At 66.6% G+C, this 56719-nt stretch carries 52 protein-coding genes and 1 tRNA gene (1 of these 53 running past the window's edge); 31 read left to right on the top strand and 22 right to left on the bottom strand.

Annotated features, from left to right (window positions below; all coding sequences use genetic code 11):
- The first annotated feature begins 30 nt into the window (after positions 1-30).
- The 6 genes from DEA8626_RS06300 to DEA8626_RS06275 all read left to right on the top strand — a co-directional run bounded on the left by DEA8626_RS06300 (position 31) and on the right by DEA8626_RS06275 (position 5632).
- Positions 31-906, top strand: a complete 876-nt coding sequence (locus DEA8626_RS06300; RefSeq protein WP_108852161.1) for an ATPase — start codon at positions 31-33, stop codon at positions 904-906.
- A 20-nt stretch (positions 907-926) separates the two neighbouring features.
- Positions 927-1844: a homoserine O-acetyltransferase MetA gene (gene metA, locus DEA8626_RS06295; protein WP_108852160.1), complete on the top strand. Its 918-nt coding sequence runs from the start codon at positions 927-929 to the stop codon at positions 1842-1844.
- A complete protein-coding gene (locus DEA8626_RS06290; RefSeq protein WP_108852159.1) occupies positions 1828-2772 on the top strand; it encodes an alpha/beta fold hydrolase in 945 nt (314 codons plus the stop codon). The genes metA and DEA8626_RS06290 overlap by 17 nt, the downstream gene beginning before the upstream one ends.
- 45 nt (positions 2773-2817) lie before the next feature.
- On the top strand, positions 2818-3717 hold the full coding sequence (gene ppk2, locus DEA8626_RS06285; protein WP_108852158.1) for a polyphosphate kinase 2: 900 nt from the start codon (positions 2818-2820) through the stop codon (positions 3715-3717).
- Positions 3710-4327, top strand: coding sequence for a TetR/AcrR family transcriptional regulator (locus DEA8626_RS06280; RefSeq protein ID WP_108852157.1), 618 nt, complete (start codon positions 3710-3712; stop codon positions 4325-4327). The genes ppk2 and DEA8626_RS06280 overlap by 8 nt, the downstream gene beginning before the upstream one ends.
- 84 nt (positions 4328-4411) lie before the next feature.
- The gene (locus DEA8626_RS06275; protein ID WP_108852156.1) at positions 4412-5632 is read left to right on the top strand and encodes an MFS transporter; all 1221 of its coding nucleotides are present in this window, start codon (positions 4412-4414) and stop codon (positions 5630-5632) included.
- 82 nt (positions 5633-5714) lie between these two features.
- Here DEA8626_RS06275 and DEA8626_RS06270 read toward each other — a convergent pair whose 3' ends face one another.
- The 4 genes from DEA8626_RS06270 to cysS form a co-directional block, all read right to left on the bottom strand.
- Complete coding sequence (locus DEA8626_RS06270; RefSeq protein ID WP_108852155.1) at positions 5715-6485, bottom strand: squalene/phytoene synthase family protein; 771 nt, start codon at positions 6483-6485, stop codon at positions 5715-5717.
- Positions 6482-7189: a class I SAM-dependent methyltransferase gene (locus DEA8626_RS06265; RefSeq protein ID WP_108852154.1), complete on the bottom strand. Its 708-nt coding sequence runs from the start codon at positions 7187-7189 to the stop codon at positions 6482-6484. Before DEA8626_RS06265 ends, DEA8626_RS06270 begins: the two co-directional genes overlap by 4 nt.
- Positions 7186-8808, bottom strand: coding sequence for a citramalate synthase (cimA, locus tag DEA8626_RS06260; RefSeq protein ID WP_108852153.1), 1623 nt, complete (start codon positions 8806-8808; stop codon positions 7186-7188). Before cimA ends, DEA8626_RS06265 begins: the two co-directional genes overlap by 4 nt.
- A gap of 307 nt (positions 8809-9115) precedes the next feature.
- Entirely contained in the window at positions 9116-10582 is a 1467-nt protein-coding gene (gene cysS, locus DEA8626_RS06255; RefSeq protein WP_108852152.1) for a cysteine--tRNA ligase, read from the bottom strand.
- Positions 10583-10791: 209 nt separating this feature from the next.
- On the opposite strand from cysS, the gene DEA8626_RS06250 reads away from it, so the two are divergent.
- Complete coding sequence (locus DEA8626_RS06250; RefSeq protein ID WP_108852151.1) at positions 10792-11136, top strand: MmcQ/YjbR family DNA-binding protein; 345 nt, start codon at positions 10792-10794, stop codon at positions 11134-11136.
- A 19-nt stretch (positions 11137-11155) separates the two neighbouring features.
- On the opposite strand, the gene DEA8626_RS21010 is transcribed toward DEA8626_RS06250, so the two are convergent.
- Positions 11156-11773, bottom strand: coding sequence for a DUF6778 family protein (locus DEA8626_RS21010; RefSeq protein ID WP_181366371.1), 618 nt, complete (start codon positions 11771-11773; stop codon positions 11156-11158).
- 231 nt (positions 11774-12004) lie between these two features.
- On the opposite strand from DEA8626_RS21010, the gene DEA8626_RS21005 reads away from it, so the two are divergent.
- Complete coding sequence (locus DEA8626_RS21005; RefSeq protein ID WP_219929168.1) at positions 12005-12910, top strand: TPM domain-containing protein; 906 nt, start codon at positions 12005-12007, stop codon at positions 12908-12910.
- 19 nt (positions 12911-12929) lie between these two features.
- Here DEA8626_RS21005 and DEA8626_RS06240 read toward each other — a convergent pair whose 3' ends face one another.
- A complete protein-coding gene (locus DEA8626_RS06240) occupies positions 12930-13535 on the bottom strand; it encodes an outer membrane protein (RefSeq protein ID WP_108852149.1) in 606 nt (201 codons plus the stop codon).
- A 281-nt stretch (positions 13536-13816) separates the two neighbouring features.
- On the opposite strand from DEA8626_RS06240, the gene DEA8626_RS20810 reads away from it, so the two are divergent.
- Positions 13817-14677, top strand: a complete 861-nt coding sequence (locus DEA8626_RS20810; RefSeq protein WP_146188838.1) for a DUF6639 family protein — start codon at positions 13817-13819, stop codon at positions 14675-14677.
- On the opposite strand, the gene DEA8626_RS06235 is transcribed toward DEA8626_RS20810, so the two are convergent.
- Positions 14599-15198 carry an outer membrane protein gene (locus tag DEA8626_RS06235; RefSeq protein ID WP_108852148.1) on the bottom strand — a complete coding sequence of 200 codons (600 nt, stop codon included), beginning with the start codon at positions 15196-15198 and terminating at the stop codon, positions 14599-14601. The genes DEA8626_RS20810 and DEA8626_RS06235 overlap by 79 nt on opposite strands.
- Before the next feature lie 251 nt (positions 15199-15449).
- On the opposite strand from DEA8626_RS06235, the gene DEA8626_RS06230 reads away from it, so the two are divergent.
- Both DEA8626_RS06230 and DEA8626_RS21685 read left to right on the top strand, forming a co-directional pair.
- Positions 15450-16193 (top strand): SDR family NAD(P)-dependent oxidoreductase, encoded by a 744-nt coding sequence (locus DEA8626_RS06230; protein ID WP_108852147.1) that lies wholly within the window; start codon positions 15450-15452, stop codon positions 16191-16193.
- Positions 16193-17824: an alpha/beta hydrolase gene (locus tag DEA8626_RS21685; protein WP_306418093.1), complete on the top strand. Its 1632-nt coding sequence runs from the start codon at positions 16193-16195 to the stop codon at positions 17822-17824. The genes DEA8626_RS06230 and DEA8626_RS21685 overlap by 1 nt, the downstream gene beginning before the upstream one ends.
- 3 nt (positions 17825-17827) lie before the next feature.
- On the opposite strand, the gene DEA8626_RS06220 is transcribed toward DEA8626_RS21685, so the two are convergent.
- On the bottom strand, positions 17828-18664 hold the full coding sequence (locus tag DEA8626_RS06220; protein ID WP_108852146.1) for an alkaline phosphatase family protein: 837 nt from the start codon (positions 18662-18664) through the stop codon (positions 17828-17830).
- 171 nt (positions 18665-18835) lie between these two features.
- Here DEA8626_RS06220 and betC point away from each other — a divergent pair, with 171 nt between their 5' ends.
- On the top strand, positions 18836-20347 hold the full coding sequence (gene betC / locus DEA8626_RS06215; protein ID WP_108852145.1) for a choline-sulfatase: 1512 nt from the start codon (positions 18836-18838) through the stop codon (positions 20345-20347).
- A gap of 111 nt (positions 20348-20458) precedes the next feature.
- On the opposite strand, the gene DEA8626_RS06210 is transcribed toward betC, so the two are convergent.
- Positions 20459-20908 carry a DMT family transporter gene (locus DEA8626_RS06210; RefSeq protein ID WP_245890780.1) on the bottom strand — a complete coding sequence of 150 codons (450 nt, stop codon included), beginning with the start codon at positions 20906-20908 and terminating at the stop codon, positions 20459-20461.
- A 214-nt stretch (positions 20909-21122) separates the two neighbouring features.
- Here DEA8626_RS06210 and DEA8626_RS06205 point away from each other — a divergent pair, with 214 nt between their 5' ends.
- The 3 genes from DEA8626_RS06205 (at position 21123) to ilvN (ending at position 24728) form a co-directional block, all read left to right on the top strand.
- On the top strand, positions 21123-22037 hold the full coding sequence (locus tag DEA8626_RS06205) for a calcium/sodium antiporter (RefSeq protein WP_245890842.1): 915 nt from the start codon (positions 21123-21125) through the stop codon (positions 22035-22037).
- Between the two features lie 304 nt (positions 22038-22341).
- The gene (locus DEA8626_RS06200; RefSeq protein ID WP_108852143.1) at positions 22342-24096 is read left to right on the top strand and encodes an acetolactate synthase 3 large subunit; all 1755 of its coding nucleotides are present in this window, start codon (positions 22342-22344) and stop codon (positions 24094-24096) included.
- A 71-nt stretch (positions 24097-24167) separates the two neighbouring features.
- Entirely contained in the window at positions 24168-24728 is a 561-nt protein-coding gene (ilvN, locus tag DEA8626_RS06195) for an acetolactate synthase small subunit (protein ID WP_108852142.1), read from the top strand.
- Positions 24729-24936: 208 nt separating this feature from the next.
- On the opposite strand, the gene DEA8626_RS06190 is transcribed toward ilvN, so the two are convergent.
- Positions 24937-25179, bottom strand: coding sequence for an EF-hand domain-containing protein (locus DEA8626_RS06190; protein ID WP_108852141.1), 243 nt, complete (start codon positions 25177-25179; stop codon positions 24937-24939).
- 264 nt (positions 25180-25443) lie between these two features.
- On the opposite strand from DEA8626_RS06190, the gene DEA8626_RS06185 reads away from it, so the two are divergent.
- Positions 25444-25980 (top strand): RNA polymerase sigma factor, encoded by a 537-nt coding sequence (locus DEA8626_RS06185; protein WP_108852140.1) that lies wholly within the window; start codon positions 25444-25446, stop codon positions 25978-25980.
- Between the two features lie 229 nt (positions 25981-26209).
- Here the strand turns inward: DEA8626_RS06185 and DEA8626_RS06180 are convergent, their stop codons facing one another.
- From DEA8626_RS06180 to pdxH, 6 genes are all read right to left on the bottom strand, one after another.
- Positions 26210-26443, bottom strand: a complete 234-nt coding sequence (locus DEA8626_RS06180; protein WP_108852139.1) for a calcium-binding protein — start codon at positions 26441-26443, stop codon at positions 26210-26212.
- Positions 26444-26776: 333 nt separating this feature from the next.
- Complete coding sequence (locus tag DEA8626_RS06175; protein WP_108852138.1) at positions 26777-30460, bottom strand: vitamin B12-dependent ribonucleotide reductase; 3684 nt, start codon at positions 30458-30460, stop codon at positions 26777-26779.
- Positions 30461-30968: 508 nt separating this feature from the next.
- Positions 30969-31045: transfer RNA gene (locus DEA8626_RS06170), tRNA-Pro, on the bottom strand.
- A gap of 40 nt (positions 31046-31085) precedes the next feature.
- Positions 31086-31556 (bottom strand): DUF192 domain-containing protein, encoded by a 471-nt coding sequence (locus tag DEA8626_RS06165; protein ID WP_108852137.1) that lies wholly within the window; start codon positions 31554-31556, stop codon positions 31086-31088.
- A complete protein-coding gene (locus DEA8626_RS06160) occupies positions 31553-32086 on the bottom strand; it encodes a cold-shock protein (RefSeq protein WP_108852136.1) in 534 nt (177 codons plus the stop codon). The genes DEA8626_RS06165 and DEA8626_RS06160 overlap by 4 nt, the downstream gene beginning before the upstream one ends.
- Before the next feature lie 107 nt (positions 32087-32193).
- Positions 32194-32799, bottom strand: a complete 606-nt coding sequence (gene pdxH / locus DEA8626_RS06155) for a pyridoxamine 5'-phosphate oxidase (protein WP_108853345.1) — start codon at positions 32797-32799, stop codon at positions 32194-32196.
- Between the two features lie 143 nt (positions 32800-32942).
- Between pdxH and fabI the strand changes: the two genes are divergently transcribed.
- The 6 genes from fabI to trpE all read left to right on the top strand — a co-directional run bounded on the left by fabI (position 32943) and on the right by trpE (position 39521).
- Positions 32943-33746, top strand: a complete 804-nt coding sequence (fabI, locus tag DEA8626_RS06150; protein WP_108852135.1) for an enoyl-ACP reductase FabI — start codon at positions 32943-32945, stop codon at positions 33744-33746.
- Between the two features lie 46 nt (positions 33747-33792).
- On the top strand, positions 33793-34302 hold the full coding sequence (gene gpt, locus DEA8626_RS06145) for a xanthine phosphoribosyltransferase (protein WP_108852134.1): 510 nt from the start codon (positions 33793-33795) through the stop codon (positions 34300-34302).
- A 5-nt stretch (positions 34303-34307) separates the two neighbouring features.
- Positions 34308-34799: a DUF2127 domain-containing protein gene (locus tag DEA8626_RS06140; protein WP_108853344.1), complete on the top strand. Its 492-nt coding sequence runs from the start codon at positions 34308-34310 to the stop codon at positions 34797-34799.
- An 88-nt stretch (positions 34800-34887) separates the two neighbouring features.
- A complete protein-coding gene (locus DEA8626_RS06135; protein ID WP_108852133.1) occupies positions 34888-36066 on the top strand; it encodes an aminotransferase in 1179 nt (392 codons plus the stop codon).
- Positions 36067-36138: 72 nt separating this feature from the next.
- Positions 36139-37992, top strand: coding sequence for a peptidylprolyl isomerase (locus DEA8626_RS06130; RefSeq protein WP_108852132.1), 1854 nt, complete (start codon positions 36139-36141; stop codon positions 37990-37992).
- A gap of 14 nt (positions 37993-38006) precedes the next feature.
- Complete coding sequence (gene trpE, locus DEA8626_RS06125) at positions 38007-39521, top strand: anthranilate synthase component I (RefSeq protein ID WP_108852131.1); 1515 nt, start codon at positions 38007-38009, stop codon at positions 39519-39521.
- A gap of 21 nt (positions 39522-39542) precedes the next feature.
- On the opposite strand, the gene DEA8626_RS06120 is transcribed toward trpE, so the two are convergent.
- The gene (locus DEA8626_RS06120; RefSeq protein ID WP_108852130.1) at positions 39543-41705 is read right to left on the bottom strand and encodes a divergent polysaccharide deacetylase family protein; all 2163 of its coding nucleotides are present in this window, start codon (positions 41703-41705) and stop codon (positions 39543-39545) included.
- 134 nt (positions 41706-41839) lie between these two features.
- Between DEA8626_RS06120 and DEA8626_RS06115 the strand changes: the two genes are divergently transcribed.
- The 7 genes from DEA8626_RS06115 (at position 41840) to lexA (ending at position 47450) form a co-directional block, all read left to right on the top strand.
- Complete coding sequence (locus tag DEA8626_RS06115; RefSeq protein ID WP_108852129.1) at positions 41840-42433, top strand: anthranilate synthase component II; 594 nt, start codon at positions 41840-41842, stop codon at positions 42431-42433.
- Positions 42430-43446 carry an anthranilate phosphoribosyltransferase gene (gene trpD, locus DEA8626_RS06110; protein WP_108852128.1) on the top strand — a complete coding sequence of 339 codons (1017 nt, stop codon included), beginning with the start codon at positions 42430-42432 and terminating at the stop codon, positions 43444-43446. The genes DEA8626_RS06115 and trpD overlap by 4 nt, the downstream gene beginning before the upstream one ends.
- A complete protein-coding gene (locus tag DEA8626_RS06105) occupies positions 43443-44084 on the top strand; it encodes a uracil-DNA glycosylase (protein ID WP_108852127.1) in 642 nt (213 codons plus the stop codon). The genes trpD and DEA8626_RS06105 overlap by 4 nt, the downstream gene beginning before the upstream one ends.
- Positions 44085-44187: 103 nt before the next feature.
- Positions 44188-44991 carry an indole-3-glycerol phosphate synthase TrpC gene (gene trpC / locus DEA8626_RS06100; protein ID WP_108852126.1) on the top strand — a complete coding sequence of 268 codons (804 nt, stop codon included), beginning with the start codon at positions 44188-44190 and terminating at the stop codon, positions 44989-44991.
- Between the two features lie 2 nt (positions 44992-44993).
- Complete coding sequence (moaC, locus tag DEA8626_RS06095) at positions 44994-45467, top strand: cyclic pyranopterin monophosphate synthase MoaC (RefSeq protein ID WP_108852125.1); 474 nt, start codon at positions 44994-44996, stop codon at positions 45465-45467.
- A 19-nt stretch (positions 45468-45486) separates the two neighbouring features.
- Positions 45487-46671, top strand: a complete 1185-nt coding sequence (locus DEA8626_RS06090; RefSeq protein WP_108852124.1) for a molybdopterin molybdotransferase MoeA — start codon at positions 45487-45489, stop codon at positions 46669-46671.
- Between the two features lie 92 nt (positions 46672-46763).
- Positions 46764-47450 (top strand): transcriptional repressor LexA, encoded by a 687-nt coding sequence (gene lexA, locus DEA8626_RS06085; protein ID WP_108852123.1) that lies wholly within the window; start codon positions 46764-46766, stop codon positions 47448-47450.
- A 3-nt stretch (positions 47451-47453) separates the two neighbouring features.
- On the opposite strand, the gene DEA8626_RS06080 is transcribed toward lexA, so the two are convergent.
- Positions 47454-49538 (bottom strand): ComEC/Rec2 family competence protein, encoded by a 2085-nt coding sequence (locus tag DEA8626_RS06080; protein WP_306418092.1) that lies wholly within the window; start codon positions 49536-49538, stop codon positions 47454-47456.
- 76 nt (positions 49539-49614) lie between these two features.
- On the opposite strand from DEA8626_RS06080, the gene gltX reads away from it, so the two are divergent.
- Together gltX and gltA are read left to right on the top strand one after the other, a co-directional pair.
- Complete coding sequence (gltX, locus tag DEA8626_RS06075) at positions 49615-51012, top strand: glutamate--tRNA ligase (protein WP_108852122.1); 1398 nt, start codon at positions 49615-49617, stop codon at positions 51010-51012.
- Positions 51013-51102: 90 nt separating this feature from the next.
- Positions 51103-52389: a citrate synthase gene (gene gltA / locus DEA8626_RS06070; RefSeq protein ID WP_108853342.1), complete on the top strand. Its 1287-nt coding sequence runs from the start codon at positions 51103-51105 to the stop codon at positions 52387-52389.
- A 239-nt stretch (positions 52390-52628) separates the two neighbouring features.
- Here the strand turns inward: gltA and DEA8626_RS06065 are convergent, their stop codons facing one another.
- The 4 genes from DEA8626_RS06065 to DEA8626_RS06050 form a co-directional block, all read right to left on the bottom strand.
- Positions 52629-54560 carry an elongation factor G gene (locus tag DEA8626_RS06065; RefSeq protein ID WP_108852121.1) on the bottom strand — a complete coding sequence of 644 codons (1932 nt, stop codon included), beginning with the start codon at positions 54558-54560 and terminating at the stop codon, positions 52629-52631.
- Positions 54561-54717: 157 nt separating this feature from the next.
- Entirely contained in the window at positions 54718-55494 is a 777-nt protein-coding gene (locus DEA8626_RS06060; RefSeq protein ID WP_108852120.1) for an enoyl-CoA hydratase-related protein, read from the bottom strand.
- 69 nt (positions 55495-55563) lie between these two features.
- Entirely contained in the window at positions 55564-56016 is a 453-nt protein-coding gene (locus tag DEA8626_RS06055; RefSeq protein WP_108852119.1) for a cytochrome c-type biogenesis protein, read from the bottom strand.
- Positions 56017-56020: 4 nt separating this feature from the next.
- Positions 56021-56719 carry the 3' end of a heme lyase CcmF/NrfE family subunit gene (locus tag DEA8626_RS06050; protein WP_108853341.1) on the bottom strand. It continues 1260 nt past the right edge of the window, so the window shows 699 of its 1959 coding nt (coding positions 1261-1959); the start codon falls outside the window, past its right edge — the gene reads right to left on this strand; the stop codon is at positions 56021-56023.

The raw sequence follows: 56719 nt of genomic DNA, 5'->3' as shown, positions 1-56719 counted from the left end.
CGTTGGACGGAAAGCAGAAAGACCACGGCGATGATCTATCGGACGGCAGAGGACTGGCGCGAGGCGAAGCGCAAGCGCGTTCTTCTCTTCGGCATGTCGGGGCTGGGCAAGACCCACGTCTCGAACCTTCTGCGTGCCTCGCGCGAGTGGTTCCACTACTCGATCGACTACCGGATCGGCACCCGCTACATGGGCGAACACATCGCCGACAACTTCAAGCGCGAAGCAATGAAGATCCCCTTTCTGCGCGATCTTCTGATGACGGATTCCGTCCGCATCACCTCGAACATCACGTTTGACAACCTCGCGCCGCTCTCGGCCTATCTCGGCAAGCCGGGTAACCCGACGAAGGGTGGGCTGCCCTTCGCCGAATACATGACGCGGCAAGATCAGCACCGGCAAGCCGAGATCGCGTCTCTTTTGGACACCGGCCACTTCATTGACCGGGCCCACGATCTTTACGGCTATGACCACTTCATCTGCGATTCATCGGGATCGATCTGCGAGGTTGTGGACCCCGACGACGCGAACGATCCGATCCTGACCGCGCTGTCCAACACCGTTCTGATGGTCTGGATCGAAGGCTCGGACGCCCATACGGAAGAGCTGATCCGCCGCGCCCGAGTGTCGCCGAAACCGATGTACTACGAGCCCGATTTCCTGCGCGGAATGTGGCGCGACTATCTCAAGGAAAACAACGTGGAAGAAGTTGACGTTGACCCGGATTCTTTCGCACGCTGGGCGTTTGCGCGCGCCCTCGCACACAGGCAGCCGCTCTATGCGGAAATGGCGCAGAACTGGGGCCTGACAGTCACCGCGGACGACGTCGCCCAAATCCGCACGCCAGCCGATTTCGACACGCTCATCGCTGCCGCCCTCGCGGCGCGGGGTCGACAGACCAGATAAGACGCCGGAAGGACGACCGCATGCCCATCACCCTGCCAGAATCTCTGCCCGCCTTTGGAGTGCTGTCGGAGGAAGGCGTGATGGTGATGTCTCCGGATCGGGCCGCGCATCAGGACATCCGGCCGCTCAGGATCGGGCTCCTCAACCTGATGCCCAAGAAAATCCAGACAGAGAACCAGTTCGCCCGGCTGATCGGCGCGACGCCGTTGCAGATCGACTTCCAGCTCATCCGCATGACGTCGCACAAGACGCGCAATACCGCCGCGGCGCACATGGCGCAGTTCTACCGCCCCTTCCAGGAGGTCAAGCGCGAGAAATTCGACGGGCTCATCATCACCGGTGCGCCGATCGAGCATCTTGAATTCGAGGACGTCACCTACTGGAACGAGATGCGCGAGGTCATGGACTGGACCCAGACCCATGTTCACTCGACCTTCGGCGTCTGCTGGGGCGGCATGGCGATGATCCACCATTTCCACGGAATCCGGAAGCACATGCTGACCGCCAAGGCGTTCGGATGCTTCCGCCACCAGAACCTCGCTCCGGCCTCGCCCTACCTGCGCGGCTTCTCGGACGATTTCGTCATCCCGGTCAGCCGCTGGACCGAGATGAAACAGGGAGAGATCGACGCCGCGCCGGGATTACGGACGCTCCTCGGCTCGGACGAGGTCGGACCCTGCCTGATCGAGGACAAGAGCCACCGCGCGCTCTACATCTTCAACCATTTCGAATACGACTCCGGCACGCTGAAGGAGGAGTACGACCGCGACGTCGCGAACGGCACACCGATCAACGTGCCCCTGAACTACTATCCCGACGACGACCCGTCCAAGCCGCCGCTCAACCGCTGGCGCAGCCACGCCCATCTGCTCTACGGCAACTGGATCAACGACATCTATCAAACGACGCCGTTCGAGATCGATGAGATCGGCCGTTAGCCTCCTTCTCCTCCTCGCCGCCTTCGCCGCCCTGACCTTGTGGCGCGCGGGCGCGCGGGAGGCGCAGGCGGAAGCCGCCTATCCACCCGAAGGTGAGTTCGTGACCGTTGAAGGGGTGCGCCTGCACGCGGTCGTGGCGGGCGACGGCCCCGATCTCGTTCTGATCCACGGCGCGTCCGCCTCTGTCCGCGACTTCACCTTCGCGCTGATGCCGAAGCTCGCGGAACGCTACCGCGTGATCGCGGTGGACCGGCCCGGCCATGGCTGGTCCGAGCCCGCGCCGGGCGGCGAGAGCATCCATGAGCAGGCCCGACTGATCCGCGCCGCGGCGGCGGAACTCGGGGCGGACCGGCCCATCGTTCTCGGCCACAGCTACGGCGGCGCGGTCGCGCTCGCCTGGGCCGTGGACGCGCCGGGGACACTGGCGGCGCTCGTCACGGTCTCCGCGCCCTCGCATCGCTGGGGCACGCCGCTGCCGCGGCTCTACCGGATCACTGGGCACCCGGTCCTTGGGGCGATCACGCGGCCCTTGCTGACCGCCTGGCTTCCCGACCGCGTCGTCACGAGCGCGCTCGAGAGTGCCTTCGCGCCACAGGCCATGCCCGAGGGCTATGGCGCGCATTTCGGCCCGCGCATGTCCCTGCGGCGCGGGACGCTGCGCGAGAATGCCCGTCAACGCGGCATTCTCAAGGACGAACTCACGCGGCTCAGCGTCCGCTACCCGGAGATCGGCGTTCCGGTCGAACAGATCCACGGCGATGCCGATACCACGGTCTCTCTCTCGATCCATGCCGAGGCGCTCGCCCGCGACGTGCCCGGCGCGCACCTGACCCGCCTGCCCGGCATTGGCCACGCGCCGCATCAGGTCGCTATCCCGGCTGTCGCCGCCGCCGTCGACCGGGCCGCCGCGCGCGCCGGATTGCGCTGATCCCGCCAATCGCGATACTGAACCAAACCCGACGAGGAGCCGGCCATGGCGAAAAACGACGCGGAGGACCGCCCGACCGACATTCCCTTCGTCGGCGACATCACCGGCTATCTCGAAAACCAGGCGCCAAAGGATATCCGCGAGGCGATCCGGAAGGGTGACAAGGACGACATCCTGTCCGGCACCTACCCCTACGACCGCGAGATGAAGGGCAAGGACTACGACCGGCAGATGAAGGCGCTTCAGGTCGAGCTTGTGAAGATGCTCCATGACCTGCGGGAGACGGGCAATCGCCTCTGCGTCATCTTTGAGGGCCGCGACGCTGCCGGCAAAGGCGGCTCGATCGAGCGGATGCGCGAGAATCTCAACCCGCGCGCGGCCTATATTGTGGCGCTCCCGAAGCCGACGGAACGAGAGGCGACCCAGTGGTACTTCCAGCGCTACGTCGATTGGCTGCCGGCGGCCGGCGAGATCGCGATGTTCGACCGGTCGTGGTACAACCGCGGCGTTGTGGAACATGTCTTCGGATTCTGCACGCCCGGGCAGCGCGAACTGTTCTTCCGTCAGCTTCCCGAATTCGAGAACATGATCGTCGATGAGGGGATCACGCTGGTGAAGCTCTGGCTGAACGTCGGCCGGGCCGAACAACTCCGCCGTTTTCTCAAGCGCGAAGGCGATCCCCTGAAGCAATGGAAGCTGAGCTGGATCGACGTCGAGGGGCTGAAGAAATGGGACGCCTACACCGAGGCGATCCGCGAAACGCTGAGCCGCAGCCATTCCGATCACGCGCCCTGGACCGTGATCCGCGCCGACGACAAGGCCCGCGCCCGCATCGCGGCGATTCAGACCGTCCTCGACGCTATGGATTACGCAGGCAAATCCGGCAAGGCGATCGGGAAGGTCGATCCACTCATCTGCGGCGGGCCCGGGATATTGGATGCCTAAGCAAGGCTATCACCACGGCAACCTGCGCGAGGCGCTGATCGACGCGGCGCTGATGCTGATCGAGAAACAGGGGCCGCAGGGCTTCACGCTTTCCGATGCGGCGAAGTCGGCGGGCGTTACCCCGGCCGCCGTCTACCGCCACTTCGCCGGGCGCGACGACATCATCGCCGAGATCGCGCGGCGCGGGTTCGAGATCTTCGCCGACCTGATGGATCATGCCTACAAAAGGGGCCAACCCTCCGCCCTTGCCGCCTTCGAGGCGACGGGCCGCGCCTACCTGGCCTTCGCGCGGAAGTTCCCAGGCTACTACATGGCGATGTTCGAAAGCGGCATTTCTCTGAATGCCAACCCCGATCTCGCCCGCGCTTCCGAACGCGCGCGGCTCGTCTTCACACGTGCCGCCGAGGCCTTGTCGCAACATATTCCGGTCGAGAAACGCCCGCCCGCCTCAATGTTCTCGGCCCATATCTGGGCGATGAGCCACGGTGTCGTGGAGCTTTTCACGCGCGGAGCGCCGGGCGCCCGCGCGCCTTTCCCGCCCGAGGAGCTTCTGGAAACCGGAATCGGAATCTATCTGCGCGGCCTCGGCCTCGTGCCGCCGGACGAGTGAGCGGGCCGTCGCGCCGACGTCCGGATTGTACCCGTGACAACGAAGCTCTTGCCCAACCTCGCCGGGCCGGACTAGGCAGGCGGCATGGAAGTCACTGCTCCCCTTCCAGACTACTCGCACCGCGCCCGACGCAATGTCGTGGTGCTCATCCTCGCGCAGGCCATTCTCGGCGCGCAGATGCCGATGATCTTCGTCGTCGGCGGACTTGCGGGGCAGATGTTGGCGCCCAATCCGTGCCTCGCCACGCTGCCGATCTCGATGATCGTTCTGGGTTCGATGCTGACGGCGACGCCCCTGTCGTCGATGATGGCGCGCTTCGGCCGCCGCGCCGGATTCTGGATCGGGACGACCGGCGGGGCGGTCGGCGCTGCGGTCGGGGCGCTCGGCCTTTATCACGGATCCTTCGCACTCTTTCTTATCGGATCACTCCTGACCGGGATCTACATGTCCGCGCAGGGCTTTTACCGCTTCGCCGCCGCCGATACGGCCTCCGACACGTTCCGGCCCAAGGCGATATCCTGGGTCATGGCGGGCGGGCTCGCCTCGGCGATCATCGGGCCGCAGCTGGTCAAGGTGACGGCCGACGCGCTGCCGGTCACCTTCCTGGGCACCTACGTCACCGTGATCGTCGTAAATGCCGCAGGCGCGTTTCTGTTCCTCTTTCTCGACATCCCGCTTCCGCGGCGCCTCGCCGAAGGTGAAAGCGCGGGCCGCAGCCGGGGAGAGATGCTGCGCGACCCGACGATCCTTGTCGCCATCATCTGCGCATTGGTGAGTTACGCGCTCATGAACCTCGTCATGACCTCAACGCCTTTGGCCGTCGTCGGCTGCGGGTTCGACAAGGGCAATGCCGCCGATGTGGTCTCGGCGCACGTCCTCGCGATGTTCATCCCATCGTTCTTCACGGGTCATCTCATCAACCGTTTCGGCGCGCCGAGGATCATGGGCACGGGACTGGTCATACTCGCCGGCGCCGGGGCAGTAGCGCTGTCAGGCGTCGCGCTCGAGCAGTTCTTCCTGGCGCTCATCCTGCTCGGGATCGGCTGGAACTTCGGCTTCATTGGCGCGACCACACTTCTCTCCTCGGCTCATGCGCCCGAGGAGAGGGGCCGCCTTCAGGGGCTCAACGACTTCGTCGTCTTCGGCGGCGTCACGGTCGCGTCGCTCGCCTCGGGCGGGCTGATGAACTGCTCGGGCACGAGCGTCATCGCCGGCTGGCAGGCGGTCAACATCGCGATGCTGCCGTTCCTCGTCCTGGCGGGCGGCTCGCTCGTCTGGCTCATCCTCCGGCCGCGCGTGGAGTGACGCGCGCAAGGGGGCGCTGCCCCCGTCGTCGCATTTGCGCCGACTCCCCCGAGGTACTTGGGAACAGAAGAAAGACTGACGTTCAGATGCGTCCCGTAAGAGCGCGGACGAGAAGCGCTGTGCGTCGGGCGAAGAAGGAGGGTCCGAGCGCGGCTTTCGCAACGAGACCGGGGTCGCGTGCGGCGCGGGCGAGGATCGCAGCGGCGGTGGCGCCCGTCCAGAGGGCGGGCCGCGCGGCGCGCGGGATGCCGGCGGTGCGGGCGCGGGCGATACGGGCGCGGCCCTCCTCGGCGAGCCGGGCGAGGCTCTCGGGCTGGCCATCGGTGAAGGGGATGCGGCCGCGCGCCTCAAGCTCTGGCGCGGCGCGGAGATAGGCCGCGAGCCCCGCGCCCCAGGCGAAGTCGCGAATCGCAGGCTCGGCCGTCTCGGTCGCGCCGAGGCTACGGGCGGCGGCCCACATGAGATTTCCGGACGTGGCGTCGATATAGCTGTCAAAGGCGGCGCGGTCCTCGAACGGCTCGCGCCAGCAATCCCAGCGCCGGGCCTCGGCGAGGCCGGTCAGCAGACCCGCCAACCCGGGATCGCGGGCCATAAGCGGCGCCAGCGCCTCGGCCACCGGATGGCCCGGTGGTTCGCTACCTGCCGCCAGGTCGCGGATCGCATCGATCCACCATTGAAGCCGCATCTCCGCCACCATCGGCTCGGCCGAGGCCCAGGGCGCGCGGGCGATTTCCAGATTTGCCGCGTAGAGCGGCCAAAGCGCATCGCGCACCGCGACGGGTGCCGCCATCGTCGCGGCGAAGCGCTCTGGATCGCCGCGCTCCACCAGTTCCGCGCAGGCCCGGGCGCTCATGCCGGCTCCGTCACAGCCAGAAGATAGGCGACCTCATCGGGGGCTGCGCGCCAGAGCGCGATCTCGCGCTCCGCCGCGTCGAGCACTTGGGCGAGCGCGCCCGATGCTCCCGGCCGGAGGCGCTCGATCCGCGCTTCCATCGGCAGGTAATAGTCGGCCCAAGGCTGCCCGGTCAGCGTGCGCGTCGCGACGGCCCGGTATTCCGCTTCCTCTACCCGCCGGGCGATGCTCGCCGCCCCGCCGACGCCGGGATAGTCGGCCCAGAAGGCACGCGCGGCTTCGGAGGGCGGGTCGGTCACGAAGACCGGTTCGGAGAAGGCGACCTTGCCGCCGGGCGCCAGCGCCCGCCGCCAGAGCGGCAGCGCGGTCTCGATGCCGAGGAAGTAGAGCGCGCCCGCGCACCAGATGAGATCGGCGGGGCCGGTCAGCTCGCGCATGTCACCCTCGCGCACGCTGACCCGCCCGCCGAACCGGGCCACACGAGTCCGCGCCTCGGCGACGAAATGCGTGGTCCGGTCCACCGCCTCGATCCGCGCCTCGGGCAGTTCCTCGGCCAAGGTCACGGTGTCCGCCCCCGGACCGCAGGCGGCGTCGATCACCCGCGCCGGCCGGCCGACGATCGAGAGCGCCCAGCGGACGTCCTCCGCCGTTCCCGGCCCCTCACGCGGGAGATCGCGGTGGAGCGTGAAGAACGCCTGCGTCACGCCGGCGCCGCCCCGTCGTGGACGAGCTTCCAGGTGATCGCGTCCAAAAGCGCCTCGAAGCTCGCATCGACGATGTTGGGGCTGACACCGACCGTGGACCAGCGGTGGCCTTCGCCATCCTCGCTGTCGATGATGACGCGGGTCACGGCCTCGGTCCCCCCTTGCGTGATCCGCACCTTGAAATCGACGAGCTTCATGTCGTCGATATTGGCCTGGTAGGGCCCGAGATCCTTCGCCAGCGCCTTCGAGAGCGCGTTGACCGGACCCCGGTCCGAGCCTGCCTCATCCATGCTCTCGGATACCGACAGCATCTTCTCGCCGCCGATCTTCACGACGACGACGGCCTCGGACATCGTCACCATCCGGTCGCGCCGGTTCTTCCGCCGCTCGACCGTCACGCGGTAGCGCTTGACCTCGAAGAAGTCGGGGAGAAGCCCGAGCTCCCGCCGCGCGAGGAGCTCGAAGGAGGCTTGCGCGCCGTCATAGGCATAGCCCATATCCTCGCGCGCCTTGATCGTCTCGAGGATGCGGGCGAGGCGGGCGTCCTTCGCCGGAACCTTGATCCCCGCCGCGGCGAGCCGCGCGCGCAGGTTCGACTGGCCGGCCTGGTTCGACATCGGGATCACACGCTCGTTCCCCACGATGCCGGGATCGATGTGCTCGTAGGTCGTGGGGTCCTTCAGGATCGCGCTCGCATGCAGTCCCGCCTTGTGGGCGAAGGCCGAGGCGCCGACATACGGCGCGCTGCGCAACGGCACCCGGTTCAGGATGTCGTCGAGCAGACGGGACGCTCGGGTCAGGCCCTTGAGCGCGGCACGCGTGACGCCGGTCTCGTAGCGGCTCGCATAGGGCTCCTTCAGGAGAAGGGTCGGGATGAGCGAGGTCAGGTTCGCGTTGCCGCAGCGCTCGCCGAGCCCGTTCAGCGTGCCCTGGATCTGCCGCGCCCCGGCATCCACGGCGGCAAGCGACGCGGCGACGGCGTTCTCGGTGTCGTTGTGGGTGTGGATGCCGAGCCGGTCGCCGGGGATGCCAGCGGCGATCACCTCCTCGGTGATCCGGCCCACATCCGCTGGCAGCGTGCCGCCATTGGTGTCGCAGAGCACGATCCAGCGCGCGCCGGCGTCGTACGCGGCCTTGAGGCAGACGAGCGCGTAGGCGGGGTCGGCCCTCCAGCCGTCGAAGAAATGCTCGGCGTCGAAGAGCGTCTCGCGGCCCTTCGCGACGCAGTGGGCGATCGAGGCGGCAATGTTTTCCACGTTCTCCTCGAGGGTTATCCCGAGCGCGGCCGTGACGTGGAAATCGTAGGTCTTGCCGACGAGACAGACGGCGGGGGTCCCTGCGTTCAGGACGGCGGCGAGGACGTCGTCGTTCTCGGCCGAGCGGCCCGCCCGCTTGGTCATGCCGAAGGCCGTGAATGTGGCCTTCGTATCGGGGCGGCTGTCGAAGAAGTCGCTGTCGGTCGGGTTGGCGCCGGGCCAGCCGCCCTCGATATGGTCGATCCCGAGGGCGTCAAGGGCCGCCGCGATCTGGCGCTTCTCGGCGACCGAGAACTGCACCCCTTGGGTCTGCTGGCCGTCGCGGAGGGTGGTGTCGTAGAGGTAGAGGCGGTCCAATTTCATGAGGTGCCTCCGGGTGTGAAACCACTCGGGATTTCACGCGTGAAATCCGAGGTTATTCGTTGATTCAAAACGATTTTTCGATTTCCGTTAACCGGATCGAAAGGGTTTTGCGCGCGACAAAGGCCCGGTTCGCCCGCGAACCGGGCAGCGCCCGACCCGCCCTGCTGTGCATTCAGCACTCTTCTTCTCCCACCCGGATCGCCTGCGACCCGGTTCGCCCCCGACCCGCCCCCCAGGGCGAGGGCGAAATCGCCCCCACCCTCGGGCCGGGGGCGAACCTCTGTTGCGTGCGATGCGGTCAGGAGGCTCATTTCAGGGCCACCAGCTTTGCAGGATCGAAGTCGGGCGCGAGTTCCCACTCTGCCCCTTTCGGCGTGTCCTTCACAATCACACCAGCCTCGGCGAAAACGTCTCGGAGCGCGTCGGCGCGGGCAAAGTCCTTATTCCTGCGAGCCTCCGAACGCTGGGCGATCAAGGAATCTATTTCTGCCTTCACTGCAGCGTCAATGACAATGCCTCGGCCTCGGGCACGGACATTTCCCACCTCGACGCCTCCTGTTCCGACAATGACCTCACTCGACCAATTCCAATTGTCCAGTTCATTGGTGAGCAAACCCATTAACCCCGCCGACGCCTTCAAACCCTCCGCATCCCCCGCACCCGCTAACGCATGCAATTCGGCAATCGCGCTCGCCGTGTTGAGGTCGTCGGCGAGCGCGGCGATGACGGAGGGCGCGGGGCTCGGCGCGGGCTCGATGTCCGCGGCGAGCCCACGCCACTTCCGAAGCGTCGCCTCGGCCTGCTTCACCTTCTCCTCCGTCCAATCCATCGGTTTGCCGTAATGCGTCTGGAGATAGACGAACCGGATCACCTCCCCCGGGATGCCCTGATCCAGCAAATCACGCACGGTGAAGAAGTTGCCCAGGGACTTGGACATCTTCTTGCCCTCGACCTGGAGCATCTCGTTGTGCATCCAGACCTTCGCGAAGTCTCCCTCCGGGTGGCTGCACATCGACTGGGCGATTTCGTTCTCGTGGTGCGGGAACTGGAGGTCGATGCCGCCGCCGTGGATGTCGAAACTCTCGCCCAGAAGCTCGTGCGCCATCGCCGAGCACTCGATGTGCCAGCCGGGGCGGCCCCGGCCCCAGGGCGAGGCCCAGCCCGGCAGGTCGTCGGTCGAGGGCTTCCAGAGGACGAAGTCCATCGGGTCTTCCTTGAAGGGTGCCACCTCGACCCGCGCGCCCGCGATCATGTCGTCGACCGAGCGGCCCGAGAGCTTGCCGTAGTTCTCGTAGGACCGGACGCGGAAGAGGACGTGGCCCTCCTTTTCGTAGGCGTGGCCCTTCTTGATCAGGTCCTCGATCATCGCGATCATCTGGCCGATATATTCGGTCGCGCGCGGCTCTTCCGTCGGATCGAGATTGCCGAGAGCGGCCATGTCGGCGTGATACCAGCCGATCGTCTCGTCGGTACGCTCGTGGATCAGGTCTTCCAGCGAACGCGGGTCGCCCGCATCCTTGCGGCGCTGCGCCTCGGCGTTGATCTTGTCGTCGACGTCGGTGAAGTTGCGGACATAGGTCACGTGATCTACCCCGTAGACGTGCCGCAGAAGCCGGAACAAGACGTCGAAGACGATCACGGGGCGGGCATTGCCGATATGGGCGCGGTCATAGACCGTCGGCCCGCAGACATACATCCGCACATTCTTGGGATCGATGGGCTCGAAGACCTCCTTAGCCCGGGTCTTCGTGTTGGTGAGCCTGATGGTCGTCATGGCCAATTTCCCTCGCGCACGCATCCCGGCGGCGGGCTTAGCAGTCTTCAAATGGGTTGGAAACAGAAGAACGGCCCGCCTGACTTGTGTCAGCCGGTAATGCAGATGATGCAGATGTTGCCGTTCGTGTTCATGAAACGCGTTTTAGCGCAAACCGCCTGACCTGCCAAGGCTTTCCAGCGCGCGGGCCGCGTGGCATCCTGCCCGCTATGAGCCGCGATCTGGTCAATTCGATCTGTGCAGCCCTGCCCGGCGCCGAGGTGTCCGACCCGTGGGGCGGCGGGCACGACGCCTGGAAGGTCGGCGGCAAGATGTTCGCCTGCATCGGCGCGGTCATGCCGGGCGTCTCGGTCAAGACCGACAGCGTCGAGACCGCGGAGATGCTGATCGACGCCGGCGTCGGGGTGAAGGCGCCGTACTTCCACCGCTCCTGGGTGAACCTTCCGTTCGAGAGCGACGAGGCGGAGCTTCGCCACCGCATCGAAAGCTCCTACCGGCTGGTACGGGCGGGCCTGCCGAAGAAGGTCCGGGCGGTCCTGCCCCCCGGTCCCTGACGGCAGCCCTCCGCTCGTATCAGCCGCCGATGCGGGTGAACTCGACCCGCGGATCGGGGCCGAGGCTCAGCCAGCCGGCGATGACGCGGCGCACGTGGGCGGTGATATGGGATTTCTGGCTGGCGCCGCGCGCCCGCGCCTCGAGCATCTTGATGCCCGACAGGGCCGGCAGCGACGCCTCGATCATGTCGGGACCGGCGAGCACCCTGCCCGTGCGAGCATCTACAGCCCGGAGGACGAATTCGATGTCGTGCACGCCGGCACGCTGAAGGCGCTGTTCGGCTTCGAAGGTCAAGGCGTGGAACCGCGAAACGGTCAGTTCCAGCCGCACGGGCGTTCCGCCCTTCAGCCCTGCCGCGCCCTGTCGCGTGGCGTCGGTGAGGATCGTCGCGACCTGCGCCCGGCGGTCGCCCGGCGGGTCTTCGCGCCAGACGATGTCGGCATTGGGCAGAAGCGTCCGCGCCTCGGACACGCTCAGCGTCTCGGGGACCGTGACCGAGACCCCGGCCAGGCGCCAGCCCGCCGATTGCTCGGCCGGAACCGGAGCCGAGTAGCTGGTCCGGAAATCGGCGCAGGCCGCCAGCGCCAGTGCGGCCGACAGAATGCCGAGCCTCGTCAGAACTTTCACGATGCGCATGTCACACCATCCTTCCTTCTGCCGGACGATTCGCGTGTTCGGCGCGGTCTTTTTCGCCTTCATACCGACAATAATGTGGCAACGTCGGATATCCCTTGGGTAAATTTCGCTATAGCCCGATTTCCGGGCCGCTCTGATGACAGGCTGCAACAGCACACGACCCGGTGCGACATCTTGCGCGTGACCTTGCCAAGCCGCGAGGGCCATGGCTTTCCCGGACCCCGAGGAGGGATGACAGTGACACGCTTCGCGATGATCCGAGCGATCGGGACGATCCGCCTGGGCTTTCTGATGGCCTTTTTCTGGCTCGCGGCCCCTATGACAGCGCAGGCCAAGCCCTACCCCGAGCCACGCGATCTTTACGTCAACGACTTCGCCGGGGTCATAGCTGGAGACACCGAGACGCGCCTTGCCGCGACGCTGGCCGCGCTATTCGACGAGACGGGCGTCGAGATGACGGTTGTGACGCTTCGGAGCCGCGCGGAGTTCGACGACGCACCATCTACGGAGGGGTTCGCGACGGAGTTGTTCAATGCCTGGGGCGTGGGCGATGCCGGCCGCAATGACGGCATCCTCGTCCTGCTTCTGACCGATGACCGGGAAACCCGGATCGTGCTCGGGTCTGCCTATCACCAGGGCTTCGACGTGGCCGCGCAGGATATCGTGAGCCGCTGGATGGTGCCCGCCTTCCGCGAGGGCCGCCATGGCGAGGGCATTACTGCCGGGGTGGCCGAGACCGCCGAGCGCATCGCCCGGCGCCACGCAGCGTCGCTGCCGCCCGCAGCGGTCCCGGAGGCAGAAAGGGGCTTCGCCGACCGGTTCGGCGGCTGGATATTCGCGGCAGTCTTCTCCGCGATTGTCGCGCTCGGCTTATTCGAGCGAAGGCTGCGCGATGCGTTCTACCGCCTGAGACGCTGCCCGCAATGCGGCGCACGCGGCCTGCACCGGCACCGGGATGCGCCCGAGAACAAAGGCACGCGGGAGGGCCGGATCGGCCGGCTCACCGTCACCTGCGACAACTGCGACTACCGGGACGAGCGGGAATACCGGGTCTCGCCGCGCCGCCGCACCGGCGGATCGCGCGGCTCCTTCGGGGGTGGCCGGTCGTCGGGCGGCGGGGCGAGCGGACGCTGGTGACCGCGCCCGCGCGCACCGCTCAGAACCGGAACCCGACATTGACCGACGCGGTCGTGGCCGTGAGATCGGTGGTACTTCCGCCAAACTTGTTGAACTGGTTGGTCAGGATCTCCGCCCCGATCGTCCATTGCGGGTCGATCGCGTAATCCGCGCCGACGCCCGCGAACCAGCCGGTATCGGTGCTACTCCTGCCGCCGAGCCGCGCCTTTGCCCGGGCCGGTCCGGCCGTCGCGTAGACCAACACCTTGCCGAGATCAGCGCCGGCTCTGAGCTTGAGCCGCGTGATCGACTTGAGCTTGTCGGAACCGCCCGAAAGCTTGATGTCCGCAATGTCGTGGTCGACGCCCACACCCAGAACCCAGCCTTCCATTTCCCAGTCGTAGCCGGCCCGCAGACCGTAAAGCACGCCGTTGTCCTTGACGCTCCCTGCCTTGACCCTCCCGTATCCGACAGCCGCCCCGACATAGCCACCCGTCCAATCATAGTCGGACCCGATGAGCGACAGCTGCTGCACGGCGGAGGTTTCCTGCAATGCGACCGGCGCCTGCGGTCCGTCCGCTTGAACCGGCAATGCAAAAGACACGGCGACCAGGACGGCTGGCCCAAATTTCATGAAGCGATGCATTCCGATCTCCTGTTCCGATCCAGACAGCCTCGCTCCCGGCAGTGCGCGGCGCGGGGCTTGCCGGGAATGGTTGCAGGATGGGTGCCGAGGGCCTATCCGACGAACATGGGTCGGCTAGAATACGCTCAGCCCGCGACGACCGCGCAGCCGCGTATGGCATTCGTCATACGCTGACGGGGAGATCGCGCATTGGAATGAAAGACGTGGTTTTACCGGTCGCGTCCTTTTGATTGTTTCCGCAGTCGCGTAGCGCCTCCCCGGCGATCGGAGATACGCCAATCGTGCGTGAGTGCATTACTTCTCGCATATCCCTGTCGACCGACAACACAACCGACGCGCAGTCGGCCTGCAACGCGGCGGCGTCGGCAGATGCGGGCCTCTGTTCACTCGGCCTGGATATCGAGCACGCAATCCGCATGGAGATGACGGCGAATCTGGACGTCGCTCCGGGAACCTGTTCGGCGCCTTACAGCTCTCAGAAGAGAAAGCTGCAAATCCTTCCAACCGACTGCCTTGAGGAGCAGCCTGATCTTGCGACGGCTTTCCCTGAGATGAGCGCCAAGTTTCTGTTCGATAGTCTAATCGTTCATAAGCTTGCGCATGCCTTCCTGGATCAGGCAGCCGCAGACCGCTTCTTGACCACCATCGCGCATGAGTACCTGGCCCACGCAATTCAGCTTGATGCGTTTCCAGAAAGGGACCGGGCGCACATGATCGCGAAGGCCGATGTCCAGGAACCGATCAAGCTGGCGCAGACCAACGACGCTGTCCTGAAGCTATCACCACTCAGATTTGCAGCGATGTCCTGGTTTCATTTCAGGCACGAAGGTCGTGATTCCTCGCTCGTGCAACGCGCTGTTGATGGCAAAGTGATATTCGACAGCCTGCGCGAGCGACTGTTTTCTTTCCGGACCCGTATTCACGGCAATCGGAAGCGGCGCTCATTGCCTTCGGCGCGCCCGAAAGCGGACTCTCGGCGAGGACCATTCGGGGATGCCGCAGCCCTACCGCCACGTCGGGCGCAGACGATGGCGCGGGGGGCCGCGGGCCCCCCGCCGCTCGATCAGAAGCGGAAGCTCGCGTTGACCGACGCGGTCGTGGCGTCTACGTCGATACCGGATCCATCGAAATCGTCGAACTGATGGGTCAGGATCTCGCCGCCCACTGTCCAGCGCTGATTCAGCATGTAGTCCGCGCCGATCCCGGCGAACCAGCCGTTGTCGGAGCGGCTCACACCGCCGATCTCGGCCTCCGCCCGTGCGGCACCGGCCGTCGCATAGAGAAGCGTCTGACCAAGATCCGCGCCCACGCGAAGTTTCAGCCGTGCGACCGATTCCAGGTTGTCCGGCCCGCCGCCCAAGTCGATGTCGGCGAAGTCGTAGTCGACGCCTGCGCCCAGGACCCAGCCGCCGAAATCCCAGTCATAGCCGCCGCGCACGCCGTAAAGCACGCCGTCGCCGTCCAGGCCGGGGGCCGACACGTCGCCGTAGCCGATCTGCGCACCGACATAGCCGCCGGTCCAGTCCGTGCTGGGGGCGACCGGAATAACCGGCGCGGCGACAATGGGCTCGGGCGCCGGTTCGCCCAGGCCGGCGGCGAATGCCGGGGCCGCCGTGGAACCGGCAAGCGCGGCAGCAAAGGCGGCTTTTGTCAGGGTGTTCATAATGTTCTCCAACTCTGCTCCAAGTTTTCGGCGCACCCTACTGGATTGACACGCCGGTCCCCTGACACGTAGGCGCGCGATACCGCGCGCCAAGCGGCATTCACAAAGCCTTGAGAGTAAGTGGCAGACATTTGCCTGCGCCGGCATGATATTGCGCATCGGCGGCGGGGACGCCGCCTTCGGCCGATGTGGACAGCACGCGAGCTTCACGTTAGTTTATGAACGTTCGTTCATTTAACCGCGAGGCCCCCATGAAGATCGCAGACGCCGCCGCTATCGTCACTGGAGGCGCCTCGGGACTCGGCGCCGCGACCGCCTGGGCACTGCGGGAGAAGGGCGCCCAGGTCACCATCCTCGACCGTGCCGCGGAAGGAGCCGACTACGCGAAGGAGATCGGCGCCGCTTTCGCCGAGGTCGACGTGACCGAGGAAGGTTCCGCCGAAACCGCCGTCGCAGCGGCGCGCGCGGAGATGGGACGGATCGACATCCTCGTCAACTGCGCCGGGATCGCCACCGGCGAAAAGACCCTGGGCCGCGAGGGGCCGCACCGGCTCGAGAGCTTCCGGCGCACGATCGACATCAACCTTGTCGGCACCTTCAACGTGATGCGCCTTGCAGCCGCCGAGATGGCAAAGAACGGCGGTCCCGAGCGTGGCGTGATCGTCAACACCGCCTCGATAGCGGCCTTCGACGGCCAGAAGGGCCAGGCGGCCTACGCTGCCTCGAAGGGCGGGATCGTCGGGCTGACGCTGCCCGCCGCGCGCGATCTCGCGAGCCTCGGCATCCGCGTCTGCGCCATCGCGCCGGGGATCTTCGCAACGCCGATGATGCGGGGGCTTCCCGAGGAGGTGCAGGAAGGCCTCGCGGCCGAGGTGACGTTCCCGAAGCGGCTCGGCGATCCGGCCGAATTCGCCGCGCTCGCCGCCTTCATCGTCGAATGCGGCTACCTGAACGGCGAGGTGATCCGCCTCGACGGCGCGCTTAGGATGCGCTGATGCCGAGGGAGAACCGCGTCACGCCGGAAGGCGCGATCGTCGCCCATCCCGGACGCGGCCTTCTGACGGGCAACCGGGGCATCCTTTACGATACCTCGGGACGCCGACGCTGGAACCATCGCATCAAGGCGTGGATCGCCTGCCGCCTGGACTATCCCGGCCGCCGCCAGCCTCTGGCCTCGGGCCACAGATGGACGCCGCTTTTCTTCCTAGACGAGGCTGTGGCGCTGGCCGCCGGGCACCGGCCTTGCGCCTTTTGCCGGCGGGCGGACTATGACCGCTTGCGCGCGGCCTGGGCGGCGGCGGGCCTCGGCGACGATCCCCGCGCCCCCGAGATCGACCGCTGCCTGCACGCGGCCCGCATCGTGCCACGCCGGGGAACCAAGGTGACCTGCCGGGCGGATATCGCGACCCTTCCCGACGGCGCCTTCGTCGCCATGGCGGGCGGTTCGTGCCTGGTCCTCGGCGACCGACTTCTGCCCTATGCGCCCGACGGCTACCGCCCCGCCCTGCCACGTCCCGGCGGCGGCATCGCCGAGGTAATGACGCCCGCGCCCTTGGTCGCGGTCCTCGCGGCGGGATACCGGCCCATGCTGCATTCATCCGCCGCTGAAGCACCCGCTTCACCCGGCGGCGGGCGCGCCACATGCTCGGGCGTCAACGAGGCCCGGATGGGACGCGCCATGCCCGACGACAGTGTTCTTCTGCCCGAATACGACCGCCTGCTCGACGCCGATATCCGGGCCTTCATCCGCGAGGCCGAGAGCTTCTATCCCCCTGACTGCATCAGCCAGTCGCGTGGCGAGCAGCGCGCCTGCTACGTTCGTCTCTGCCAGGCATTCGATGCGCCGAGGCCCAAGGGCCTAGCGGTCACCGACCGCACATTCGGCGGGGTTCCCTGCCGGGTATACGCCCCGACCGACGTACTCTCCGGCCCCGTGGTCGTCTATTTCCACGGCGGCGGCTTCGTCCTGGGCGGGCTCGACAGCCACGACGCGATTTGCGCCGAGCTTGCCGCCGCGACGGGATATCGGCTCGTCTCGGTCGGCTACCGCCTCGCGCCCGAACACCTGCATCCGGCGCAGTATGATGACGCCCGCGCGGCGGCCGCCGCGGTCGCCGGGGAATTCGCCGCGCCACTGCTTCTGGCGGGCGACAGCGCAGGCGCGACCCTCGCCGCCGCGCTCGCGCATGGGCTGAGGGGCGGTGCGGTCGCGATATCGGGCCAGGTCCTGATCTACCCTTATCTCGGCGGCGACCTCGACCGGGGAAGCTTCCTGATCCATGCCTACGCGCCGCTTCTGACGCGCGATGACATGGTGTACTACGCTCAAGTTCGTTTTGGCGACGGTCCGATCCCACGCGATGCCACGGCCAACCCGCTTCACGACAGCGATTTCTCCGGCCTGCCGCCGAGCGCCGTCTTCGTCGCCGGATGTGATCCGCTGGCCGATGACGGGCGCGCCTATGCCGCGCGGATATCGGCCGCCGGCGGCAGGGCGCGGGTGATCGAAGACTCCGGCCTGGTCCACGGTTATCTCCGCGCCCGCCACAGGAGCGCACGCGCCCGGGACGCATTCCGGCAGATCATCGCGACCCTCTCGGCGCTCGGCCGTGGCGAGGCGCCCTGAGCGTCAGCGCAGGAACGGCTCCTCGCCCATGCTGGCCGGGACGGGGACGCCGAGCCGCGCGAGGATCGTGGGCGCAAGTTGAAGCTGGTCGAGGATCTCGTCCGATGCAGGCCCTTCGGCGGGCCCGAAATAGTAGAGCGCCGCATCCTGCTGATCTGCGCCGGCGCCGCCGTGATGGCCACGCACCGACTGGCCGTGATCGGCCGTCACCACCACCTCGTAGCCCGCCGACCGCCAGCGGGCGACGTAGGGCGCAAGCTGACCATCCAGCCGGAAGCACGCCTTGTCCATCTCTGTGCAGTCGTGCCCGAAACGGTGACCCATGCTGTCGAGCGTGCAGCTGTGCAGCATGCCGTAGTGGATGCCATGACGCTCGTAGAGCATGGTGAGCGTCGCGAACAGATCCGCGTCGCAGGGCGTCATCTGGTTGTCATGGCCGTAGCCCGTCATCGTGTGGAAGCGGCCGTGGCTGATCGGGCTGGCCTGCGGCTCGTCGTATTCGATGTCGCGGACCGGATCGAAAGGAGCGCGGTTGAAGAATTCGGACCAGAAGCTATGGGCGACCGCGCCGGTCCTCCGGCCCGCCTTCGTGGCTTCGGAAAAGATGTCGGGCTCCACCACCCGGAAGATAGTCTCGTTCGAGGTGACGCCGTGGACCTGCGGGCTGACGCCGGTATGGATCGAGGCGTAGCACGAGGCGGAGGTCGAGGGCAGGACCGAGCGGATGCGCCAGACCCGGGCCTCGCCGGACGCGACCCAGCCTTCGAGATTGCCGAAATAGCGCCGCCAGTTGTCGTAGGGCACGCCGTCGATGATGATCAGGAGAAGCTTGCGGTCCAAGGATCGGTCCTTCCGTAGTCGCGAGGGGAATCGCCTCCCCGTCGCGGCGCAGAGTGCCGGGTGGATAACGGCGCTTCAATGACGGTGGCGGCAGCGTCATGTCGCCCCGCGACCAGACTGGCCCCAGCGCCTCGCGCAATCTCGCCCCGAACCTCTCTCGGAGACACGTATATGGCGCGCCGTCCAAACATCCTGATCCTGATGGTCGACCAACTGAACGGCACGCTGTTTCCCGACGGACCCGCCGACTGGCTGCACGCGCCGAACCTCAAGCGGCTCGCCGAACGGTCAGTCCGGTTCAGGAACGCCTACACCGCCTCGCCCTTGTGCGCCCCCGGCCGGGCGTCGTTCATGTCAGGCCAGTTGCCGTCTCGCACGGGCGTCTACGACAACGCCGCAGAGTTCGCCTCCGACACCCCGACCTATGCCCATCACCTGCGCCGCGCGGGCTACCAGACGTGTCTCTCGGGCAAGATGCACTTCGTCGGCCCCGACCAGCTCCACGGCTTCGAGCAACGCCTCACGACCGACATCTACCCCGCCGATTTCGGCTGGACGCCCGACTACCGCAAGCCCGGCGAGCGGATCGACTGGTGGTACCACAACATGGGCTCCGTGACCGGCGCGGGCGTCGCCGAGATCACCAACCAGATGGAATACGACGACGAGGTCGCCTACAACGCGACGGCGAAGCTCTACGACCTCGCGCGCGGGCTCGACGACCGGCCGTGGTGCTTGACCGTGAGCTTCACCCACCCGCACGATCCTTACGTCGCGCGAAAGAAGTTCTGGGACCTCTACGAAGATTGCGAGCACCTCCTGCCCGGAGTGCCCGCGATGGCCTACGAGGACCACGACCCGCACGCGCAGCGCATATTCGACGCGAACGACTGGCGGAACTTCACGATCACCGAGGAGGATATAAGCCGCTCGCGCCGCGCCTATTTCGCCAATATCTCCTATCTCGACGACAAGATCGGCGGCATCCTCGAGGCGCTGGAGACGACGCGGCAGGAGGCGGTCGTGCTCTTCGTCTCCGACCACGGCGATATGCTGGGTGAGCGCGGGCTGTGGTTCAAGATGAACTTCTACGACGGCTCGTCGCGCGTGCCCCTGATGATCGCCGCGCCGGGGCTTTCGCCCCAACGCATCGACGCGCCTGTCTCGACCATCGACGTGACGCCCACGCTCTGCGATCTCGCCGGTGTCTCGATGGACGAGGTCATGCCCTGGACCGACGGGATGAGCCTCGTGCCGCTCGCGAAGGGCACGGAGCGAACCGCGCCGGTTATGATGGAATACGCGGCGGAAGCGTCCTACGCACCCCTGGTCTCGCTCCGCTACGGCCAGTGGAAGTACAACCGCTGCGCGCTCGACCCCGATCAGCTCTTCGACCTCGACGCCGACCCGCACGAGATGAGGAATCTCGCCGCCGACCCGGCCCACGCCGGCACGCTTTCGGCCCTGAAGACCAAATCCGAAGCGCGATGGGACCTCGCCCGCTTCGACGCCGAGGTGCGGCAAAGCCAGGCCCGCCGCTGGGTCGTCTACGAAGCGCTTAGGAACGGCAGCTACTTCCCCTGGGATTTCCAGCCCTTGCAGAAGGCCTCCGAGCGCTACATGCGGAACCACATGGATCTGAACGTGCTTGAAGACTCCAAGCGCTTTCCGCGCGGCGAGTGAGGCAATCTTTCGTGCCTCCGGAGGAGGCATGCTTTTGAGCACGAGAAAGCCGGTCCTTCCCCTGTTTGCGAACACCCTCAGGGCGTGAATGCCGCCTGCCCCGCCGCCACCCTAGCCGCGCTGCGCGAGGACCACACCCGCCGCCATGAGGCAAAGCCCGAGCGCACGCGCGGGCGTCACCTGCCGCACGATGGCACCCATGAGCCCGAACTGGTCGATGAGCGCGGCCGAGAGCAGCTGTCCGAGAAGCACACAGGTGATCGCGTTGCCGATCCCGAAGCGCGGCGCGACCCAAGTGATCGACAGCACGTAAAACGCAACAAGAAGCCCCGCGAGGAAGAGATGCTTCGGTTCGCCGGGCGCCTCGGCGAGCGGCGAAAACCCGGACGTCAGAACGACGACGAGCGCGGTGCCGCAAAACGCCACCGCGAAGAGGACAAGCGCGGCCGCGGGCGGCGAGGCGAGTCGGTGGCCGAGTTGCGCGTTGAGCGCGGCGAGGACCGGGATCCCGATCCCGGCTAGAATCATGATCGCCCCGTATCTCATGGTTTCCGCCGTCATCTCCGCTCTCCGCCGGCTGCCTGTCGCGCCGCGATCCTGCCCGCGCGGACGTAGGCTGTCCATCCGGTCCGCGCGCCGACCGCCCTGCACCTGATCCCGGTCCGCGCCCCCGCGTAGGTGGAAAAATGCAAGGAGAATCCGGCGTTTGCCCTTGCAATGCAGCCCACATTTCCGATCTTGAACACGACCGGACGGGGGTCCCGATTTGACTTACGTGTTCTTCCTCATCGGGCTTGCGGGCCTTTTTCTGGGCGGTGAACTGCTCGTCCGGGGCGCGGTCGGCGTTGCGCGGCGGCTCGACGTGCCTCCTCTGGTAATCGGACTGACGATCGTCGGCTTCGGAACGTCCACGCCCGAGCTTCTGGTCGCGCTTCGGGCGGCGCTGGAGGGAGTGCCGGCCCTCGCCCTCGGCAACGTCATCGGGTCCAATATCGCCAACATCCTCCTGATCCTCGGCGTCGCCGCGCTGATCGCTCCGGTGCCGCTCAGGTTCGGCGATCTGTCACGCGACTTCATGGTCGTCATCGGCGCGACGGTCATCTTCTGGGCGATGCTCGGCGGCGGCGTCGTCTCGCGCGGCGAGGGGGTGCTGCTTTTCCTCGGGCTCATGGCCTATCTCGCGGCCTGTTTCCGCTCGGCGGCAGGCAGCGCCCCGCCCGGACCCGACAAAGGCCCGCCGCCCCTGCTCGGCAAGAGCCTCGCGCTGGCGGCCGCAGGGCTTATCGCGGTCGTGATCGGAGCGGGTCTTCTGGTCGACTCGGCGAGTGAGATCGCCCGCTCGCTCGGGGTGAGCGAAGCGGTGATCGGCCTGAGCATCGTCGCGGTCGGCACCTCGCTGCCCGAACTCGCAACCTCTGTCATGGCGGCGATGCGCGGCCATCCCGAGATCAGCGTGGGCAACATTCTCGGCTCCTGCGTCTTCAACATCTTCGGCATCATCGGGATCACGGCCATGGTGACGCCGGTCCCCGTCGATCCGCGCTTTGCCGGGCTCGACATGACCCTCGCGCTCGCCTCGGCGCTCACCATGTTCGGCTTTGCCGTTCTGCCCGAGCGCGTAAGCCGGGTCGGCGGCCTCGGGCTTCTGACGGCCTACTGCGGGTACATGGCGCTTCTAGGCCCCGCCTAGGCACGGGCCGAGATTCGCGTTTCTTTCGCCGGGCTCGACAGTCGGCGCAATAAAAATAGCCAAACCGCGCGCGTTGCGACACTTTATTGCCGATTTTGCCGGTTGACGCCCCCGCCCGCCCTGCCTAATGTCCGCTGCGCAGCAGCATAGGGAACCGGGCGGATGGCTCCGATCCTCGTACTTGTCAGGACGTGGCGCATGGGCCGGTGACGGTACTCCATACCCGACCCCATGCGCCTCCGGATCGACACCCGGGGGCTTTTTGTTGCCGCACATGCGAGGCGGAAGAAGAGAGAGAAAGACGATGTCACGGCAGATGACCGGTGCGAAGATGGTGGTCCAGGCGCTCAAGGATCAGGGCGTCGATGTGGTCTTCGGCTATCCCGGCGGCGCGGTGTTGCCGATCTATGACGAAATCTTCCAGCAGAACGATATCCGCCACATTCTCGTGCGCCACGAACAGGGCGCGGTGCACATGGCCGAGGGCTATGCCCGTTCGACCGGCAAGCCGGGCGTCGTGCTGGTCACGTCGGGCCCCGGCGCCACGAACGCAGTGACCGGCATGACCGACGCGCTGATGGACTCGATCCCGGTCGTCGTCCTGACCGGCCAGGTGCCGACCTTCATGATCGGAACCGACGGCTTCCAGGAGGCCGACACGGTCGGCATCACCCGGCCCTGCACCAAGCACAACTGGCTCGTGAAGGAACCCGAGAAGCTGGCCGACACGCTGCATCAGGCCTTCCATGTCGCGACCCAGGGCCGGCCCGGCCCTGTACTCGTCGACATCCCCAAGGACGTCCAGTTCGCAACGGGCCCCTATCGCGGCCCGCGCGAAGCCTCGCTCGGCCACTACAAGCCGAAGGTGAAAGGCGATCTCGACAAGATCACCGCGCTTGTCGAGATGATGGAAAAGGCCGAGCGGCCGATCTTCTACACCGGCGGCGGCGTGATCAACTCGGGCCCCGGCGCGAGCCAGCTTCTGCGCGAACTGGCGGACGCGACGGGATTCCCGGTGACCTCGACGCTGATGGGCCTTGGCGCCTATCCGGCCTCGGGCAAGAACTGGATCGGAATGCTGGGGATGCACGGCCTCTACGAGGCCAACCTCGCCATGCATGGCTGCGACCTGATGATCAATCTTGGCGCGCGCTTCGACGACCGGATCACCGGCCGGATCGCCGATTTCTCGCCGAAATCGAAGAAGGCGCATGTCGATATCGACCCCTCCTCGATCAACAAGGTGATCCATGTCGACCTCGCCATCACCGGCGATGTGGGCCATGTGCTCGAAGACCTTTTGAAGGTCTGGAAGGCGCGCGGGCGCAAGGTCAACAAGGCTGGACTGACGAAATGGTGGGGCAAGATCGAGCAGTGGAAGCTGAAGAGTTGCCTTTCCTACAAGAACTCAGACAAGGTCATCAAGCCGCAATACGCGCTCCAGCGGCTCGAGGAACTGACCAGGGGCCGCGACCGATATGTCACGACCGAGGTCGGCCAGCACCAGATGTGGGCGGCGCAGTTTCTGGGCTTCGAGGAACCGAACCGCTGGATGACCTCCGGTGGCCTGGGGACCATGGGCTACGGATTTCCCGCCTCTATCGGCGTGCAGATCGCCCATCCGCAAGCTTTGGTGATTAACGTGGCCGGCGAGGCGTCGTGGCTGATGAACATGCAGGAGATGGGCACCGCCGTGCAGTTCCGCGCGCCGGTCAAGCAGTTCATCCTGAACAACGAGCGTCTCGGCATGGTCCGCCAGTGGCAGGAACTGCTGCACGGCGAGCGATATTCGCATAGCTGGTCGGAGAGCCTGCCGGATTTCGCCAAGCTCGCGGAAGCGTTCGGGGCCAGGGGCCGCAAGGTCGACAAGCCGAAGGACCTCGACGACGCGATCCAGGAGATGCTTGACTATGACGGGCCGTTCATCCTCGACGTTCTCGTCGAGAAGCACGAGAACTGCTTCCCGATGATCCCGTCGGGCAAGCCGCACAATGAGATGCTTCTGGGCGATGCCTCGACCGAGGGTGCGATCCAGTCGGGCGGCGCGGTGCTGGTCTAGTCCGCGGAGTCCGGGGCATCGCCACGGGACCCCCGAGGTATTCGAACAATGAAGAAAGAGGGATTCGGCCCATGTCGGCGTTGAAGATCAAGAAGGGCTCCTCGAGCCACTCCGCCTATGACCTGCGCGATCCGTTCGGCGAGAAGCTGGAATCGCATACGCTGGCGGTGCTGGTCGACAACGAGGCCGGCGTGCTGGCGCGGGTGATCGGGCTCTTCTCGGGCCGCGGATACAACATCGAGAGCCTGACGGTGGCCGAGGTCGATCACGAGGGTCACAGGAGCCGGATCACCGTTGTCACGACCGGCACGGCGCCGGTGATCGAGCAGATCAAGGCGCAGCTCGGACGCCTTGTCCCGGTCCACGACGTCCACGACCTGACTGTCGAGGGGCCTTCGGTCGAGCGCGAACTTGCGCTCTTCAAGGTGGCAGGCACCGGCGAGAAGCGGGTCGAGGCGCTGAGGCTCGCCGACATCTTCCGGGCGAACGTGGTGGATTCCACGCTCGAAAGCTTCGTCTTCGAAATTACCGGGACGCCGGAAAAGATCGACGCATTTGCCGATCTGATGCGGCCGCTCGGACTCGTCGATGTCGCGCGGACCGGGGTGGCCGCGCTCGCGCGCGGGACCTGAGCGGCGGTAGGCGGGCAGGAAACGGCAGGGGAATCGGTTTTCGCCGCCGAGATCGGCATCCACCCGAATACCGAACGGGGCCAGCTGGCGTCGAGCGCGTTCCGGCACCCGCAGTATCGTGTCGAGATGGCAAGGAGGAGAGGAAACTGCGGGGCCCCGGCCGGTTGGCTGGGGAAGGGTGAGCACCGGAGCCCCGCGCCGGCTCGTCTTATCCGTCAGTGGTGAGCGTACCGGCCTCGGTTGCCGCGGTGAACTCCGCGTCATCCACCAGACCGTCGCCATTGGCGTCGATCGCGGCAAATTGGTCTTCGGACAGTGTCGGGTAGCCGACCTGCAGTTCGGCCATGTCGAGGCCGCCGCTGCCGTCAGCGTCGAGGTCCGCAACGCTCTGGGCGAGGGCGCCGGCTGCCGGCATGAGCCCGAGTGCGAGGGTGAAAGCCAGTTTCTTCATCGGAACATCTCCTTGATCGTCCGGTTTCGGAGGGCTCGCCGTTTCGCGGCCCTCACATGTCAGGACGCGGGCGCGGCAGATTTATTCCCGGCCGCGGCCACCCTGCCCCCGGACGCGCGGCACTTCGCGCATGGGGACTGCTTCGCCGCGCGGGAAGTCGCCGGTTAAACGCGCAACCAGGCGGCGATTCCTGGCTCGGCGGAATTCCCCCGGCTTGCGGCGTGGCGCACATGGGTCAATCTCGTCGACGAAAGGAGATCGCCCATGCCACGCTCCAACCGACACGGACCGAACGCCGTCCCCGCTCCCGCCCCCCTCGTCACGCTTATCCCCGACCTCCGCCGGCTCGCGCGGCGGCTCGTCCGCGACCCGGAGGCGGCTGAGGATCTCGTTCAGGAAGCGCTTCTGAGGGTCTGGAGCCAGATGGCGTCAGGCTCCGGCATCGAGGATCTGAAACCCTATCTCATGACCGCCGCGCGCAACATCGCCCGGCGTCCGCCGCGCAAGGCGCTGCCGCTTTCCGACGCACCAGAGCCGAGCGCGCCGCCCGAGGCTCCGCGCCGGCTGGTGCTGCGAGAAGTCGCCGCCGCGCTGTCGCGGTTGCCTGCGGCGGAGCAGCGGCTGATCCTGCGTCATGTCGCGGGTGGTGAAAGCTATGCCGAGATGGCCCGGGCCGAGGACCTGCCGATCGGCACCGTCATGTCACGGCTCGCGCGCGGACGGGCGCGGCTCAGGGCCGATTGCGGCCTGCCCGAGCGGGGACCGGCGGCCGCGCTTCTCGCCGGCGAGGACGCCGCCTGACTGCGAAGCATCAATCGGCGCGTCAAGGCGCGCACCTCAAAGCGCGCGAAGCCGACCGTTCCGGATCGGTCGGAGCGGGAACTCGGTTCCGGTTGCTGAAAGACCGATCCATCACGCGGTGGGGACCAGCAAGGATTTCGCACTTGGCCAGAGAATTCGCGACACATGCAAACGAAAAGACCCCGGGGATCGCCCCCGAGGCCCGTCCGCAGATCGAAGTTGTGGCTGATTACTCGGCCAGCGAGCCGGCTTCTTTGGCGGCGGCCAGTTCGTCGGCATCGACCGCGCCGTCGGCATTGACGTCGACAGTGGCGAAGAGTTCGGCAGTCATGTCCGGATAAGCGGCGGTCATCTCCTCGATCGAGTAAGTGCCGTTGCCATCGGTGTCGGTCACGACGGTCTGGGCATTTGCGGCGGCAGCGAAGGCGGCGACGGCGCCGAGGGCCAGAACGAACTTTTTCATCTCTCGTACTCCAGTAAGGGCATCTGCCCTAGAATCAGCGGCTTAAGCGCCACCGTGGGATATGTGGCGCTTTACGGTGCGTCCTGCAAGTAGTGATAAACGGGAGATCACGGAGCCGAGAACGGACGGGCGAAAAGACGCCGATCTGTTCGCGCGGAGCGGGTTGACCGCGAGGGGCAAAGAAAGCGGGGGGCCGAGGCCCCCCCAAGTTTCGCCGTTCAAGCTCGTCCTTTATACCGCTCGGTGTTCTTGCCTGCGGCCTGAACGTCGTCGGGGGCGAGCGCACCCGCCCCGGAACCTGTCACCGGAGTGACCGGCATTCACTGTCCCTTCTCAACTGCATCCGCTGGTCCCGCCGCAGGTGTTGCACTTCATGCAGGTGCCGTTCCTGACCAGCGTGTAGTTGCCGCATTCGCCGCAGGGATCGCCCTCGTAGCCCTGCATCTTCGCCTTGGTGCGGGCGTCCATCGTCACCGTGCCGGTGGCGACCGCCGTGACGTTCGCGGCCACCATCGCCTGCCCGGTCGCCGGCACCAGCGTGTTGAGTGCCGCAACTGGATCGCCCGAAAGCGCCGTCGCCCCCATGCCGCCCTGCAGGACGACCAGTTCCTGCGGCAGGCGTTTTCTCAAGTAGCCGGTCGACGATATCTGCTTCAGCACTTCGAGCGATTTCGACGCCGCGCTTTCGCTGACTTCGGCCACGTTCGCCTGACCCTCGTCCAAACCGCCACCGAGGTCGTCGAAGCTTGCCCCTTCCGGCTTCACATGGGCGAGGTCGGTGCGGTCGAGATAGCTGATCGCCAGTTCGCGGAAGATGTAGTCGAGGATCGAGGTCGCCTGCTTGATCGAGTCGTTGCCTTGGACCATGCCCGCCGGCTCGAACTTGGTGAAGGTGAAGGCGTCGACGAATTCCTCCAAGGGCACTCCGTATTGCAGTCCGACCGAGACCGCGATGGCGAAGTTGTTCATCATCGCCCTAAAGCCCGCGCCTTCCTTGTGCATGTCGATGAAGATTTCGCCCAGCTGGCCGTCCTTGTATTCGCCGGTGCGCAGGTAGACCTTGTGACCGCCGACGATGGCCTTCTGGGTATAGCCCTTGCGCCGTTCGGGAAGCTTCTCGCGGTGGGAGCGGACCATCTCCTTGATCACCACTTTCTCGATGATCTTCTCGGCGAGTACGGCGGCCTTTTCCTGCATCGAGCCGGTGGCGAGGATTTCCTCGGCCTCCTCGTCATCCTCGACAAGCGCTGCCGCCAGCGGCTGCGAAAGCTTGGAGCCGTCGCGGTAAAGCGCGTTGGCCTTGATGCCCAAGGACCAAGAAAGCTCGTAGGCCGCGAGCGTCTCCTCGATCGTCGCGTCGTTCGGCATGTTGATCGTCTTCGAGATCGCGCCGGAGATGAACGACTGTGCCGCCGCCATCATACGGATGTGGCTGCCGACCGAGAGGAACCGCTTGCCCTTCTTGCCGCAGGGATTGGCGCAGTCGAAGACGCTGTAATGCGCGGGGTCGAGATGCGGCGCGCCTTCAAGCGTCATGGTCCCGCAGACATGATCGTTCGCGGCCTCGATCTGCTTCTTGGTGAAGCCGAGGTGACGCAGCAGGTCGAAAGTCGGATCATTAAGCTTTTCAGCAGGAATTCCAAGAGTTTCCTGGCAGAAGTTCTCACCCAGCGTCCACCGGTTGAAGACGAAGCGGATGTCGAAGGCCGAGGGCAGCGCCGCCTCGATCTTGTCCAGTTCCGCCTGGCCGAAGCCGTGGCCGATCAGCGAGGTGTGGTTGATACCGGGACAGTTGCCCAAGGAGGCGTGGCCGACGGCATAGGCGATGATCTCCTCGATCTGGGCCGAGCCGTAGCCGAGCGTCTCCAAGGCCGCGGGAACCGAACGATTGATGATCTTGAAGTAGCCGCCGCCCGCGAGCTTCTTGAACTTCGCCAGCGCGAAGTCCGGCTCGATCCCAGTCGTGTCGCAGTCCATGACGAGGCCGATCGTACCGGTGGGCGCGATCACGGTGGCCTGGGCGTTGCGGTAGCCGTGCTTTTCGCCGAGCGCCAGCGCCTCGTCCCAGGCTGATTTTGCAAGTTCCACAAGATTTTGGTCGGGGCAGCTCGCGTGATCGAGCGGCACCGGCCTAACCGCCAGATCTGCGTAGCCGTCCGCGTTGCCGTGAGCCGCGATGCGGTGATTACGGATGACGCGAAGCATGTGGTCGGCATTCTTGGCATAGCCCGGGAAGGCGCCAAGCTCACCAGCCATCTCGGCCGAGGTGGCGTAGGAGATGCCGGTCATGATCGCCGTCAGCGCGCCACAGAGCGCCCGGCCTTCATCCGAATCGTAGCCGTAGCCCATGTTCATCAGGAGCCCGCCGATGTTGGCGTAGCCGAGGCCGAGCGTGCGGTAGTCGTAGGACCGCTGCGCGATCTCCTTCGAAGGAAACTGCGCCATGAGGACCGAAATTTCCAGCGTGACGGTCCAGAGCCGGGTGGCGTGGACATAGGATTCGGCGTCGAAGCGGCCCTCCTTGTAGAAGGTCAGCAAGTTCATCGAGGCGAGGTTGCAGGCCGTGTCGTCGAGGAACATGTATTCCGAACACGGGTTGGAACCGCGGATAGCCCCGTCTTCCGGGCAGGTGTGCCAGGCGTTCACCGTGTCGTGGAACTGGATGCCGGGATCTGCGCAGGCCCAGGCGGCATGGCCGACCTGATCCCAGAGCTCGCGCGCCTTTATGGTCTTGGCGACCTTGCCGTCGGTTCGGCGGACAAGCTCCCAGTCGGCGTCGTCCTTCACTGCCTTGAGGAATGCGTCGGTCACGCGGACCGAGTTGTTGGAGTTCTGGCCGGAAACCGTCGCATAGGCCTCGGAGTCCCAGTCGGTGTCGTAGGTCGGGAACTCGATCGAGTCGTATCCCTGCTTCGCGTAGTCCAGCACCCGCTTGACGTAAGTCTCGGGGATCGCCACTTTTTTCGCCGATTTGATGGCGGCTTTCAACGACTCGTTCTTCGCGGGATCCACGGCATCCTCAGAAGAACCGTCCCAGCCTCGGATCGCCGCGAAGATCTCGTTGAGCTGCTGCTCATGCATCTTGGAGCCGGCGACGAGCGCCGCCACTTTCTGCTCTTCGATAACCTTCCAGTTGATAAACTGCTCGATATCGGGGTGATCCATGTCGCAAATCACCATCTTTGCCGCGCGGCGCGTGGTGCCGCCCGACTTGATCGCGCCCGCCGCGCGGTCGCCGATCTTTAGAAACCCCATCAGGCCGGAGGACTTGCCTCCGCCTGACAGGGCCTCGCCCTCGGCACGAAGGGAGGAAAAATTCGTGCCGGTGCCAGAACCGTATTTGAAAAGCCGCGCCTCGCGGACCCAGAGGTCCATGATGCCGCCGTCCTTCACCAGATCGTCCGAGACCGATTGGATGAAGCAGGCATGGGGCTGGGGATGTTCGTAGGCCGAGTTGGACTTTGTGAGCTCGCCCGACTTGTGGTCGACATAGAAGTGGCCCTGGCCCGGCCCGTCGATGCCGTAGGCCCAGTGAAGGCCGGTGTTGAACCATTGGGGCGAATTCGGCGCGGCCATCTGGCGCGCGAGCATGTATCGCATCTCGTCGAAATAGGCGCGGGCATCCTCTTCGGTGGAGAAGTAGCCGCCCTTCCAGCCCCAATACGCCCAGGCACCCGCAAGACGGTCGAAGACCTGCTTGCCCGAGGTCTCACCGCCGTAGCGTTCCTCTTTCGACAGCTCTGCCAGGGGCTTTTCATCGGCGACGGAGCGCCAGAGGAAGCTCGGCACGCCCTTTTCGCGTACCTGCTTCAGACGCGCGGGCACACCCGCCTTGCGGAAGTATTTCTGCGCGAGGACATCCGAAGCCACCTGGCTCCAGCCTTCAGGCACCTCCACCCGGTCGTTCCGGAACACGACCTTGCCGTCGGGATTGCGAATCTCCGACACGGTGGTGCGGAACCGAATCTCCGAATAGGCGTCGGCCCCGGCCTTGGTGAATTTGCGTTCGATCTTCATCTGCCCCGTCCTTCGTTTTACTCCCGCGGCGCAGCCTCTCGGGGGCCTTCGCCGCCTTAGCCATCCGGGACGCGATAGGGACAGTCGCTCTCGCGCCGCGGTCTTGCCCGCCACGCACTCACCGCAAGGTCATGCGGCCCGAGTTAATGCTAATCCGTCCCCGTCGTATCGGCCACTAAATGTTGTGGCTTCTCCGTCAGCCCCCACAACCTGACGTATGGTCGTGGCTCGGGTCAACCGATTTTTCACATTTTTTGGAGCAGAATTTTGTTGACCTCGAATCCCGCCGGCACGGTTCTGGCATGGCCGACGATTCATCCACAGGCCGATGGCGCAGAGTCGTCGGCGGAAATTCGCTTATGTGGCGAGGGTTTGGCCACAGCTTCTGAAGGTCCGCATCAATATCGTCCACAGCCAACAGCGTTTCCAAGGGCTTGGGCGGCCACCCGGCACGAGTGCAGAATGACCACAGTCGCGGCCGCTGTCGGAAGGTCCTGGTCCAGAAGGTTGGTCGGGGCGGCGAGATTCGAACTCACGACCTACGGTACCCAAAACCGTCGCGCTACCAGGCTGCGCTACGCCCCGTCGTCCCGTCTCTAGCCGGTCGGCGCGCGAAGGGAAAGGGTCAAGAGCCGTTGCAGGGCCAGAGCGCGGTTTCCTGGTCGAGCGCGGGGTGTCTGAGCGCAGCCCCCTCGCCCAGACCGATCCGTTCGGCCAGCCCGCCGTTGATCTCCAGCACCATCAGCGTGGCGCCGGGACCGGGAATCGGCGTCTCGTCGTGCGGCACGGCCATCGGATGCACCGCGTTCACCCGCCCGTCGGGTCCGATGAAGATCATGTCGAGCGGGATGAGCGTGTTTTTCATCCAGAAGGACACGTCCTGCGGCTGTTCGTAAATGAACAACATTCCTGTGCTGGCGGGCAGATTATCGCGGTGCATGAGCCCAATTCCGCGTTCCTGCGCTGTATCGGCGATTTCGACGGCGAATCGCGCCTCGCCGCCGGGCCATCGGAACTCGGCGAGATCGGCGGCACACTCCGCCGCAGCTGGACCCGCCAGCAGCGCGAGGAGCGCCGCGACGCGAAAGGTGATCATTTCTTTTCCCTAAGCGCGGCTTCCCAGGACACCACCTGGGCCGCCATGCGCCCGCGCTTGCCATCGATGGCGCGCAGGCATACCGCCTCGCCCGGTTGCAGATCGGCAAAGCCGGACCGCCTGAGCACCTCGATATGGATGAAGACGTCCTCGGGCCGGCCATAGACGTTGGCGAATCCGAAACCCTTGCCCTTGTCGAACCATTTTACGCGCGCGGGCTCCAGCGGCAGCGACGCGATCTGCGCCGCGTCGCTATCGCCGAGATCCTCAATCGGCAGCGGGGACTCGTTGTCCGGGGGCAGGATTTCCCGCACCTCGACGGCCTGGGCGCCGCGCGCGGTCTGCTGGACGACCACGGTGATGCGGGCATTGTCCGCCACCGAGCTTTGACCGAAATTCCGCAGCACATTGGCATGAAGCAGGATATCGCCGCCGCTGTCTTCGGCGACGATGAAACCGAAACCCTTGGCCGGGTCGAACCATTTCACGCGGCCGATCACCTCGCGCTGGCTCTGTTGTTCTTCTGTCATCTTCCGTCGTTCCCAACCCCGCCTGTGTCCCACCATGACAGCGGGGGAGGCGGATTCAAGTCCAGAGCAGCGATAAATATCTTACTGGCAATCCACTTACGCGCCTATCAGGGATAAAGCCGCGCTACCGTCCACTCATCCTCAAGCGTCTCGCGACGCCATCGGAACCGGTCGTGAAGCCGAAATGCGCCATCAGCCCAGAATTCGATCTCGAGCGGCTTCAACCTGAACCCGCCCCAAAAGGGCGGTCGACCTGGCGACATACCACGCGTCGCCGTTACTCGTGCTACATCCGCCATCAGCTTGCGCCGGGACGTAAGCGGTTCGGACTGCCGCGACGCCCATGCTCCGAGTTGGCTCTGGAGCGATCGCGACGCGAAATAGGCATCCGCCTGCGGACCCGACTCGCGGGAGGTCAGCCCTCTGACCCTTATCTGGCGGCGAAGCGATTTCCAATGGATCACGAACGCCGCCTTTCCCGACGCGTCGATTTCACGCGCCTTGGCCGACCCGTAGTTGGTGTAAAAGAGAAATGAGTCAGCCTCAATCTCCTTCAGAAGCACCATCCTTACATTCGGAAGTCCGTCATCGTCTACGGTCGCGAGCGCGATGGCGTTGGCGTCAGTGGGCTCGCGCGGTTCCGCCTCGATGAGCCACGAACGGGCGATCGTGAACGGATCGTCGCCGTTGAATATTCCACGCCGTTCACTCATCACCGTGCGATTCCAATGGCTTCCCATTTGAAGTGCATAACTTACCGCAAACTCTCCCTGAGGTTTTGCCGCCCGCCCTTGAAGCGGGTCTGAACTTAGCCTAATGCTTCGGCACCAACTAAGAAAGCGGCGCGAGGGCACGGATGGCAAGCAATTTGATGGCCGGCAAGCGCGGTCTCGTCATGGGGCTGGCGAATGACAAGTCCATCGCTTGGGGCATTGCCAAAGCCTGCGCAGAGGCGGGCGCCGAGATGGCGTTCTCATACCAAGGCGAGGCGCTCAAGAAGCGCGTGGGCCCGCTCGCCGACCAGGTCGGCGTCAAGGAGCTGGTGGAATGCGACGTCGCGGACGAGGCGTCGCTCGACCATCTGTTCGCGCATCTGGCGAAAGCCTGGGGCAAACTCGATTTCGTCGTCCACGCGATCGGCTTTTCCGACAAGAACGAGCTGCGTGGCCGCTATGTCGACACGAGCGCCGAGAATTTCCGGATGACGATGGACATCTCGGTCTATTCGTTCACGGCCGTCTGCCGCCGCGCATCGGCGATGATGCCGGAGGGCGGATCGCTCCTGACGCTGACCTATTACGGGGCAGAGCGCGTCATGCCGCACTACAACGTCATGGGAGTCGCCAAGTCGGCGCTCGAGGCGTCCGTGCGCTACATCGCCGAGGATCTGGGCAAGGACGGCATCCGCTGCAACGCGATCTCGGCCGGCCCGATCAAGACGCTCGCCGCGTCGGGAATCGGCGATTTCCGCTATATCTTGAAGTGGAACGAATACAACTCACCGCTGCGCCGGAACGTCACGATCGACGATGTAGGCAAGTCCGCGCTCTACCTTCTGTCCGATCTGGGCTCCGGCACGACGGGCGAGGTTCTGCATGTCGATGGCGGCTATCATGTCGTCGGCATGAAGGCCGTCGACGCGCCGGACATCGAGAAGTGATCAACGCCGCGGGGCCAGACGCCGCCCGCCCGTGACGGAGGAAGACATGCCCGCCGACCGTCTGCCGCATGAAAAAGGGTTCCATGTCAGCTGGGACCAGATTCACCGCGACGCGCGCGCGCTCGCCTGGCGGCTCGACGGCAAAGGGCCCGACAACGGTGCCTGGACAGCGGTCGTTGCGATCACCCGCGGCGGCATGGCGCCGGCGATGATCGTCAGCCGCGAGCTCGATATCCGTGTCGTCGACACGATCTCGGTCAAGTCCTACAACCATCAGGAACAGACCGAGGCCCGCGTGATCAAGGCGCCTCAGGCCGACATCATGGGCGATCAGGGCGAAGGCGTGCTGGTCGTCGACGATCTCGTCGATACCGGCAAGACGCTGGAACTGGTGCGCAACCTCTATCCCAAGGCGCACTTCGCGACCGTCTACGCCAAGCCCGAGGGCCGAGCGATGGTCGACACCTACATAACCGAGGTCAGCCAGGATACCTGGATCTTCTTTCCCTGGGACATGGCGCTGCAATACGTCGAACCCTATCGCGGCCGGGATTGACGCCCGTGGCAACGCGAGACGGCGAGAGGCGCCATCTGTTGCATCAGGTATTCGAGCTAAGTATCGCCGCCAAAGCATTGTTCGCGCTTGTGGAAACGCTTTCCGGGATCGGGGTTTTCCTGGTCAGGGCGGAGTGGGTTCAGACGCTCGCCCGCTGGCTGACCGCGAGTGAGCTGAACGAGGATCCCGCCGATGCCCTCGCCCGTTGGACGCTGCATCTGGCGGAGGGCTTTTCGGTCAGCACCCAGCACTTCTGGGCGCTCTATCTCTTCAGCCACGGGGCCGTCAAATTGCTCGCACTGGGCGCGCTGGTCTCGGGTGCTCGCTGGGGCTATCCGCTGTCGATCGTGGTCCTGTGCGGCTTCATCGCGCTGCAGATGCACCGGTTCGTGCTGACGCACTCCGTGCTGATGCTTGGTCTGACGGTCTTCGACCTCGCGGTGATTTGGCTGATCTGGCGGGAATACCGCAGCCTGCCGCAGACGCGCGGCGGCTGACGGGGCGGCGTCCGCGCGGCGCGCGGGTTGCAGCGGCCGGTGGCTTCGCTACAGTCCTGCCGACCTCGCAGCCAATGGACGCCAGCGCATGACCTTGCCCCTCAATCCAAATATGAAGGCGACCTTTCCGCCCCCGGTCATGGAAGCGCGGCGCTGGATCGAGGGCGTGACATTCCCGCCCGATCGGCCGCTGATCAACGTGAGCCAAGCCGCGCCGATGGAGCCCCCACCGGAGGAGCTGCGCGCTGCGCTGGCCGAAGCGGCGCTGAACGATCCCGCCGCGCATCTCTACGGACCGGTCCTCGGCCTGCCGGCCTTGCGCGCGGAAGTCGCCGCCCAGTGGTCGGATGCCTATGGCGGCGACATCGCGGCAGGCGAGGTCGCCATCACGCAAGGCTGCAATCAGGCCTTCTGCGCGGTCATGGAGACCATTGCTGAGACAGGCGATGAAGTCATCCTTCCAACGCCTTGGTATTTCAACCACAAGATGTGGCTCGACATGCAGAATATTGCTTGCGTGCCGCTGGCCACCGGCCCGGGTCTCATCCCCGATGCGGAGGCGGCCAGCCGCCTGATCACTGAGCGGACCCGCGCCATTGTGCTGGTCACGCCGAACAATCCCGGCGGCGTCGAGTATCCCGCCGCGACGCTCCGCGCCTTCTTCGACCTGGCGCAGGAGCGCGGCATCGCCCTGATCGTCGACGAGACCTACCGCGACTTCGACGCCCGCACGGGCGCACCGCATGACCTATTCGCCGATCCTGACTGGCGCGGCACGCTGATCCATCTCTATTCCTTCTCGAAGGCCTATCGCCTGACCGGTCATCGCGTCGGCGCGGTCGTGGCCGACGCGGAGCGGCTGGCCGAGGTCGAGAAGTTTCTCGACACCGTGGCGATCTGCCCCGGTCAGCTCGGCCAGATCGGCGCGCTCTGGGGAATGCGGAATCTCAAACAGTGGGTCGCGGGCGAGCGCGCCGAGATCCTTGCCCGCCGCGCGGCGCTTGAGGCCGGATTCGGGCGCCTGCCAAGCTGGAATCTTCTCGGGGTGGGCGCCTTCTTCGCCTATGCCGAGCATCCGTTCGATCTGCCCTCGCCCGAGCTTGCGAAGCGGCTCGTGACCGAAGCGGGCGTGCTTCTTTTGCCGGGTACGATGTTCATGCCCGAGGGCGACCGGGCGGGTGGGTGCCAGCTTCGCATCGCCTTCGCCAACATCGACGCAGAAGGGATCGGGCGGCTCATCGACCGGCTTGCCGCGTTCCGGCCCTGACGCACGGCCTTGCCCCGCCCCTGCGGCTGGCCTAAACACCCTCGGAACTGGTCTTTCGGGAGGGAAGCCCCCATGTCGAACCCGCTGCGCAGCAAGAAGCGCGGAAGCATGATCATCTGGATTTTGGTGGGCATGCTCGTCCTTGGCCTCGGCGGCTTCGGGGCGCGCAATTTCGGCGGATCGGTCCGCGCCATCGGGTCGGTCGGCGACACCGATATCGACCTGCGCGACTATGCCCGGACGCTGAACCGGGAAATCTCGGCCTTCTCGGCGCAGCTCGGCCAGCCGGTCAGCTTCGCACAGGCTCAGTCGCTGGGCATCGACCGGTCCGTGCTGGCGCGCGTAATCTCTTCGGCCGCGCTCGACAACGAGGCGGACCGCATCGGGATTTCTGTAGGCGACGAAGAGGTTCGCCGCCGGGTCCTCGCGTTCGACGCCTTCGCCGGGCTCGACGGCAGCTTCGACCGCGACGCCTATGCGCTGACGCTGCGCCAGGAAGGCCTGAGCGAGGCGGAGTTCGAAGGGAAGCTCAGGGACGAGGCGGCGCGCACGCTTCTGCAGGGCGCGGCACTCGGCGGCACGGCGGCCCCCGACGCGCTGGTCGACCGGGTCGCGGCCTGGCTGACCGAGACTCGCAGCTTCACCGTGGCCGAACTGATCGCCAGCGACCTCGCCGAGACGCTTCCCGAACCGGACGAAGCGGCGCTTATGGCTTATTACGAGGCCCATCCCGACGACTTCACGCGGCCCGAAATTCGCCGCATCAGCTACATCTGGCTGTCGCCTGACATGCTGGCCGACGATGTCCAGCTGGACGACGAGGCGCTGAGCGCCGCCTACCAGGAGCGGATCGACGACTACGTGACGCCCGAACGAAGACTGGTTGAACGGCTCGTCTATCCCGACGAGGCGACGGCGGCATCCGCGAAGGCACGCTACGACGCGGGCGAGGCGACCTTCGAGGCATTGGCCGCCGAACGTGGGCTCGCACTCGCCGACATCGATATGGGCGAAGTGACCGAGGCAGACCTTGGCGGGGCGGGCGAGGCAGTCTTCGCGCTGGACGCGCCGGGCGTGGTCGGTCCCCTTCCTTCCGATCTCGGCCCCGCGCTCTATGCGATGAACGGCATCCTCGAAGCGCGCGAAATCGCGTTCGAGGACGCGCGCGCTGACCTCGCGACCGAGGCCGCGCTCGACCGCGCGCGGCGGCTCGTGGCCGACCAGAGCGACGGGATCGAAGACCTCCTCGCCGGCGGCGCCACGCTCGAGGAGGTCGCGGAAGACACCGGTATGGAGTTCGGGCAAATCGAGATGGCGCCCGATACCGACGAAGGGATCGCCGCCTATACCGGTTTCCGCGACGCGGCGCGCGAAGTGACGGAAACGGATTTCCCGACGCTCGCCGGGCTCGATGACGGCGGGGTCTTCGCGCTGAGACTCGACGGGATAGACCCGCCGGCGCTCCGCCCTCTCGCCGAGGTGCGCGACGCCGTGATCGAGGGCTGGACCAAGGCGGAAACCACGGCGCGACTCGCGGCCATGGGCGAGGAGATCGCCGCCCGAGTCGAAGCCGGTGAGGATCTGGCCGCCAGCGGTTTCGTCACCACGCGCTACGACGAATTCGCGCGCGACGGGCATATCGACGGCGCCCCCCCCGCGCTCGCCGAACGCGTCTTCAAGCTTGACGAAGGTGGTGCGGCGGTCGTGGAGGGCGATGGCGTCGTCTTTGTCGCAGCGCTCGGTGACATCCACAAGGCCGAGCGTGACGGAGCGGAGTTCAAGGCCACGCGCGCCGCGCTGGCGACGCAGATCGGCCAGTCGCTCGCCCAGGACATGTTCCAACTCTATACTCAGGCGCTCAGTGCCGAGGCGGGCATCCGGCTCGACCAGTCGGCAGTCAATGCCGTCCACGCCCAGATGAACTGAAGGACCGGCGCGCCGTGGCACTCACCCCGTCGTTCGACGATTTCGCGAAAGCCTGGGACGAGGGCCGGAACCAGCTTGTCTATACCCGGCTCGCCGCCGATCTCGACACGCCGGTCTCGCTCATGCTGAAGCTCGCCGAGGCGCAGCCGATGAGCTTCATGCTGGAATCGGTCACCGGGGGCGAGGTGCGCGGGCGCTATTCGGTTGTGGGCTTGAAACCCGACGTGATCTGGGAGTGCCGTGGCGAGGAGAGCCGGATCAACCGGCAGGTGCGGTTCGACGCCGAGGCGTTCGAGCCGCTCTCCGGCCATCCGCTGCAGACGTTGCGCGCGCTGATCGCCGAAAGCCGGATCGAGATGCCCGAGGGCATCCCGGCGATCGCGGCCGGCCTTTTCGGCTATCTCGGCTACGACATGATCCGGCTGGTGGAGCACTTGCCGGACGTAAATCCCGACCCGATCGGGGTTCCCGACGCGGTGCTGATGCGCCCGACGATCGTCGCCGTGCTTGACGCCGTGAAAAGCGAGGTGACAGTCTGCTCGCCCGCCTGGATCGGATCGGGGCTCTCGGCCAGGGCCGCCTATGCGCAGGCGGCCGAGCGCGTGATGGACGCCGTGCGCGACCTCGAACGCGCGCCCGCGGGCGAGGCCCGGTCGCTCGGCGACAGCGCCCATCTGGGCGAGCTACGGTCGAACTTCACGCCCGGGGCCTATCGGGCGGCGGTCGAGAAGGCCAAGGAATACATTCGCGCGGGCGACATCTTCCAGGTCGTCCCTTCGCAGCGCTGGACGGCGGAGTTCAAGCTGCCGCCCTTCGCGCTCTACCGTTCGCTGAGGCGCACCAACCCGTCACCGTTCCTCACATTCTTTAACTTCGGCGGATTCCACATCGTCGGCGCGTCGCCCGAAATCCTGGTCCGCCTGCGCGGCGGCGAGGTCACTGTACGGCCGATCGCAGGCACCCGGCCGCGCGGGACGACGCCGGATGAGGACCGCGCGCTTGAATCCGATTTGCTCGCCGACAAGAAGGAACTGGCCGAACACCTGATGCTCCTCGATCTCGGCCGCAACGACGTGGGCCGGGTGGTAAAGGTTGGGACGGTGCACCCGACCGAGCAGTTCATCATCGAGCGCTACAGCCACGTCATGCACATCGTCTCGAACGTCGTGGGCGAGATCCGCGAGGACGAGGACGCGCTGTCGGCGCTTCTGGCGGGGCTGCCCGCCGGCACTGTTTCCGGCGCGCCCAAGGTCAGGGCGATGGAGATCATCGACGAGCTGGAGCCCGAGAAGCGCGGCATCTACGGCGGCGGCGTAGGCTATTTCGCGGCGAACGGCGAAATGGACATGTGCATCGCGCTCAGGACGGCCGTCGTGAAGGATGAAAAACTCTACATCCAGGCCGGCGGCGGGGTCGTCTACGACAGCGACCCCGAGGCGGAGTTCCAGGAGACCGTCAACAAGTCGCGCGCGCTTCAGAAGGCCGCCGAGGATGCGGGGCTCTTCGTCCAGCGCGGCAACAGCGACTGATCCGGCGCGCGCCGTCCGCGCTCAGCCCTCCGCTGCCATCGCCGCGGAAACCGGCGCCACGACCGTTCCCTTGGCCCCGGCCGCGATCCAGTCCTGAAGCGCGGAGATTGTTTCGGGCCGTGACGTGGCGACGATGACGACGTCGCCCTGCCGCGCCGCCTCGAACGCCGCACGGTCGAGATAGCGGGCGATAGTGGACGCGCCTTCACCGTCGGCGTCAAGCGCGCGGAATACGCTCGCATGGGCGAGACCCTCGCCGATCGCGGCCTGCCGGGCGGGATTGAGCCCGCGGTCATATGTGACAAGGCCCCGCCCCTCGGTCGACAAGAGCGCCACCATGTGCTGCGCCACGCGCCGGTCGCGCTGGAACGCCGCGTCTGGCGCGCCGATCAATGCGACCGCCTCGGGCAACTCGCTGCCGTAACCCTGGTAGGCGACCTCGAGGTCGCTCGCCGTCGCGCCCTCGGGCAGATCGGGCGCGAGGATCGCGACCTCGTGCCCGGCCAGCCGGTAGGCAGCCGCGCGCGCGCTGGCATCGGCCCGCGCAGGGTCGATCGCGATGGTCACATGCGCGCCGAAGGCGGCCAGTGCGGCAGGATCGAGCCCGCCCGCCTCCTCGCCGATATCGGTGATCACGACTGAGAGGAATGGCAGGCCGCCGGAATTGTCGAAGGGCGCTGCATAGCGCGTCGCGGCCGGCTCGCCGGTCGAGACAGAGGGCAGCGCGGCGGGCGCGGGCACACCTTCGGCCACCCCATCCGCATTCGCCGGGACATCGTCACCGATCCTCGGCAGACGGTTGATCTTGACGCCGATCCGCTTGGCGAAACCGGGCTGCGGAGCCGAGGCCGCTCCGATCGGCGGCTGGGGCGAGAGGTCGAGCGCGGCTGGGCTGTCGCCGATGCCAGTCCCGGCATCCGGCTCCTCGGCCTCGGCCACCTCGGTCTCGGCGGTGTCTCCAGGCGTCTCGTCCGGCGCCTCGATCTGGGGCAGTCGCCTGATGGGGGCGGCGTCCGTTCCAGTCTCGATCTCGCCCGCGCTGTCGGGCTCGTTCGCCTCGGCCAGTTCGGTCCCCGCGTCCGGATCCGTGCCCTCGGTCGCCTCGGCGACATCCGACTCGGGCAGGTCTGTTCCGTCGGCGCTTTCCGTGACGGCGGGCTCCTGCGCCTCGGCGCTTTCGGGCGCGGGAAGTTCAGCCGGCTCGGGCGCGATGGCCGGGGTGTCCTGCGGCTCCGGCTCGGGCAGGACCGCCACATCAGGCGCGACCGGATCGGCGGCCGCGATCTCTTCCTCCGCCGCGGGAGCTTCGGGCTCCGCCGGCGCTTCCGGCACCGAGGAGTCGGGCAAGACGGCGGCGGCGGGATCCTGCGCGGCAAGGACCGGCGTGCTCGCGGCCTCGCCAAACGGCACGGCGCTGTCCGCAGCGGGCGCCTCGGCAAGGACGATCGGCTCGGGGGCTTCGGGCGTGGCGATCTCGCCCGGCGATTCGGACTGGCCTTCGGGCATCGCGGCCGGGTTCACCTCGGCGAGTTCGGGCGCGGGCTCAGCTTCGGGCATGACTACGGCGGGCGTCCCGACAGAGGGACGCCCGTTCTCGGCGGCGGGCACGAGCATGTCGGCCTCGGGCCGGGCACGGGCAAACTCCGATCCCGGCGGGACTTCGACGACCGGCGCGTCCGGCACGCCGGCGGTGTCCTCGACCACGGTCTCCGTCATGTCCGGCATCTCGGTCGCGGTCTCCGCCACCTTCGGCAACTCGGACTCGGCGGCGTCTTCTTCGGTCTCCGACACTATCTCGGCGGCGGGCGCCTCCTGCATGTCGGGCTCCGTCAAGGCCTCGGCTGACGCGACGGTTTCGGCGACGGCGGTTTGCGGGGCCGCCTCCGGCGTCGTGGGTTCGGACACGGCGTCCGATGCGGCCTCAGTTGCGGCCTCGTCGCTGAGAACGATGGCTTCAGACTGCTCAGAGGCCATCGCCTCTGCGCCGTCCGTTTCCGCCGTGGCGTCGGCTGCGGCGAATTCTTCCGCTGTAACCTCGTCCGCCGTGGGCACCTCGCCCGCCGAACCATTTTCGGCCATGGCGCGCGACGTCGTGCCCGAAGGCGCCATGAGTGACACCATGCCCAGGCCCAGAACCGAGCACAGGCCCCCGATCAGGATACCGAATACGTAACTTCTGCCCACGTCCGCCTCCGACGCTTCTATCCTTATTGGCCCGCTTGACGCCTTGACCCGGCCGCGTGGCTCTGACCATGTATAGCCCGACACGCGCGCAGGTTCACCCCTAGAATGCGCACACCCGCGATGAAGGCCAGATCATGCTGTTGCTGATCGACAACTATGACAGCTTCACCTACAACCTCGTGCACTATCTGGGCGAGCTCGGCGCCGATGTGGTGGTCCACCGTAACGACGCCCTGAACGTGCAGGAGGCGATGGCGCTGAAGCCCTCCGCCATCGTGCTCTCGCCGGGGCCCTGCGATCCCGATCAGGCGGGTATCTGCCTTGCGCTGACCGAGGCGGCAGCGGAGACGGAGACGCCGCTTCTCGGCGTCTGCCTCGGGCACCAGACGATCGGACAGGCCTTCGGTGGCAGGGTCGTGCGCTGCCACGAAATCGTGCACGGCAAGATGGGGACGATGCATCACTCCGGCCAGGGCGCTTTCGCGGGCCTGCCCTCGCCCTTCGAGGCGACGCGCTACCATTCGCTGATCGTCGAGCGCGCCAGCCTGCCCGACTGCCTCGAAGTCACCGCCTGGCTCGAGGACGGTACGATCATGGGGCTGAGGCACCGCGACCTGCCGATCGAGGGCGTGCAGTTCCATCCCGAATCGATTGCCTCCGAACATGGCCACACGCTTCTGAGGAACTTCCTCGAAATGGCGCGCGTGCCGCTTTCGGTACCGTCATGAGCGGAGATATCCGCCCCTTGATCGGCCTGGCAGCCGACCGCCCGTTGACGCGCGAGGAGGCCGAGACCGCCTTTGAGGCGCTCTTTGAGGGTGAAGCCACGCCCTCGCAGATGGGCGGACTTCTGATGGCGCTGCGGACGCGCGGCGAAACGGTCGAGGAAATCGCCGCCGCCGCGCGGGTGATGCGGGCGAAATGCCACAAGGTGCGCGCTCCCGAAGGCGCGATGGACATCGTGGGCACCGGCGGCGACGGCAAGGGCACGCTGAACATCTCGACCGCGACGGCCTTCGTCGTCGCTGGCGCGGGCGTCGTCGTGGCCAAGCACGGAAATCGAAATCTGAGCTCAAAGTCGGGCGCGGCGGATGCGCTGACCGAGATGGGCGTGAACGTGATGATCGGCGCCGAGGCGGTCGAGAAGGTGCTCGCCGACTGCGGCATCGCCTTCATGATGGCGCCAATGCACCACCCCGCAATCCGCCACGTGATGCCGACGCGGGCGGAGCTTGGCACCCGCACCGTCTTCAACCTTCTGGGGCCGCTCACAAACCCCGCGGGCGTCCGGCGGCAGCTCACGGGCGCGTTTTCCCGCGCCTGGATCCGACCGATGGCCGAAACGCTCGCCGCGCTGGGATCCGACCGCGCATGGCTCGTCCACGGCGCGGACGGCACCGACGAGATCTCGATCGCCGGGCCGAGCTGGATTGCGGCGCTTGAGGACGGCGCGGTCAGGGAGTTCGAGTTGCATCCGGAGGAGGCGGGCCTGCCCATCCATCCGTTCGAGGCGATCCTCGGCGGCAGCCCCGAGGAGAACGCGGCCGCCTTCCGCGCCCTTTTGGCGGGAGAGACCGGCGCCTATCGCGACGCCGTGCTTCTGAACGCGGCTGCGGCGCTCGTGGTCGCGGGCAAGGTGGCGGAGCTGAAGGAGGGCGTCGCACTGGCCGCCGAAAGCATCGACCGCGGCTCTGCCCGGGCGAAGATCGAGGCGCTGGCGAAAGCCTCTCAGGCAGCATGATACCCGGAGCCTGGGCGCACTTGCCGTTCTTCAAGCGGGATTGGCCGCGCATCGATGCTGCGCTCGCTGGCGAGGACGGGCCGGTCTACCCGCCGCGCGACCGGATTTTCGCCGCGCTCGACACCTGCCCGCCAGAAGACGTGCGGGTAGTGATCCTTGGTCAGGACCCGTACCACACGGCCGGGAAGGCCGACGGGCTGGCCTTTTCGATTCCGCACGGTTTCACCGGGCGGCTCGACAGTCTCGGCAACATTTTCAAGGAATTGTCGGACGATCTTGGTGCAACGCGAACCCGAACGCAGCTTGACGACTGGGCGTGTCAGGGCGTGCTCTTGATGAACACGGCCCTCACCGTCCCGGAGGGACGGCCAAAGGCGCATGCGGCATTCGGGTGGGACACGCTTGTCGCCGACGTGCTGTCCGAGATTGACGCGAAACCGCGCGCCTTTCTGCTCTGGGGCGGCCCCGCGCAGAAGGTCGCGCGTCGCTGTCTACGCAACCCCAAACATCTCAGGATCGAAACGGCCCACCCCTCCCCGCTTTCAGCCTATCGCGGCTTCTTCGGGTCGCGCCCCTTCAGCCGGGTGAACGCCTGGCTCGCGGCACGGGGCGAGGCGCCGGTAGCGTGGGGCGGATAGCAGGCAGGTGGGGGTTTCCCACCCCCACACCCCCGGGAGGTACTTCTGAACAGAAGAAGGCAGAGGGGCTTTTCGCGGGGTCCGACGGAGGCTAAGAGAAGGCATGGACATTCTCGACAGGATCAAGGCCTACAAGCTCGACGAGGTCGCTGCAGCCAAGGCGGCGCGTCCGCTGTCGGAGATCGAGGCGGCGGCGCGGGAAGCAGATGCCCCGCGTGGTTTCGCGTCCGCGCTCGGGCGCGCGTCTGCGACGGGTTACGGGCTTATCGCCGAGATCAAGAAGGCGAGCCCGTCGAAGGGGCTGATCCGCGCCGATTTCGACCCGCCGGCGCTCGCCCGGGCCTACGAGGCGGGCGGCGCGACCTGTCTATCCGTATTGACGGACGCGCCGTCATTCCAAGGGGCGCCCGAGTTTCTGACGTCGGCGCGAGCGGCGGTTTCGCTGCCGACGCTCAGAAAGGACTTCATGTACGACACCTACCAGGTCGCCGAGGCACGCGCCTGGGGCGCGGACTGCATCCTGATCATCATGGCCTCGGTCTCCGACGCACAGGCGGCCGAACTCGAAGCGGCGGCGCACGCCTGGGGCATGGACGCGCTTCTGGAGGTCCATGACGCGGCCGAACTGGAACGTGCGTTGCGCCTGAAATCTCCGCTTGTCGGCATAAACAACCGCAATCTCAAGACCTTCAACGTCAACCTTGAGACCACGCGGCAACTCGCCCCGCTGATCCCGGACGACCGGATTCGGATCTGCGAGAGCGGCCTGTTCGCGCCCGCCGAGCTTGCCGACATGGCCGCCCATGGCGCGCGGGTCTTCCTGGTCGGCGAGCACCTCATGCGCCAAGCCGACGTCGCGGCGGCGACGCGGACGCTTCTGGCCGATCCCGCGCCGTGCGAGGTCTGACGATGGCGCTGACGCATTTCGACGCCGAGGGTCATGCGCATATGGTCGATGTTTCGGACAAGGCGGTGACGGACAGGGTCGCGACGGCAGACGCGCAGGTCGTGATGACGGCCGAGACGCTCGCGCTTGTCACCGAGGGCCGCGCGAAGAAGGGCGATGTCCTGGGTGTCGCACGGCTCGCCGGGATCATGGCGGCGAAGCGCACCGCCGATCTGATCCCGCTCTGCCATCCGCTGCCGATCACGAAGGTTGTGATCGATCTCGTCGCCGATCCGGCGCTGCCGGGCGTGCGGATCACGGCGACCGTGAAGACAAAGGGCCAGACGGGCGTGGAGATGGAGGCGCTGACGGCGGCGTCGGTCGCGGCGCTGACCGTCTATGATATGCTGAAGGCCGCCCAGCGTTCCATGCGCATCGAAGGGCTGCGGGTTGTCTTGAAGGACGGCGGAAAATCAGGGCGATACGAGGCGACATGAAGGTGACCGGGGGCGGCGCATGATCTCGGTCGAAGATGCGCTGTCCCGGCTGTTCGCGCTCGCACCAATGCTGCCCGCCGAGACCGTTCCCCTGCGCCACGCCGCCGGTCGGGTTCTGGCGGAGCCGGTCGTCGCGCGCCGCGACCAGCCACCCTTCGCCGCCTCGGCGATGGACGGCTTCGCGATCCGGGAGGTCGATCATCGGCCCGGCGCGTTGCTAAATGTCATCGGCGAAGCCGCTGCCGGAAAGGCTTTCTCCGGTTCGATCGACGTGGGCCAGACGGTCCGGATCTTCACTGGCGCTCCGGTGCCAGAGGGCGGCGAGCGCGTCGTCCTGCAGGAGGATGTGCGCCGCGACGCCGACCGGATTGCGCTGGGGGATCGTCTGGAGACAGGGACGAACATCCGCGCCGAGGGTCAGGATTTCCGCGCCGGTCACCGGATCGACGCGCCGCGCCGGCTCACGGCGAGCGACCTGGCGCTGATCGCTGCCATGAATGTGCCCGATGTCGCCGTGGCCCGCCGCCCTGTCGTCGCCCTGATCGCGACTGGTGACGAACTCGTCATGCCCGGGGAAGAACCGGGCCCCGACCAGATCGTCGCTTCGAACGGCTTCGCGCTCGCCGCGCTCGCCGAGGCGGCGGGTGCCGAGGCGCGGCTGCTGCCCATTGCACGGGACAGCGAGGCGTCATTGCGCTTCGCGTTCGACCTGGCGGGCGATGCCGATCTCGTGGTGACGATCGGCGGCGCGTCGGTGGGCGACCACGACCTCGTCGGCGCGGTCGCCGCCGGCATGGGGATGGAGCGGTCTTTCTACAAGATCGCGATGCGGCCGGGAAAGCCGCTGATGGCGGGGCGGCTCGGTGGGTCGGTTCTGCTTGGGCTTCCCGGCAATCCCGTCTCTTCAATCGTTTGCGGTCACATCTTCATGTCGCCAGTTCTCTCCGCGATGCAGGGCCTGCCGGCCGGTCCGGCCCCGGTCCGGCGTGGTGTGCTCGCCTCCAGCGTTGCAGCGAACGGCCCACGCGCGCATTACATGCGGGCGCGACTGACGGCGCGCGGCGGCGAGATACTCATCCATCCGTTCGACCGCCAGGACAGCGCGCTTCTGACGGTCCTCTCGGACGCCGACGCGCTTCTCATCAGGCCGGTGGGAGACGGGCCGAGGGCGGCCGGCGCGGCCGCGGACTATATCCCGCTCTGACGGGCGCCGGCCCCAATTCGTTGACACAAATCGGGAACGCGCGTAGAACATCCTTTGAACAGCGTTGCAATCGGCAAAGGAAAACAGGCATCATGCTGACGCGCAAGCAACTGGAACTCCTGGATTTCATCCAGAAACGCATGGCTCGGGACGGCGTGACGCCCTCCTTCGACGAAATGAAGGACGCGCTCGACCTGCGCTCGAAGTCGGGCATTCACCGGCTGATCACCGCGCTCGAGGAGCGCGGCTTCATCCGCCGCCTCGCCCACCGCGCCCGTGCGATCGAAATCGTGAAGTTGCCCGAGGCGATGGAGAAGCCGGGATTCACGCCCCGTGTGATCGAGGGCGACCGCAGCGGCCCGCCCCGAGGCGCGATGGCGGTGTCGTCGGTTCAGGCCCTGGAACTTCCCGTCATGGGCCGGATCGCCGCGGGCGTGCCGATCGAGGCGATTTCTGAAGTGTCGCATCACGTCGCGGTGCCCGGCTCGATGCTGTCGGGCCATGGCCAGCACTACGCGCTGGAGGTCAAGGGCGATTCCATGATCGACGCGGGGATCAATGACGGCGACATCGTCGTCATCCGCGAACAATCGACGGCCGACAATGGCGATATCGTGGTGGCGCTCGTCGAGGGGCTGGAGGCGACTCTCAAGCGCTTCCGGCGCCGGGGTAGCATGATCGCGCTTGAGGCGGCCAACCCGGCCTACGAGACGCGCGTCCTACCCGAGGACCATGTGAAGGTCCAGGGCAAGCTTGTCGGCCTGATCCGCAGCTACTGACCCTTACTCGAGCGCGGCCCGGCGGCTCTCGCGCGCGGGCCGTTCGCGGCGGTTCCACAGCCGGTCGCCCGCGATCTCCCGCGCCGTGACGATGCGGAGCTTTCCGTCATCGAGATGTACGGCAAGCGCGCCGGTTTGGCGCAGCCGCGCCGCGTCATAGACCTGGCAGGTACCGGGCTCCGCGCCCTCCCAGCGGGCGGACAGGATCACGAGCGCGCCGTCCCGGCAGGCGGCGGCCGCGCGTGACTCGGCCCCCTTGCCGGTGAAATGCCACGCGGCGACAGTGCCGAGGCCCGCCCTCATCGCGCCCTTCTCGCCCTGGAGCCCCGGCCGGGCGAAGGCGTCTTCCTGCAGCGCCATGTCGCCGTCATCCTCGAGCCAGCTTTTCGCGACGAAGCCCGCACCCTTTGGCTTCGACAGCGCCCGCCCTTCGGCTGTTCGAAGACCCACAAGGCCGCCATCGCCGGCAACGAGCAACGCCGGACGCTCCGCCGCCGCCCAGATGACGAGTGCCGCCAGCGCGGCCGCCGCTCCGGCTGCACGCATTCGCAGCGAACGCGTTACGAGCAGGACGAGTCCGCCGAGCGCCAGGAGCGGCAGCACTGCATCGGGCGGCGCGGGGACGGCCAGGACCGCGCCGTCGAGCGCGGCGACCCAGGCCGCCACCCAGAGGATGAAACCCGTGCCCTGCCCCATCAGCCAGAGCGCCGGGGTCGCAAGCCCGACCGGCGCGAGAAGCGCGGCGATCACTCCCATCGGCATCACGAGGGTCCCCATGACCGGCACCGCGAGCAGGTTCGCCAAAAGCCCGTATTCCGCGATCCGGTTGAAATGCGCCGCCGCGATGGGCGCCGTGGCGAGCCCTGCGGCCGCCGAAGATAGAATCAGCATCGCCACCGGCCGGAGCAGGCCCGGCACATGGCGCTGGAGGCGCACCCAGGGCTGGAACGCGACGATGAGCGCCACCGTGGCGCCGAAAGACATCTGAAAGCCCGGCTCAACCAGGCTTTCGGGTTCGAGCACGAGAACGATCAGCGCCGCGATGCCGACCGAGCGGAGCGAGATCGCGCGCCGGTCGGCGAGCACCGCGACGAGCATCACCGCCGCCATGATGAAGGCGCGGCGTGTCGCCACGCTCGGACCCGCGAGCGCGAGGTAGATGGCGGCGGCGAGAAGCGCCACGACGGCGGCGGCCTTCTTCGTGTTGATCCTGAGTGCGACGGGCGGCGCGAGCGCGAGCCCGTAGCGCACCGCGCCGAAGACGAAGCCCGTCAGAAGCCCCATATGGAGGCCCGATATCGCGATGAGATGCGAGAGGTTCGATGCCCTGAGCGCGTCGTTCGTCGCGGCTTCGACGGCCGACCGGTCGCCGGTCATGAGAGCCGCGGCGAAGGCGCCCGCCTGGCCGTCTATATGCTCCCGCATCGCGTTGGAGATCGTCATGCGGAGCCGGAAAGCCGCGAGCGCCAGCGCGCCCTCGGGCGGCTCGAGCGCAAGGACGGGCGCGCGCGTGTAGCCGACCGCGCCGAGGCGCGAGAACCAGGCGAGGCGCTGGAAGTCGAAGCCGCCGGGCTCCACCGGACCTTCGGGCGGCGAGAGATGGGCGGTCAGGATCACCGTGAGACCGGGCTGCGGATCGGTGAACCCCTGCTCGCCGTGCAGCGCGACCCGGACGCGGGCGGGCGTCCGGTCGGGGGCCATGTCCTTCAGGACGACACGGTCGAGCGTCAGGCGAAGCTGATCGGAGAAGGAGCGGTCGATCGCGACAACGCGGCCCTCGACCGGCCCGTAGTAGCGGAACGGCAGGACCGGCGCGGACACGAGATGCGCCCGCGCGGCCGCGAGAAGGAGCCCGGCGGCGATCAGAGCGAGACCCGTGGCGGGCGCGCGCGCAAGCTCCGGCCCGCGCCGGCCGGCGAGCGCGGCCAGGCCGACGATCAGGGTCGCGGCACCTAGCGTCCCGGCCCCCGGCTCGTAGCGCAGCGCGAAGTAGCCGCCGATTCCCATCGCCAGGAAGACCGGCGCCCAGGGCAGGAGCCGCCCGCGCTCCGCCCCCAGCGCCTCCAGCATGGCGATCGCCGCCCGCACCTTGTCTCCCCGTCCGGCATTGCCTAATGACAGCCTCAGCCTGAACGTTCATGGTTTCCGAAAGGTTAACGCGCCCATGTCCGATGTCGTGACCCGCTTCGCCCCCTCGCCCACCGGCTACCTGCACATCGGCGGCGCGCGCACGGCGCTTTTCAACTGGCTCTACGCGCGCGGACGCGGCGGCAAGTTCCTCCTGCGCATCGAGGACACCGACCGCGAACGCTCCACGCCAGAGGCCACGGACGCGATCCTGCGCGGCCTCAAGTGGCTTGGCCTCGACTGGGACGGCGACGTTGTCAGCCAGTTCGACGGGCGCGAGCGTCATGCCGAGGTGGCACGCGAGATGCTGGCGCGGGGACACGCCTACAAGTGTTTCTCGACGCCGCAGGAAATCGAAGCGTTCCGCGAAAAGGCCCGCGCCGAGGGCCGCTCGACCCTGTTTCTCAGCCCGTGGCGCGACGCCGGTCCCGCGACCCACCCGGACGCGCCGTTCGTGATCCGACTGAAGGCGCCACGCGAAGGCCAGACGGTAATTGAGGATGCGGTTCAAGGCACGGTCACGTTCCGCAACGACCAGCTCGACGACATGGTATGTTTACGCTCCGATGGTACGCCCACCTACATGCTGGCGGTCGTCGTGGACGATCACGACATGGGCGTCACGCATGTGATCCGGGGGGACGATCATCTGAACAACGCGGCACGCCAGGTTCAGGTCTATCGGGCCATGGATTGGGCGGAACCGGCCTGGGCGCATATTCCGCTGATCCACGGCCCGGACGGCAAGAAGCTTTCGAAGCGCCACGGCGCCGTCGGGCTCGAGGAGTACCAGGCAATGGGCTATCCGGCCGCGGGCATGCGCAATTACCTGACCCGGCTCGGCTGGGCGCATGGCGACGCGGAATTCTTCACCGACGAGCAGGCGAAGGAGTGGTTCGATCTGGCGGGAATCGGTCGCGCGCCGGCGCGGCTCGACTTCAAGAAGCTCGAGAATCTGTCTGGTCAGCATATTGCGGCTACGCCGGACGCCGAGCTTCTGCCTGAAATTGAGGCATTTCTGGCGGCCGCGGGCCAGCCAATCCTTTCGCAGGCGCAGAAAGATGGATTGTCACGCGCGCTTTACTGCGTCAAGGATCGCGCCAAGACGTTTCCGGAACTTATTGACAAAGCTCGCTTTGTACTGGCTACGCGCCCCATCGACCCGGATGAGAAGGCGGGCAAGGCGCTGGATCCGGTATCCCGTGGTATACTGGCAGAATTGACGCCGCAGCTGCAAAATGCTAGCTGGGAGCGCGAAATGCTGGAGGCCTCCGTGGCCAAGGTCGCCGAGGCTCATGGGATCGGGCTCGGCAAGATCGCGGGGCCAATCCGGGCAGCACTTGCCGGGCGCACGGTCAGCCCCAGCATCTTCGACATGATGCTCGTGATCGGGCGGGACGAAACGATCGCCCGATTGAAAGATGCGACGGCCTGAAGGCGAAGCCGGGGCGGCCGCGTCGCGACGTATATCCGCTTCGTGGACTTCACCGCGAGGCAGATTGGAAAGGGAGCTGCGATGGACAAGATGATCAAGAACGCGACGCTGAGCTTCAACGGCAAGACCCTCGACCTCCCGATCCTGCAACCGACTGTCGGTCCGGACGTCATCGATATCCGCAAACTTTATTCTCAGGGCGACGTTTTCACGTACGATCCGGGATTCACCTCCACCGCAGCCTGCGACAGCGCGATCACCTATATCGACGGCGACAAGGGGGAGCTTCTCTATCGCGGCTACCCGATCGAGCAGCTTGCAGAAAAGTCGCACTTCCTCGAGGTCTGCTATCTGCTGCTTTACGGCGAACTTCCGAATGCCGAGCAGATGGTCGATTTCGAAAGCCGCGTGACGAACCACACGATGGTGCATGAGCAGATGCACTACTTCTTCCGCGGGTTCCGGCGCGACAGCCACCCGATGGCCACGATGGTCGGCGTCGTGGGTGCCATGTCCGCCTTCTATCACGACTCGACCGATATTACCGATCCCTGGCAGCGCGAGGTCGCGGCGATCCGCATGATCGCGAAGCTGCCGACGATCGCGGCGATGGCGTTCAAGTATTCTATGGGCCAGCCCTTCGTCTATCCGAAGAACTCGCTCGATTACGCCTCGAACTTCCTGCACATGTGCTTCGCCGTTCCGTGCGAGGACTACGTCGTCAACCCGGTCCTGTCGAAGGCGATGGACCGGATCATGATGCTGCACGCGGATCACGAGCAGAACGCCTCGACGTCCACGGTGCGGCTGGCAGGTTCGTCGGGCGCCAACCCCTTCGCCTGCGTTGCCGCCGGCATCGCCTGCCTCTGGGGCCCTGCCCATGGCGGCGCGAACCAGGCCTGCCTCGAGATGCTGCGGGAAATCGGGACGGTCGACCGCATCCCTGAATACATCAATCGTGCGAAGGACAAGAACGACCCGTTCCGCCTGATGGGCTTCGGACACCGGGTCTACAAGAACTTCGATCCGCGCGCAAAGGTGATGAAGGAATCGGCCGACGAGGTGCTGGAGCTTCTCGGCATCCACAACAACGAGACGCTGAAGGTTGCCAAGGAACTCGAGCGGATCGCGCTCGAGGACGAGTACTTCGTCGAGAAGAAGCTTTACCCGAATGTCGACTTCTACTCCGGCATCATCCTCGAGGCGATGGGCTTCCCCACCTCGATGTTTACGCCGATCTTCGCGGTCAGCCGCACGGTCGGCTGGATTTCGCAGTGGAAGGAAATGATCGCCGATCCGACGCAGAAGATCGGCCGCCCGCGCCAGCTTTACATCGGCCAGACGCGGCGCGACTACGCCGAGGTGGAAGAGCGCTGACAAGGTAGGTACGGCGAAGCGGGCCGCTCATTCGAGCGGCCCTTTTCCTTTCCCGGCGGCGAATTCTTCGGTCTGCACGGCGGCGTGGTGAATATCTGCCAAGACGCACCGGAACCGGCTTAGACGTTCACATCTTGAGCGCATGTAACGGTCTGACCCGGACAAGCGCCGCCGAACGATCGCAAGCCCTCCCTGCCGAACTCCGACGCCGATCAGGCTTGCCGGCTCGCGGCGAAGACCTACGCCGCCGCCTCCGCGTGTTCCTTCGAAATCCGTTCGGCCTCCTTGCCGTAGATCTCCTCGTAGTGGTCGAATGTCGTCTCGTGCCAGGCCGTGCCCTGCGTGGCCGAGCCGAGCGCCATGACCAGATCCTCCTCCTGCGAGGCGGGCAGGAGCGCGCGGAAGATGTCCCAACCGCGGAAATTCGGATCGCCGTCGAAGCCCAGGACCTGCCCCTTGAGCGAGGAGATCAGCGACACCATCGCCCCCGAATAGATCGAGGGGACATGGACATCGACCCGGTCGATCGGCTGCAAGAGCACCGGTCCGCACTTGCCGAGCGCCTCGCGCAGCGCCATTCGGCCCGCCGTGCGGAACGCGAAGTCGGAGCTGTCGACCGCATGGTGCTTGCCGTCGGTCAGAGTCACCGACAGATCGGTCACCGGAAAGCCTAAGGGCCCCTTGTCGAGCGCCTCACGCGCGCCTTCCTCGACGGCGGGGATGTAGTTCTTCGGCACGGAGCCGCCCTTCACTGTCTCGGCGAACTGAAAGCCCTCTCCGCGGGCTACCGGCCGGACGGTGATCGCCACATCGGCGAATTGGCCGGCGCCACCGGATTGCTTGCGATGACGGTAATGCTCGTCGACGCTGCCCGAGATCGTCTCGAGATAGCGGGGATCGGGCTGGCTGGTCGTCACCTCGATGCCAAAATCCTCGGCGAGGACTGACAGGACCTGCCGCTCGTGCATGACGCCCTGAAGTCTCAGAAGCACGTGGCCCGAGCCTTCGTCCTGCGCCACGCGCAGCATCGGGTCGGCCTCGCCCAGCCGCGCAAGCGCGGCCGACAGGCGGACCTCGTCGCGTTCGTGTTCCGGCGTCACGATCCGGGCGAGCGCGGGCGGGCAACCCTTCGCCCAATCGGGCACCTCCAGCGCGGCTCCGGCGGTGAAGATACGGCCCGAATCGAGCTGGTCGGATTTCACCGATATCCCGATTTCGCCGGGTTCCAGATGGTCGATGCCGCCCTTTTCGCCGATATGCACGAGCCCTCCGAGATGGCCATCGCCGAGATCGGCGCCTTGCGCGACGCCAGCACTGAGCGCTCGCAGCATCACGCACTTGCCCAAATGCTTGCGGATCTGCGCATGGAACCCGACCGCCAGCGCCTTGTCCTCGCCAAGCCGCTCGCGCAGCTTCGAGACGTCGGGCGCCTCGTGCCGGAGCGCCTTCATCAGGCGCAGGATACCGTTCTTGTTGCTCGCCGAGCCAAGAAAGGTGGGCAGCACGTCGCGATGCTGGGTCTCGCGCCTGGCAATCTCGAACAGCGCACCGGTCGCGGGTTCGCGGTCCTCGATGAGCTCCTCCAACAGCGCGTCATCATAATCCGACATCTGTTCCAGCAACTCCGCACGCGCCTCATGCTCGCGTTCGGCGGCATCGCCCGGCATTTCGACGAGTTGCGAGGTCTGGCCGTCGCGGTATCGCCATGCGCGTTCGGAGATGAGGTCAACGGCACCCACGACCTCCCCGCCCTCGCGGATCGGGATCTGCCGCAGGACGATGGTGTGTCCGGTGTAGTTCTGAAGCGCGGCGACGATGTCGCGGACCCGGCCCTTCGGCGTGTCCATGCGGTTGATGAAGATGAAACAGGGCACGTTCGCCGCCTCCACCGCCCTGAGCCACGGCGCGGCCAGCACAGCCTCGTCAGGGTCTGGTGCGACGCAGAGGACGGCGGCATCGGCGGCCAGCAGCGCTGCCCCGCCCATGCGTGCGAATTCAGGCCCCCCCGCCATGTCGAGCGCGCACCACTCTTCGCCCATGAAGGAAAACCGGTTCAGCGTCAGATGGCCGGCCGTCTCGGATCGGACCGGCTCGCCATCGAGCGCGGCAAGCGCCCCGACAAGCTCGGTTTTTCCCGACTGAGACGGCCCAAGTACCGTGAAACAGCGCATGTCGTATCCCCCCTGACGGCACGTTGACGGGCGCGATCGGTCGCTGGCCCCCGTGCCTTCGGGCCATGCGCCCCGGTGGTGCAAGTCTCGACCCGAGACACGGCCGGGTCAAGCGGGGATGCGGAGAAAGCGCCGGTCGGAGAGCCCGGCGCTGGGCTCAGCGCCCTCGGAACCGCGCAGGCCGTTTTTCGAGAAAGGCCGCGACTCCTTCGCGGAAATCCTCCGTCCGTCCGCATTCGCCCTGAAGCCGCGCCTCGAGTGCGAGCTGGGCGTCGATATCGCTGGCAAGGCTTGCGCGCATCGCCTCCTTGATGCGGGCGTAGGATTGGGTCGGACCTTCGGCAAGCTGCTTCGCCCGCGCCCGCCAATGGCTGTCGAACGCGTCGTCGGCCACACATTCCCAGATCATGCCCCAATCCGCCGCCTGACGGCCCGTCACCTTGTCGGCGAAAAGCGCGGCCCCCATGGCCCGGGACATCCCCATCGCGCGCGGTAGAACAAAGGTCCCTCCCGCATCGGGGATCAGCCCGATCCGCGCGAAGGCCTGGATGAAGCTCGCGCTTTCGGCGGCGATCACCACATCGGCCGCCAGCGCAAGGTTGGCCCCCGCCCCCGCCGCCGCCCCGTTCACCGCCGCGATGAAGGGCACCTTCGCGGCGAGGATGGCGCGCAGCATCGGCTCGTATTCCTCTGCAAGCGTCCTTTCGAGGTCGAACTCCTCGCCCGAGGCGCGGTCCGAGAGGTCCTGGCCCGAGCAGAAGGCGCGGCCCGTGCCGGTCAGGACGATCACGCGGGCGGTCTGGGCTACCTTCGTCACGGCCTCGGTGATCTCGGCGCGCATCTTCGTGTTGAGCGCGTTCATCACGTCGGGCCGGTTGAGCGTGACGACGGCGATTCCATCCGCTTCTTCAAGGGTGATCGTCTCGTATGCCATGCCTGTCCTCCGGCTGCTTGCCGGGGTCAGACTAACGTCCCGTGGCGGGCGGGAAAGCGAAACCGCGCGTCACTTCTTGAGGATTTCGTCGAGCCGGTCGCGCTCTGCCTTGCTGAGCGGCGCGGGTGCGGCCCCGGCTTCGGGCCTGCGGCGGCGGAGATAGATCGCAGCGCCGCCAAGCGCCGCGAGGAACATCGCCGGCCCGGCAATCCAGAGGATCAGGTTCCCGCCGGTGGCGGTCGGTTGAAGAAGGACATATTCGCCGTAGCGGTCGACAAGATAGGCGATGACTTCGTCGTCGCTGTCGCCCGCCACCAGCCGCTCGCGCACGAGGAGCCTCAGGTCGCGGGCCAATCCGGCATTCGATTCGTCGATGTTCTCGTTTCGGCACACGAGACAGCGAAGCCCTTTCGACAGCTCCCGCGCCCGCGCCTCGAGCGCCGGGTCGTCGAGGATCTCGTCGGGTTGCACGGCGAAGGCCGGCGCGGCAAGAAGGCAAAGCGCGAAGATCAGGCGGTGCATGAAGTCACTCCGCGGGTGCGGCGACGGCGGGTGCCCGCCGCGCACCCGCCGCCACGCGGTAGCGCCGGTCGGTCAGGCTCACGAGTCCGCCGAGCCCCATCACGATCGCGCCCGCCCAGATCCAGTTGGCGAAGGGCTTTATGTAGGTCCTGACGGTCCAGCCGCCATCGGCCTGTTCGTCGCCGATCACGAGATAGAGGTCGCGCCAGACGCCGTTCGAGATGGCGGCCTCGGTCGTGGGCATGCCCGCGACCGGATAGACGCGCTTTTCGGGATGGAGAATCGCCACCTCGCGACCATTGCGCGCCATGCGGATCGTCGCGAGGGTCGACACATAGTTCGGCCCCTCGACCTGCTCGACCCCGTCGAGGGTGATCTCGTAGCCTGCGACCTCGTAGGGCTCGCCCACCCGGGCGACCCGGATGTCCTCGACGTCCCAGGCCATAAGGCAGGCGATGCCAATGAAGGTGACGCCGAGCCCCGAATGGGCCATGGCCTTGCCCCAGTCCGCGCGCGGCAGGCGGGCAAGGCGTGCGGGCGTGCGCCCCGCGCGCTGCCAGATCTCCACCGCGGCCCCTGCGATCAGCCAGCTGCCGAGCGCCACGCCGATCGGCGCGAGTGCGCTCTGCCCGGTCCCGACCACGAAGGCCAGCGCGCCGAGCGCGAGCGCGAGGATCAGCGCCGGATAAAGCGCCTTCACGCT

Origin of the sequence: Defluviimonas aquaemixtae (genome assembly GCF_900302475.1) — a bacterium.
In the GTDB taxonomy this organism is placed as follows: domain Bacteria; phylum Pseudomonadota; class Alphaproteobacteria; order Rhodobacterales; family Rhodobacteraceae; genus Albidovulum; species Albidovulum aquaemixtae.
This window is presented reverse-complemented; position numbering and strand designations above follow the sequence as displayed.

Coding starts and splice junctions, on each gene's coding strand:
- DEA8626_RS06300 (WP_108852161.1), top strand. CDS start 31: ATGATCTATCGGACGGCAGAGGACTGGCGCGAGGCGAAGCGCAAGCGC.
- metA (WP_108852160.1), top strand. CDS start 927: ATGCCCATCACCCTGCCAGAATCTCTGCCCGCCTTTGGAGTGCTGTCG.
- DEA8626_RS06290 (WP_108852159.1), top strand. CDS start 1,828: ATGAGATCGGCCGTTAGCCTCCTTCTCCTCCTCGCCGCCTTCGCCGCC.
- ppk2 (WP_108852158.1), top strand. CDS start 2,818: ATGGCGAAAAACGACGCGGAGGACCGCCCGACCGACATTCCCTTCGTC.
- DEA8626_RS06280 (WP_108852157.1), top strand. CDS start 3,710: ATGCCTAAGCAAGGCTATCACCACGGCAACCTGCGCGAGGCGCTGATC.
- DEA8626_RS06275 (WP_108852156.1), top strand. CDS start 4,412: ATGGAAGTCACTGCTCCCCTTCCAGACTACTCGCACCGCGCCCGACGC.
- DEA8626_RS06270 (WP_108852155.1), bottom strand. CDS start 6,485: ATGAGCGCCCGGGCCTGCGCGGAACTGGTGGAGCGCGGCGATCCAGAG.
- cimA (WP_108852153.1), bottom strand. CDS start 8,808: ATGAAATTGGACCGCCTCTACCTCTACGACACCACCCTCCGCGACGGC.
- cysS (WP_108852152.1), bottom strand. CDS start 10,582: ATGACGACCATCAGGCTCACCAACACGAAGACCCGGGCTAAGGAGGTC.
- DEA8626_RS06250 (WP_108852151.1), top strand. CDS start 10,792: ATGAGCCGCGATCTGGTCAATTCGATCTGTGCAGCCCTGCCCGGCGCC.
- DEA8626_RS21010 (WP_181366371.1), bottom strand. CDS start 11,773: ATGCGCATCGTGAAAGTTCTGACGAGGCTCGGCATTCTGTCGGCCGCA.
- DEA8626_RS21005 (WP_219929168.1), top strand. CDS start 12,005: ATGACAGTGACACGCTTCGCGATGATCCGAGCGATCGGGACGATCCGC.
- DEA8626_RS06240 (WP_108852149.1), bottom strand. CDS start 13,535: ATGCATCGCTTCATGAAATTTGGGCCAGCCGTCCTGGTCGCCGTGTCT.
- DEA8626_RS06235 (WP_108852148.1), bottom strand. CDS start 15,198: ATGAACACCCTGACAAAAGCCGCCTTTGCTGCCGCGCTTGCCGGTTCC.
- DEA8626_RS06230 (WP_108852147.1), top strand. CDS start 15,450: ATGAAGATCGCAGACGCCGCCGCTATCGTCACTGGAGGCGCCTCGGGA.
- DEA8626_RS21685 (WP_306418093.1), top strand. CDS start 16,193: ATGCCGAGGGAGAACCGCGTCACGCCGGAAGGCGCGATCGTCGCCCAT.
- betC (WP_108852145.1), top strand. CDS start 18,836: ATGGCGCGCCGTCCAAACATCCTGATCCTGATGGTCGACCAACTGAAC.
- DEA8626_RS06210 (WP_245890780.1), bottom strand. CDS start 20,908: ATGACGGCGGAAACCATGAGATACGGGGCGATCATGATTCTAGCCGGG.
- DEA8626_RS06200 (WP_108852143.1), top strand. CDS start 22,342: ATGTCACGGCAGATGACCGGTGCGAAGATGGTGGTCCAGGCGCTCAAG.
- ilvN (WP_108852142.1), top strand. CDS start 24,168: ATGTCGGCGTTGAAGATCAAGAAGGGCTCCTCGAGCCACTCCGCCTAT.
- DEA8626_RS06190 (WP_108852141.1), bottom strand. CDS start 25,179: ATGAAGAAACTGGCTTTCACCCTCGCACTCGGGCTCATGCCGGCAGCC.
- DEA8626_RS06185 (WP_108852140.1), top strand. CDS start 25,444: ATGCCACGCTCCAACCGACACGGACCGAACGCCGTCCCCGCTCCCGCC.
- DEA8626_RS06180 (WP_108852139.1), bottom strand. CDS start 26,443: ATGAAAAAGTTCGTTCTGGCCCTCGGCGCCGTCGCCGCCTTCGCTGCC.
- DEA8626_RS06175 (WP_108852138.1), bottom strand. CDS start 30,460: ATGAAGATCGAACGCAAATTCACCAAGGCCGGGGCCGACGCCTATTCG.
- DEA8626_RS06165 (WP_108852137.1), bottom strand. CDS start 31,556: ATGATCACCTTTCGCGTCGCGGCGCTCCTCGCGCTGCTGGCGGGTCCA.
- DEA8626_RS06160 (WP_108852136.1), bottom strand. CDS start 32,086: ATGACAGAAGAACAACAGAGCCAGCGCGAGGTGATCGGCCGCGTGAAA.
- pdxH (WP_108853345.1), bottom strand. CDS start 32,799: ATGAGTGAACGGCGTGGAATATTCAACGGCGACGATCCGTTCACGATC.
- fabI (WP_108852135.1), top strand. CDS start 32,943: ATGGCAAGCAATTTGATGGCCGGCAAGCGCGGTCTCGTCATGGGGCTG.
- gpt (WP_108852134.1), top strand. CDS start 33,793: ATGCCCGCCGACCGTCTGCCGCATGAAAAAGGGTTCCATGTCAGCTGG.
- DEA8626_RS06135 (WP_108852133.1), top strand. CDS start 34,888: ATGACCTTGCCCCTCAATCCAAATATGAAGGCGACCTTTCCGCCCCCG.
- DEA8626_RS06130 (WP_108852132.1), top strand. CDS start 36,139: ATGTCGAACCCGCTGCGCAGCAAGAAGCGCGGAAGCATGATCATCTGG.
- DEA8626_RS06115 (WP_108852129.1), top strand. CDS start 41,840: ATGCTGTTGCTGATCGACAACTATGACAGCTTCACCTACAACCTCGTG.
- trpD (WP_108852128.1), top strand. CDS start 42,430: ATGAGCGGAGATATCCGCCCCTTGATCGGCCTGGCAGCCGACCGCCCG.
- DEA8626_RS06105 (WP_108852127.1), top strand. CDS start 43,443: ATGATACCCGGAGCCTGGGCGCACTTGCCGTTCTTCAAGCGGGATTGG.
- trpC (WP_108852126.1), top strand. CDS start 44,188: ATGGACATTCTCGACAGGATCAAGGCCTACAAGCTCGACGAGGTCGCT.
- moaC (WP_108852125.1), top strand. CDS start 44,994: ATGGCGCTGACGCATTTCGACGCCGAGGGTCATGCGCATATGGTCGAT.
- DEA8626_RS06090 (WP_108852124.1), top strand. CDS start 45,487: ATGATCTCGGTCGAAGATGCGCTGTCCCGGCTGTTCGCGCTCGCACCA.
- lexA (WP_108852123.1), top strand. CDS start 46,764: ATGCTGACGCGCAAGCAACTGGAACTCCTGGATTTCATCCAGAAACGC.
- gltX (WP_108852122.1), top strand. CDS start 49,615: ATGTCCGATGTCGTGACCCGCTTCGCCCCCTCGCCCACCGGCTACCTG.
- gltA (WP_108853342.1), top strand. CDS start 51,103: ATGATCAAGAACGCGACGCTGAGCTTCAACGGCAAGACCCTCGACCTC.
- DEA8626_RS06065 (WP_108852121.1), bottom strand. CDS start 54,560: ATGCGCTGTTTCACGGTACTTGGGCCGTCTCAGTCGGGAAAAACCGAG.
- DEA8626_RS06060 (WP_108852120.1), bottom strand. CDS start 55,494: ATGGCATACGAGACGATCACCCTTGAAGAAGCGGATGGAATCGCCGTC.
- DEA8626_RS06055 (WP_108852119.1), bottom strand. CDS start 56,016: ATGCACCGCCTGATCTTCGCGCTTTGCCTTCTTGCCGCGCCGGCCTTC.